This is a genomic window from Nonomuraea sp. NPDC051941 (assembly GCF_044593615.1).
This window is the reverse complement of record NZ_JBIUCF010000025.1, coordinates 115343-172318: the sequence shown is the minus strand read 5'-3', so window position 1 is coordinate 172318 and position 56976 is coordinate 115343. Positions and strand designations below refer to the sequence as shown.

At 68.0% G+C, this 56976-nt stretch carries 54 protein-coding genes and 3 pseudogenes (2 of these 57 only partly in view); 21 read left to right on the top strand and 36 right to left on the bottom strand.

Annotation, left to right across the window (positions count from 1 at the left end; translation table 11 throughout):
* The 11 genes and pseudogenes from ACIHFD_RS36475 to ACIHFD_RS36425 form a co-directional block, all read right to left on the bottom strand.
* Window positions 1-158 carry the 5' portion of a DUF2786 domain-containing protein gene (locus ACIHFD_RS36475; protein ID WP_397370855.1) on the bottom strand. 1027 nt of this gene lie to the left of the window's left edge, so the window shows 158 of its 1185 coding nt (coding positions 1-158); the start codon lies at window positions 156-158; the stop codon falls past the left edge of the window.
* 588 nt (window positions 159-746) lie between these two features.
* On the bottom strand, window positions 747-1004 hold the full coding sequence (locus ACIHFD_RS36470; RefSeq protein ID WP_397370854.1) for a tyrosine-type recombinase/integrase: 258 nt from the start codon (window positions 1002-1004) through the stop codon (window positions 747-749).
* Window positions 1005-1484: 480 nt separating this feature from the next.
* A pseudogene (locus tag ACIHFD_RS36465) lies at window positions 1485-1749 on the bottom strand (transposase); the annotation flags it as partial.
* Between the two features lie 34 nt (window positions 1750-1783).
* A complete protein-coding gene (locus ACIHFD_RS36460; RefSeq protein WP_397370853.1) occupies window positions 1784-3220 on the bottom strand; it encodes an RICIN domain-containing protein in 1437 nt (478 codons plus the stop codon).
* Between the two features lie 242 nt (window positions 3221-3462).
* Entirely contained in the window at window positions 3463-4911 is a 1449-nt protein-coding gene (locus ACIHFD_RS36455; protein ID WP_397370852.1) for a glycoside hydrolase family 43 protein, read from the bottom strand.
* Between the two features lie 24 nt (window positions 4912-4935).
* The gene (locus ACIHFD_RS36450) at window positions 4936-5199 is read right to left on the bottom strand and encodes an RICIN domain-containing protein (protein WP_397370851.1); all 264 of its coding nucleotides are present in this window, start codon (window positions 5197-5199) and stop codon (window positions 4936-4938) included.
* A 593-nt stretch (window positions 5200-5792) separates the two neighbouring features.
* A complete protein-coding gene (locus tag ACIHFD_RS36445) occupies window positions 5793-7007 on the bottom strand; it encodes a cytochrome P450 (protein ID WP_397370850.1) in 1215 nt (404 codons plus the stop codon).
* 121 nt (window positions 7008-7128) lie between these two features.
* A complete protein-coding gene (locus tag ACIHFD_RS36440) occupies window positions 7129-7371 on the bottom strand; it encodes a hypothetical protein (protein ID WP_397370848.1) in 243 nt (80 codons plus the stop codon).
* 296 nt (window positions 7372-7667) lie between these two features.
* Window positions 7668-8036 carry a hypothetical protein gene (locus ACIHFD_RS36435; RefSeq protein WP_397370847.1) on the bottom strand — a complete coding sequence of 123 codons (369 nt, stop codon included), beginning with the start codon at window positions 8034-8036 and terminating at the stop codon, window positions 7668-7670.
* The gene (locus ACIHFD_RS36430; protein ID WP_397370846.1) at window positions 7994-8623 is read right to left on the bottom strand and encodes a GNAT family N-acetyltransferase; all 630 of its coding nucleotides are present in this window, start codon (window positions 8621-8623) and stop codon (window positions 7994-7996) included. The genes ACIHFD_RS36435 and ACIHFD_RS36430 overlap by 43 nt, the downstream gene beginning before the upstream one ends.
* Window positions 8624-8863: 240 nt before the next feature.
* On the bottom strand, window positions 8864-9910 hold the full coding sequence (locus tag ACIHFD_RS36425; protein ID WP_397370845.1) for an aldo/keto reductase: 1047 nt from the start codon (window positions 9908-9910) through the stop codon (window positions 8864-8866).
* Window positions 9911-10714: 804 nt separating this feature from the next.
* Between ACIHFD_RS36425 and ACIHFD_RS36420 the strand changes: the two genes are divergently transcribed.
* Complete coding sequence (locus tag ACIHFD_RS36420; RefSeq protein ID WP_397370844.1) at window positions 10715-11041, top strand: hypothetical protein; 327 nt, start codon at window positions 10715-10717, stop codon at window positions 11039-11041.
* A 163-nt stretch (window positions 11042-11204) separates the two neighbouring features.
* Here ACIHFD_RS36420 and ACIHFD_RS36415 read toward each other — a convergent pair whose 3' ends face one another.
* From ACIHFD_RS36415 to ACIHFD_RS36390, 6 genes are all read right to left on the bottom strand, one after another.
* Window positions 11205-11363 (bottom strand): hypothetical protein, encoded by a 159-nt coding sequence (locus tag ACIHFD_RS36415; RefSeq protein ID WP_397370843.1) that lies wholly within the window; start codon window positions 11361-11363, stop codon window positions 11205-11207.
* Window positions 11364-11610: 247 nt separating this feature from the next.
* On the bottom strand, window positions 11611-12018 hold the full coding sequence (locus tag ACIHFD_RS36410) for a hypothetical protein (RefSeq protein ID WP_397370842.1): 408 nt from the start codon (window positions 12016-12018) through the stop codon (window positions 11611-11613).
* Window positions 12019-12424: 406 nt separating this feature from the next.
* Window positions 12425-12724 (bottom strand): hypothetical protein, encoded by a 300-nt coding sequence (locus ACIHFD_RS36405; protein WP_397370841.1) that lies wholly within the window; start codon window positions 12722-12724, stop codon window positions 12425-12427.
* Window positions 12721-14625 (bottom strand): tyrosine-type recombinase/integrase, encoded by a 1905-nt coding sequence (locus tag ACIHFD_RS36400; RefSeq protein ID WP_397370840.1) that lies wholly within the window; start codon window positions 14623-14625, stop codon window positions 12721-12723. The genes ACIHFD_RS36405 and ACIHFD_RS36400 overlap by 4 nt, the downstream gene beginning before the upstream one ends.
* Window positions 14597-15676 (bottom strand): tyrosine-type recombinase/integrase, encoded by a 1080-nt coding sequence (locus ACIHFD_RS36395; protein ID WP_397370839.1) that lies wholly within the window; start codon window positions 15674-15676, stop codon window positions 14597-14599. The genes ACIHFD_RS36400 and ACIHFD_RS36395 overlap by 29 nt, the downstream gene beginning before the upstream one ends.
* 83 nt (window positions 15677-15759) lie before the next feature.
* Window positions 15760-15957: a hypothetical protein gene (locus ACIHFD_RS36390; protein ID WP_397370838.1), complete on the bottom strand. Its 198-nt coding sequence runs from the start codon at window positions 15955-15957 to the stop codon at window positions 15760-15762.
* Between the two features lie 24 nt (window positions 15958-15981).
* Between ACIHFD_RS36390 and ACIHFD_RS36385 the strand changes: the two genes are divergently transcribed.
* On the top strand, window positions 15982-16413 hold the full coding sequence (locus ACIHFD_RS36385; protein WP_397370837.1) for an integrase core domain-containing protein: 432 nt from the start codon (window positions 15982-15984) through the stop codon (window positions 16411-16413).
* 308 nt (window positions 16414-16721) lie between these two features.
* On the opposite strand, the gene ACIHFD_RS36380 is transcribed toward ACIHFD_RS36385, so the two are convergent.
* Entirely contained in the window at window positions 16722-17042 is a 321-nt protein-coding gene (locus ACIHFD_RS36380) for an NUDIX domain-containing protein (RefSeq protein ID WP_397370878.1), read from the bottom strand.
* A 52-nt stretch (window positions 17043-17094) separates the two neighbouring features.
* Here ACIHFD_RS36380 and ACIHFD_RS36375 point away from each other — a divergent pair, with 52 nt between their 5' ends.
* The gene (locus ACIHFD_RS36375; protein ID WP_397370836.1) at window positions 17095-17889 is read left to right on the top strand and encodes a transcriptional regulator; all 795 of its coding nucleotides are present in this window, start codon (window positions 17095-17097) and stop codon (window positions 17887-17889) included.
* A gap of 251 nt (window positions 17890-18140) precedes the next feature.
* Complete coding sequence (locus tag ACIHFD_RS36370; RefSeq protein WP_397370835.1) at window positions 18141-19133, top strand: aldo/keto reductase; 993 nt, start codon at window positions 18141-18143, stop codon at window positions 19131-19133.
* 872 nt (window positions 19134-20005) lie between these two features.
* Here the strand turns inward: ACIHFD_RS36370 and ACIHFD_RS36365 are convergent.
* Window positions 20006-20728, bottom strand: coding sequence for a TetR/AcrR family transcriptional regulator (locus ACIHFD_RS36365; RefSeq protein WP_397370834.1), 723 nt, complete (start codon window positions 20726-20728; stop codon window positions 20006-20008).
* A gap of 99 nt (window positions 20729-20827) precedes the next feature.
* Between ACIHFD_RS36365 and ACIHFD_RS36360 the strand changes: the two genes are divergently transcribed.
* The 3 genes from ACIHFD_RS36360 to ACIHFD_RS36350 all read left to right on the top strand — a co-directional run bounded on the left by ACIHFD_RS36360 (window position 20828) and on the right by ACIHFD_RS36350 (window position 22924).
* Complete coding sequence (locus ACIHFD_RS36360) at window positions 20828-21766, top strand: NADP-dependent oxidoreductase (RefSeq protein WP_397370832.1); 939 nt, start codon at window positions 20828-20830, stop codon at window positions 21764-21766.
* Window positions 21767-21793: 27 nt separating this feature from the next.
* Window positions 21794-22474 carry an SDR family NAD(P)-dependent oxidoreductase gene (locus tag ACIHFD_RS36355; protein WP_397370831.1) on the top strand — a complete coding sequence of 227 codons (681 nt, stop codon included), beginning with the start codon at window positions 21794-21796 and terminating at the stop codon, window positions 22472-22474.
* A 78-nt stretch (window positions 22475-22552) separates the two neighbouring features.
* On the top strand, window positions 22553-22924 hold the full coding sequence (locus ACIHFD_RS36350) for a DoxX family protein (protein ID WP_397370830.1): 372 nt from the start codon (window positions 22553-22555) through the stop codon (window positions 22922-22924).
* 105 nt (window positions 22925-23029) lie between these two features.
* Here ACIHFD_RS36350 and ACIHFD_RS36345 read toward each other — a convergent pair whose 3' ends face one another.
* Window positions 23030-23725: a TetR/AcrR family transcriptional regulator gene (locus ACIHFD_RS36345; protein ID WP_397370829.1), complete on the bottom strand. Its 696-nt coding sequence runs from the start codon at window positions 23723-23725 to the stop codon at window positions 23030-23032.
* A gap of 149 nt (window positions 23726-23874) precedes the next feature.
* On the opposite strand from ACIHFD_RS36345, the gene ACIHFD_RS36340 reads away from it, so the two are divergent.
* The 6 genes from ACIHFD_RS36340 (at window position 23875) to ACIHFD_RS36315 (ending at window position 29039) form a co-directional block, all read left to right on the top strand.
* On the top strand, window positions 23875-24144 hold the full coding sequence (locus ACIHFD_RS36340; protein ID WP_397370828.1) for an SDR family NAD(P)-dependent oxidoreductase: 270 nt from the start codon (window positions 23875-23877) through the stop codon (window positions 24142-24144).
* 159 nt (window positions 24145-24303) lie between these two features.
* The gene (locus ACIHFD_RS36335) at window positions 24304-24726 is read left to right on the top strand and encodes a serine hydrolase (protein WP_397370877.1); all 423 of its coding nucleotides are present in this window, start codon (window positions 24304-24306) and stop codon (window positions 24724-24726) included.
* Window positions 24727-25566: 840 nt separating this feature from the next.
* Complete coding sequence (locus tag ACIHFD_RS36330) at window positions 25567-26391, top strand: class I SAM-dependent methyltransferase (RefSeq protein ID WP_397370827.1); 825 nt, start codon at window positions 25567-25569, stop codon at window positions 26389-26391.
* Complete coding sequence (locus ACIHFD_RS36325) at window positions 26388-27020, top strand: TetR/AcrR family transcriptional regulator (RefSeq protein WP_397370826.1); 633 nt, start codon at window positions 26388-26390, stop codon at window positions 27018-27020. Before ACIHFD_RS36330 ends, ACIHFD_RS36325 begins: the two co-directional genes overlap by 4 nt.
* Window positions 27021-27282: 262 nt before the next feature.
* On the top strand, window positions 27283-27873 hold the full coding sequence (locus tag ACIHFD_RS36320) for a TetR/AcrR family transcriptional regulator (protein ID WP_397370825.1): 591 nt from the start codon (window positions 27283-27285) through the stop codon (window positions 27871-27873).
* Between the two features lie 89 nt (window positions 27874-27962).
* Window positions 27963-29039: an integrase core domain-containing protein gene (locus ACIHFD_RS36315; RefSeq protein WP_397370824.1), complete on the top strand. Its 1077-nt coding sequence runs from the start codon at window positions 27963-27965 to the stop codon at window positions 29037-29039.
* Window positions 29040-30007: 968 nt separating this feature from the next.
* On the opposite strand, the gene ACIHFD_RS36310 is transcribed toward ACIHFD_RS36315, so the two are convergent.
* Window positions 30008-32824, bottom strand: coding sequence for a BTAD domain-containing putative transcriptional regulator (locus ACIHFD_RS36310; protein WP_397370823.1), 2817 nt, complete (start codon window positions 32822-32824; stop codon window positions 30008-30010).
* Between the two features lie 125 nt (window positions 32825-32949).
* Complete coding sequence (locus ACIHFD_RS36305; protein WP_397370822.1) at window positions 32950-34059, bottom strand: IS630 family transposase; 1110 nt, start codon at window positions 34057-34059, stop codon at window positions 32950-32952.
* Window positions 34060-34543: 484 nt separating this feature from the next.
* On the opposite strand from ACIHFD_RS36305, the gene ACIHFD_RS36300 reads away from it, so the two are divergent.
* Together ACIHFD_RS36300 and ACIHFD_RS36295 are read left to right on the top strand one after the other, a co-directional pair.
* A complete protein-coding gene (locus tag ACIHFD_RS36300) occupies window positions 34544-34795 on the top strand; it encodes a hypothetical protein (protein WP_397370821.1) in 252 nt (83 codons plus the stop codon).
* 299 nt (window positions 34796-35094) lie between these two features.
* Window positions 35095-37977, top strand: coding sequence for a BTAD domain-containing putative transcriptional regulator (locus tag ACIHFD_RS36295; RefSeq protein WP_397370820.1), 2883 nt, complete (start codon window positions 35095-35097; stop codon window positions 37975-37977).
* A 316-nt stretch (window positions 37978-38293) separates the two neighbouring features.
* Here the strand turns inward: ACIHFD_RS36295 and ACIHFD_RS36290 are convergent, their stop codons facing one another.
* The 3 genes from ACIHFD_RS36290 to ACIHFD_RS36280 all read right to left on the bottom strand — a co-directional run bounded on the left by ACIHFD_RS36290 (window position 38294) and on the right by ACIHFD_RS36280 (window position 42651).
* Complete coding sequence (locus ACIHFD_RS36290) at window positions 38294-41959, bottom strand: helix-turn-helix domain-containing protein (protein WP_397370819.1); 3666 nt, start codon at window positions 41957-41959, stop codon at window positions 38294-38296.
* Window positions 41960-42308: 349 nt separating this feature from the next.
* The gene (locus ACIHFD_RS36285; protein WP_397370818.1) at window positions 42309-42446 is read right to left on the bottom strand and encodes a hypothetical protein; all 138 of its coding nucleotides are present in this window, start codon (window positions 42444-42446) and stop codon (window positions 42309-42311) included.
* A gap of 52 nt (window positions 42447-42498) precedes the next feature.
* Window positions 42499-42651, bottom strand: coding sequence for a hypothetical protein (locus ACIHFD_RS36280; RefSeq protein ID WP_397370817.1), 153 nt, complete (start codon window positions 42649-42651; stop codon window positions 42499-42501).
* A gap of 1330 nt (window positions 42652-43981) precedes the next feature.
* Between ACIHFD_RS36280 and ACIHFD_RS36275 the strand changes: the two genes are divergently transcribed.
* Window positions 43982-44968, top strand: a complete 987-nt coding sequence (locus ACIHFD_RS36275; RefSeq protein WP_397370816.1) for a hypothetical protein — start codon at window positions 43982-43984, stop codon at window positions 44966-44968.
* Window positions 44965-45906: a hypothetical protein gene (locus ACIHFD_RS36270; protein WP_397370815.1), complete on the top strand. Its 942-nt coding sequence runs from the start codon at window positions 44965-44967 to the stop codon at window positions 45904-45906. Before ACIHFD_RS36275 ends, ACIHFD_RS36270 begins: the two co-directional genes overlap by 4 nt.
* Here the strand turns inward: ACIHFD_RS36270 and ACIHFD_RS36265 are convergent.
* Window positions 45903-46124 (bottom strand): hypothetical protein, encoded by a 222-nt coding sequence (locus ACIHFD_RS36265; RefSeq protein ID WP_397370814.1) that lies wholly within the window; start codon window positions 46122-46124, stop codon window positions 45903-45905. The genes ACIHFD_RS36270 and ACIHFD_RS36265 overlap by 4 nt on opposite strands.
* Window positions 46125-46392: 268 nt before the next feature.
* On the opposite strand from ACIHFD_RS36265, the gene ACIHFD_RS36260 reads away from it, so the two are divergent.
* The 3 genes from ACIHFD_RS36260 (at window position 46393) to ACIHFD_RS36250 (ending at window position 47440) form a co-directional block, all read left to right on the top strand.
* The gene (locus ACIHFD_RS36260) at window positions 46393-46707 is read left to right on the top strand and encodes a hypothetical protein (protein WP_355210923.1); all 315 of its coding nucleotides are present in this window, start codon (window positions 46393-46395) and stop codon (window positions 46705-46707) included.
* A gap of 96 nt (window positions 46708-46803) precedes the next feature.
* Entirely contained in the window at window positions 46804-46938 is a 135-nt protein-coding gene (locus ACIHFD_RS36255) for a hypothetical protein (protein ID WP_397370813.1), read from the top strand.
* A gap of 169 nt (window positions 46939-47107) precedes the next feature.
* Entirely contained in the window at window positions 47108-47440 is a 333-nt protein-coding gene (locus ACIHFD_RS36250) for a DUF4158 domain-containing protein (protein ID WP_397370811.1), read from the top strand.
* Here ACIHFD_RS36250 and ACIHFD_RS36245 read toward each other — a convergent pair.
* Complete coding sequence (locus ACIHFD_RS36245) at window positions 47397-47858, bottom strand: hypothetical protein (RefSeq protein ID WP_397370810.1); 462 nt, start codon at window positions 47856-47858, stop codon at window positions 47397-47399. The genes ACIHFD_RS36250 and ACIHFD_RS36245 overlap by 44 nt on opposite strands.
* Before the next feature lie 491 nt (window positions 47859-48349).
* Between ACIHFD_RS36245 and ACIHFD_RS36240 the strand changes: the two are divergent.
* Window positions 48350-48801, top strand: a pseudogene (locus tag ACIHFD_RS36240) (transposase family protein); the annotation flags it as partial.
* A 187-nt stretch (window positions 48802-48988) separates the two neighbouring features.
* On the opposite strand, the pseudogene ACIHFD_RS36235 reads toward ACIHFD_RS36240, so the two are convergent.
* The 9 genes and pseudogenes from ACIHFD_RS36235 to ACIHFD_RS36195 form a co-directional block, all read right to left on the bottom strand.
* Window positions 48989-50052, bottom strand: a pseudogene (locus tag ACIHFD_RS36235) (IS110 family transposase).
* 225 nt (window positions 50053-50277) lie between these two features.
* Complete coding sequence (locus tag ACIHFD_RS36230; protein ID WP_397370809.1) at window positions 50278-50703, bottom strand: hypothetical protein; 426 nt, start codon at window positions 50701-50703, stop codon at window positions 50278-50280.
* A 431-nt stretch (window positions 50704-51134) separates the two neighbouring features.
* Window positions 51135-51869, bottom strand: a complete 735-nt coding sequence (locus tag ACIHFD_RS36225) for a LuxR C-terminal-related transcriptional regulator (RefSeq protein WP_397370808.1) — start codon at window positions 51867-51869, stop codon at window positions 51135-51137.
* A 401-nt stretch (window positions 51870-52270) separates the two neighbouring features.
* Window positions 52271-53680, bottom strand: coding sequence for a hypothetical protein (locus tag ACIHFD_RS36220; protein WP_397370807.1), 1410 nt, complete (start codon window positions 53678-53680; stop codon window positions 52271-52273).
* Between the two features lie 426 nt (window positions 53681-54106).
* Window positions 54107-54301, bottom strand: a complete 195-nt coding sequence (locus tag ACIHFD_RS36215; RefSeq protein ID WP_397370806.1) for a TetR/AcrR family transcriptional regulator — start codon at window positions 54299-54301, stop codon at window positions 54107-54109.
* A complete protein-coding gene (locus tag ACIHFD_RS36210; RefSeq protein ID WP_397370804.1) occupies window positions 54295-54744 on the bottom strand; it encodes a cytochrome P450 in 450 nt (149 codons plus the stop codon). Before ACIHFD_RS36210 ends, ACIHFD_RS36215 begins: the two co-directional genes overlap by 7 nt.
* A gap of 76 nt (window positions 54745-54820) precedes the next feature.
* Entirely contained in the window at window positions 54821-55567 is a 747-nt protein-coding gene (locus ACIHFD_RS36205; protein ID WP_397370803.1) for an ABC transporter permease, read from the bottom strand.
* Between the two features lie 44 nt (window positions 55568-55611).
* Window positions 55612-56382, bottom strand: a complete 771-nt coding sequence (locus tag ACIHFD_RS36200) for an ABC transporter permease (protein ID WP_397370802.1) — start codon at window positions 56380-56382, stop codon at window positions 55612-55614.
* Window positions 56379-56976, bottom strand: the 3' portion of a protein-coding gene (locus tag ACIHFD_RS36195; RefSeq protein WP_397370801.1) for an ATP-binding cassette domain-containing protein. It continues 314 nt past the right edge of the window; the window shows 598 of its 912 coding nt (coding positions 315-912); the start codon falls outside the window, past its right edge — the gene reads right to left on this strand; it ends in the stop codon at window positions 56379-56381. Before ACIHFD_RS36195 ends, ACIHFD_RS36200 begins: the two co-directional genes overlap by 4 nt.

Genomic DNA, 56976 nt, shown 5'->3' with positions numbered 1-56976 from the left:
CGCCACAACCCCGAGATCGCACGGGTCGCGACCTCCACCAGCACGCGATCGGCGTCGTCCCGGTCGGCCAGGAAGGCGGCGGCGGAGTCGAAGGACGCCTGATCTTCGCGGGCAAGCGCCTCCATCGCCGCGCCGATCAGCTCATTGGCCTTACTCACACGTGCCGTCCACCTTAATGAAAGTCCGCCAGAACTCTACCGTGACGGAGCCCCATCCCCTGCTCACCGGCGCGGAGAAGGCGGCGAGGTCCTGACCGACCCTGTGAGGCTCAAGAACTCGAATCACTCTCAGCGCAGAACCCTCGTCCGGTTGAGCGGGAGGGGGTGAAGGCGCCGAGCGAGCAGCCCGGGTCGGCTGGGATCACGTTTCGTGATCTTGTCTACGGTGTACGCCGTCATTCCGCGGCTCATCGTCGGCAGGCGCGCCCATCGTAGGATTTCATGCGCCCATTCCGCCGAAACCAACCCGGATCAGATTCGTCGTACCACCAGGCTGGCCACCGGCTCCCGAGGGCTGGGAACCCCCGCTCGGACGGCTACCGAATCCGTCCTGGCCCAAGACACCGGACAATGGGAGCTTCTGGGTAGCCGAGTAACGCGCCGACTGGCGAATCATGGATTCGAGCCTGTCATGAAGCGGCCACTGAGCAAGCGCACTCGTCTGCGCCTGCCGTCCGGTGCTGAGTGGACGCCGATCCAGCCGTAACCTTACGGGCTTTTCATCCGAGGGTCGTTGATCTGGACCGGTCAGGTTTTTGGGAAGTCGAACGGCACGCTCGCTGCGGCGGTGACGGGTTGGACGGCGTTGAGGATGAGGGTGCGTTGGGCGGGGGTGTGCTGGTTGGCGTGGGTGGCGGTCGTCGCGTAGGAGGCGTGGCCGGCGATGAGTTGCATGACGCCGGGGGCGACGCCGCCGTCGCGGAGCATGGTGATCATGGTGTGGCGGAGGGCGTGTGGGGTGATGTGTTTGGCCAGGCCTCTGCTCGTGCCGGAAAGTCCATTCATGCAGTTCAAGCGGCATGTGAGTACTCATGGAGAACCCCGCCGAGCCGATCTCGTCGGCGTATGTTCAGGTTATCGATTCGCTTCGGATCCGTGATCGGATCTGGGACGGTACGCAGCGGAGCCGCTTGAGCCCGGGCTTGGTGGGCTCGGTGCTCGTTGTAGAAGTGTTCGTACTCGCGCAGGGCGTGCCGCAGCTGGCGTTCGTTCCAGATCAGGCAGCGGTCGAGCAGCTTACGGCGGCACGACTGCACCCATCGCTTGCTCAACCTCGACACCTACAACGGCGCCCTCGACAACTTCGCTCTGGCCTCGGCCCCTGGACCAGGGCTGAAGCGTTCTCGGCTGGGGGATACGAAGGCAATGCACGCGATCAAGGACGGCTCCCGCCTTGATGATCTATTGGTCTTCGCGCGGGTCTGGCTTAGGAAACGGTCCCAAATCGGTGTCCGCATCCAAGGGGGGAAGCCCCATTGGTGGAGATGATTTGCTGGAGACGCTCGCCCCGTACGCCTCGGCCGGATGCGCGCATATCTCTCATGCGCAATGCCTTTGGCCGGCAGCGACAAGAGCATCTCATCCACTCCCGTCAGCCGGCGCTGCCCGCCACGTCGCGCGGCACCCGCACCTCCACCGGGCCGACGTTGGTCACCACAGTCTTGGTGCGGCTGCCGTCGCGGCTATTCCCTATTCTTCCCGGTCAGTCGTGCCGGTCGTAGCCGAGGTGATCGGTGATCTCGGCTTCCAGCGGGGCTCCAGCACCCGCCACCGCGGGTCCGCGGTCACGTCGAGACGGCCGTGCGCGACCACTGCTGATTGGTGCCGGTGTTGCACGGATACTGCTTGAGGATCACGCCGTCCGCGGTCGATGCGGCAGGCACGTCCACGCATTTGCTGCTGTGTCGTGCCCGGAGCTGGAAGTAGCTGCCGTTGGCGACCATCTGGAACTGCTGGTTGGTGCCGGTGCCGCAGGTGTACTGGATGAGCTCGGCACCGTCGGCGGTTGAAGCGCTCACCACATCAAGGCACTTTCCGCTGTGACGGCTGATGATGCGCCAGTAGCCGCTGCCGGCGTCCTGGAACTGCCACTGCTGCCACGCGTTGCCGCCGTACGTGTACTGGCCGACGCGCGCACCGTTGTCGGTGTTCGGTTGCTGGACGTCCATGGCCTTGCCGCTGTGGCGCGCGTTTATCGTGTAGACCGTCGGCGGAGGGGTGGGGCCGCCGATGGTGTCGCCCCAGCCATATCGGATCCGGTCAGCGCCGGAGGCGTTGCGGACGGTCAAGTTGAGATTGGTGCCGCTGCCGCTCAGGGCGTACATCGAGTAGTGGTCGTAGCCGAGGTTTTCGGTTGGCTTGCCGCCGAGAGCGGGCCAGTAGGTGCCGCCCATCTGGTTGTCGCGCATGACCTGGGCCATGGCGCGGATATGGCGCACGAAGTTGTCGGTGCTGTTGGCGTCGCCGTATTTGAGGCCGGTGGACATCGGTGCGCCGAACTCGGTCGCGACCGCGCGGGAGGCGCAGCTGCCCAGACGCGTCTGAATGTGGGTTCGGAACGCGTCGTAGGTCATCGCGCTGTAGAAGAAGGCGTAATGGTGGAAGGACAGCAGCGTCGAGTTGAAGCGGCTGTCGTTGCAGACGTCCCGCAGGTCCTGGCTGTAGCCGGTGCCACCGATGAGCACCCGTCCGGGCACTGCCGAGGTGTGGTAGCTGAGCCAGTTCGCTGCGACGTTGCGCCAGTCCGCCGAGGTGTAGCCGTGCGGCTCGTTCATCGGCTCGAAGTAGACGTTGCTGTTCGAGCCGTACGTGTTGGTCACGCTGGACCACATCGTGTTCCATGCGGCGAGGTTCGTGATCTTGCCGCCGGAGGCGGCGCCGTCCTCCCAATAGGCGAGGATGACCTTGAAGCCACGGGCGGTGGCGGCGTCAATGGCTCCGCGGTAGGCGTTCCACCAGGTCGTGTTGGCCACAGTGTGAGTGTTGATAGGCAGCCGGACGGTGTTGACCCCCATGGTGGAGGCCATGTCGTCGTAGAGGGCGTTGGCCTTGGCCCGTACTGTCGCGTTGCTGTCGGACTGGCTCAGGCCCTGCACGACGAGCGTACCGGTGCTGAAGTTGTCACCCAGCACGGCCCAGTTCATGCCTCGGAATTGGCTGGTGGCGGCATCGGCCGGTGGCGCGGGAATGACGAGGCTTGCCACTGCGGCGAGCGCGGTCACCACAAGAGGGACCAGCGACCGGCGCAACGACCGGGTGCTCCGCGACGGTCCTGACGAGTAAGCGTCGGACGCCTTGGTCGGTGTCATGAAACTCCCATCACTGGATCTGAGTTCCTGGGTCTGTGAAGATCATGTTGCTGACGTACGTCCGGGCCGCATCGTGCTGCTCCAGGAGCAGGGCCGGCGGCTCCCCGGCCCGGGCTGCACCGATCGCTGTGCGACGCTCCCTGCCACCGGAGGAATCAGCTGGTGATCCGGAAGGTGGCGTCCGCCCGGCCGGTGGCCGTGCTGATCGGATCCAGGCGAAGCAGGTAGTTGGAATGGCGGATGTACCGGTCCGGGAAGTTGTATGACTGGAACGACGCCGCCGAGGAGTCGGCCAGGCCCGCCACCCGGCGGAAGGTCGCGTCCCCGCGGAAGGTGGCGGTGCCGTCATACTTGGCCAGAACGAAGTCGTAGTCGTAGTGCCGCAGGTACCAGCCGGGGAAGTTCGACGACTCGAGCGACACCCCCGCCGGATCGGCCAGGCCCGGCACGATGCGCCACTGCGAGTCGGCGAGCGGGCTCACGTTCGGGTCGATACGGACATCGAAGTTGCTGTGCCGCAGGTAGCGGTCGGGGAAGTTGACCGACTGCAGGCGCCGGGTGCCCGCCGAGGCGGGGCCGCCCCACTTGGCCTGCAGCGCGGTGAGCTGCGCCTGGGTGATGCCAATGATCGAACCGTGCCGTTTGCGGCTGGCGCCGAGCGCGTATTCCGAGGCGACGCGGACGCGGTAGCCGCTGGGAGCGGCGAGATTGGTCGTGGTCAGCGGAAGGTAGCCGCGGCCGGCGGCGTACTGGTCGACCCACAGGCCCCACTCGTCGCGGCCGTTGTACTGGTGCAGGATCGGGCCCTCGACCTGCGCGCCCGTGTAGCCGAGGTGGGAGATGTCGCCGAGCCGGGTCCAGCCGGTGAGGATCTGGTTGCTGCCCTCGATCGTGATCTGACCGTCGCCGGACGCGCGGATGTAGCGGTAGCCGCCAACGCTGCCGGGGATCTCCAGGATCTGCGTGTCGATGATGCCCTGGGTGCCCGGCCGGTCGATGTAGAGCTGCGCGGCGGTGAACGTGCGGAAGTCGCGGGTGCGGGAGTAGTAGATGCGGGCTTTGTCGACGCCGTTCCGTGGTGAGATCGTCGCCCAGTAGACGACGTAGTCGCCGCTCGCCGGGTCGTAGATCGCCTCGGGCGCCCATGCGCAGCCGGCGTCGGGGATGGTCCCGGCGACGTTCACCAGGCGCGGCGCCGACCAGGTGACGAGGTCAGGTGACTCCCATACGACGAGCGAGGTGCTGCCATCGTGCTGGGCGACGTCCCAGCCCTTGCCGGCGGCGATACGCAGGTCGGTGGCGATCAGATAGAACCGGTCGCCGGACGGCGCACGGACGATGGCGGGGTCGCGGACGCCGAGTTCGCCGATGCTGGAGGTGAGCACCGGCAGCGAACTGTTGAGATCGGTCCAGTGCAGGCCGTCGGTGCTGGTGGCGAAGTAGATCTGCTCGCCGTTGGCGCTCTCGCCGGTGAAGTGCGCCATCAGATAGGCGGTGTACGGGGCCGCGGCCTTGGCAGGGCGTTCGAGAACGGTGAGGCCGACGGCGAGCAGCAGGGCGCCGGCCAGGCCGATCAGCGCCGTTCGCCGTAAGAGGTGTGTCATGGTCGCTCCGAAGGTGCGGTGGGGTCAGGAGGAGGTGCGGGTCCACTGCTGGTTGGTGCCGCTACCGCAGGTGTACTGCTGGATGTCGGCTCCGTCGGCGGTCGAGGCGCCGGACACGTCCCGGTATTCGCCGCTGTGCCGGGCCGTGGTCCGGTACGACGGCGTGGCGCCTGAGCCCGTGATCACGCCGATGGCGACCTCGATCGTGGTCTGCGAGTGCCGGCTCAGGCTCATGCTCGTCGCGGACGGGAACGTGACCGGCAGCCGTACGTACTGCGAGCCGTTCACGCGGCCGCCCCGCGCGCCGCGCCGGAGCTGGCCACCAGGTGGAGGGCGTAGCCGTCGCCGGACTGGTTCGGACGCTGAGGCCGGCGGCGACCGAGCCCAACAGGACCACGACTGGCGCGGTGAGCTTTGGGCGCAGGGACACGGGACCACCCTCCGGAATCCGCGGCAGAACATTTGTTAGCGTTAACAAAGAGCTGTGAGTCCCACGAAGAGCCTGAGACAGGATCCCTCTGTGGGAACTGGGACGACCGGATTGCGCGCGACGTTTGAGGCGTCTTGCCGCAGAGCGTTTACGTAACCATCTGACTTGTCAAGAGGCGGACGGGAAAAGGGGGAATGCGCTTTCCGTGCACCAGTGCGGGCAATGGACCAATCTGACGTGATCACTCAAATGATGGGCGCCTCGACGTGCACCGGCGCTTTGCCGTCGGCATTGATCACCTGTCACCCACATCGACGTATCGCGCGGCCGCGCTTATAACAGGGACGAGCAGATAAATATCCGCTGCTTCTCGCGGCGATCCTCTCGCCCCGTTTACAGCGCAGGCTCAGGGCGATCGGTTGCGCACCGTCCCTCTCGCGGCGCCCCCCTGCTACCCGGCGCTGACCAGCAGGCGGCGCGGCCGATAGACGAACGCGCCGTCGCTCCACCGCACGTCCGCCAGGTCCTCCCGCGCCCGCAGCCCCGGCAGGCCCGTCACCAGGGCGCGGAAGGCCTCCTGCAGTTCCATCCTGGCAAGGTTCGCGCCCAGGCAGTAATGAGGCCCGTGGCCGAAGGCCAGGTGCGGGTTCGGGTGGGCGTCATCGAAGCGGTGGATGTCGAACCGCAGCGGATCCTCGAACGCCTCCGGATCATGGTTGGCCGCCGAGAGGTTCGGCAGCACGACGCTCCCGGCCGGGATGGTCCCGGCGGACAGCGCGACGTCCTGGGTGATCCGCCGCAGCATGCCGTTGCTGCCCGGCGCCTCGTGGCGCAGGATCTCCTCCACGGCCGCCTCGACCTGCTCGGGGCGGGCGGCCAGCTCCGCGTACTGCCCGGGGTGGCACAGCAGCCGAAACGTGCCCCTGATGATCATCGAGGCGGTCGTCTCGTGCCCGGCCACGATCAGCGTGAACACCATGTTGGTCAGCTCGTCCTCGCTGAGGCCGTCGTTTTCGTCACGCGCCTCGATGAGCAGGTCGATCAGGTCCTCTCCCGGCTTGACCCGGTGCTGCTCGATCAGCTCCCGGGTGTACGCCGTGAACTCCGCCAGCCCTTCGTGCCTGGCCTCAGCGCTCGCGTCGGTGGTGGACAGGAAGGTGTCCGTCCAGCCCCTGAACTGCTCGTAGCGGTCCATCGGCACGCCCAGCATCTCGCAGATCACCCGCGCCGGCAGCGGCAGCGCGAAGTCCGCCACCAGGTCGAACTCCGCGCCGGCCGCCTCGATCAGCTCCTCGGCGATGACCGCGGCGCGGGGCCGCCAGCGTTCGATGTGCTTGGGGGTGAACGTGCCGTGCATGATGCGGCGGTAGCGGGTGTGCTCCGGCGGGTCCTGGTTCATGAGCGCCGCCGGGTCGTCATCCAGGAAGGGGCCCTTGACCAGCCGGGGCAGGCCGGGCTCGCGCAGGTTGCGGCTGCTGGCCGGCGACATGAGCAGGCCGCGGACGTCCGCGTACTTGACGATCATCGGGACCCGGTCGCCGCTCGGCAACGTCGCCGGCTCCATCGGGGCCTCGGCGTGCCGCCGCACCAGATCGGGCGAGAGGGTGCCGTACGGGCCTGGGGGAAGGTCTGGCCAGGTCGGGGTGGTGCTGGACTGTTCTGTCAAAGCCGCCTCCCGGCAATGCCGTCGTCCAACAAGCTCGCCGAGAACGTACCCCGAGGATGGTGGCGCGGCAATCTCAGGGGCGCCGCCGGGGCCCTGGCCTGCGCGCCGGCGTCGTACTCGATCACGACGTCGCCTGAACCACCACCCGCACCCACACCCGCGAGGGGGCCATCCGGAACCGACCGTGCTGGCCGCGGGCGCCCTGATGGGTGCCGACGCGGCACGGGCCAGTGGTGTCGGAGGCGAAGTTCGTCACGACGTTGCCCGGGTAGAAGCAGGCCGCCGAGATCTCCCGCAGCACGTTCTTCCGGTACTTCCACTCCAAGGAAGAGGCCCCCTTCGGCCCGGCGGCCGACGCCGGCACGAACTCCTCCGAGATGACCCGCCGCCTCGGAGCCGACTCGGCCGACACCACCGACCCGCGCGCCGACGCCGCGGCGTAGCCGGAGCCCGCGCAGGACTTCGCGCGGCAGCGGCGTCAGGAGAGCTGCGAGGAAGGCCCGGGCTCCCGGGGCGAATCTCACCCCTGGTGCGGACGCCGTGTCGCAGGCAAGGACCATCCCGGCCGTGTCGCGCACGGATCCGGGTGTCAGGGTTGGCGAGCCGGTCGGCGGCGCGGGTCCGCATCTTCGCCCGGGCGGCGGCCGACCTGATGGCCGGTCAGCCCATCGAGATGAGGATGGGCGCGACGTATCGCCCGCGGTCGCCCGGGTGGCGGTGGGCGCCGTAAACCATCGTCGGCAGGGGCGCGGGGCCCTGGGTGGGCCCCAGCCCAGTGAGCCACGGGCGCAGGCCCGGGTAGGCGTCCAGCAGGTCGATCCGCACGTCGCGGTCGGCGCCGTGGGCGGCGGCCAGGATGAGCTCGCGGGCGGCTTCCTCCGAGGGCGCGACGACGGGACCGATGACACGGTGGGGGCCGGCGTTCCAGGCCACGGCGAAGCCGCCGTCGGTGACGATCGTGCGCTCGGCCGTGGCCAGCAGGGCGGTCAGCGCCTTGCTCCGGTCGGCCCCGGTGACCTCGGCGTCCAAGTCGAGGAGCGGGGGGGGGGGGGGGGGGGGGGGGGGGGGGGGGGGGGGGGGGGGGGGGGGGGGGGCGGCGCCGCCCCCCCCCCCCCCCGGGGGGGGGCCCGCGGGGGCGGGCCCGCCGGCCGGGCGGGGGGCGCCCCCCCGGGCGCGCCCCCCCCCCCCCCCCCCCCCCCCCCCCCCCCCCCCCCCCCCCCCCCCGCCCCTTCCATCGGGCCCATAGTGATCGTCAGGCTGCCCGTGGGCCGGAAGCCCAGCCGCTCGTAGACGGGGCGCCCGAACCGGGTCGCGGTCAGCTCCACGATGCGGTCTCCGGCGGCCTCCAGGGCGTGCTCCATCAGCCGCGTGCCGAGCCCCTGCCTGCCGTACCTGCTGGCGACCAACATCATGCCGACGTCGGCCAGCGAGTCGCCGTAGCGGGTCACCACGACGCACCCGGCCAGGCCGTCGCCATCGGCCGCGTCGACGGCGTAGACCTCACCCGTCTCGAACATCAGCCGCCATTTGGCCTCGTCGGTGGACCACTCGCGATCGCTTTCGAGCCGCTGGCACAGGGGCAGTTCCTCGGGACCAAGAAGTCGAATATCACTCACAGGCGCGAACCTACTCCGTCGGCCGCCCCGGCACAGCCCCGGAAGTACCAGAGCCTGTACGGAGTCGAGATCACAGGGATGGCCTGCGCGCCGGTCTGCGGTTCTGGCAGGTCCTCGCCATGGCGCGCCAAGACCTCACTTGGTAACCGGCAGGCCGGCACCGCGAGAACGACCCGATCGGCCCAAGCCCGGCGTCGGCGGGCGTACGTACAACCTGTCTACAGGTGCGGCGACCCCTCTCTACAGGTGCGGTCCGAGCAGGCTCAGGTCGGCGGGCGAGAGCCGGTCGGAAGCGGTCGCCGCCTGATGCCAGTACGGGTAGAGCAGCGGCTGGCGGCTGACCTCGTCCAGCCGGGCGCGCTGCTCGGCCGTCAGCTTCAGGTCGGCGGCGGCCAGGTTGTCGGCCAATTGCTCGCTGGTGCGCGCGCCCACCACCAGCGACGTGATCGCGGGCCGCCCCAGCAACCAGGCCAGCGCCACCTGCGCCGCCGACACCCCGTGCTCCCCGGCGATGTCGACCAGCACCTCGACGGTGTCGTACAACTGCTCCTGATCGCGTACGGGAGGCTCGTTCCACTCGGTGAGCTGGCGGCCCTCGGACGGCTGGGCGTCCCGGCGGTAGCGGCCGGACAGCAGGCCGCCGGCCAGCGGGCTCCACACCAGCACGCCGAGGCCCTGGTCGATCGCGGCCGGGATCAGCTCGTACTCGGAGTCGCGGGCCTGGAGGGAGTAGTAGATCTGCTGGCTGACGAAGCGCGGCAGGCCGAGCCTGTCGGCGGCGCCTAGAGCCTTCATGAGCTGCCAGCCGGTGTAGTTGGAGACGCCGACGTACCGGACCTTGCCGGCGGTCACCAGGTGATCGAGCGCCGCCAGGGTCTCCTCGACGGGGGTGCGGCCGTCCCATTCGTGGACCTGGTACAGGTCGATGTGGTCGGTGCCCAGGCGGCGCAGGCTCGCCTCAGCCCCGGTGATGACGTGGTGGCGCGACAGCCCGGCGTCGTTGGGGCCGCCACCCATCGGCATGCGTACCTTGGTGGCCAGCAGCAGGTCGTCACGGCGGCCCTGGATCGCCTTGCCGACGATCTCCTCCGACAGGCCTGTGGAGTACACGTCGGCGGTGTCGATGAGATTGACACCGGCGTCCACGCACATGTCGATCTGCTTGCGCGCCTCCTCCACCCCGGTGTCGCCGACGTAGGCGAACTTGCCCCCGCCGCCGAACGTCATCGTGCCCATGGTGAGCACCGATACCCGCAGCCCCGATCGTCCCAGCTCGCGATATTCCATCCCGTCATCATTCCAATCGGCGAGCGGCACCGCCAGGACGCCCGCCCATGGGAGGTGTCCACGTTCCGTGGCCTGGAGCCCCCATAATGATCACGCGGGCGCCCCAGGCGTACTGAGTGCGGCACGGATGGTCGACGACCTGCGTTTCCACCGTGAGATCGCGGGTGGCAAGGCAGCCGGAGATGCGCTTCGCCGGGCCCAACACTGGTTGCGCGACGAGGCACGGCAAATCGACGCTGCCCTCGCCATGGAGAACGCACTTGACTCTGGCCGAGTTGTCACGGCGGGATGTGACGCGCATGTTCGTCGCGCTGGGACGGCGGCGGAATCCGTACGGTGAGCCGATCAGCGCATCCACGTTGGAGCGGGCCCGGGCGACGCTGCGGGCGGCATTGAACCATGCGGTGCGCGAGGACCTGATCGACGCCAACCCCGGGCAGGGCGTACGGCTGCCGGCGCCGGCGCGAATGCATCCAGTGGTGTGGACGGTTCGGCGGGAGGCGGCCTGGAGGCACGGAGGAGAGCGGCCGCCTGTGGCGGTGTGGACGGTGGAGCAACTGGCTGCCTTCCTGCGTCTCGCACACGAAGACCCGTTGTTCGTGTTGTGGTGGCTGGTCTGCGCTGGGTGGACGTCGACCTGGGGCGGAGTGAGCTCACTGTGGCGCATCAGCTGGTGCACACCGATGATGGGCTGGTCTTGTGTGAGCCGAAGAGTGAGGCCAGTCGGCGGACGGTGGCGCTGGATCCGGAGAGCGTGCGGTTGCTGCGCCGGCATGAGCGTGCGCAGCGTCGGCTGCTGCGGGAGTGCTGGTCTCCAACCAGCCCAATTTCACCCTCGGAAATGGAACGGCGGTGCAGCCGAGCTATCTCACTCACCGCTTCCACAAGCTGGTGGCCGCCAGCGGGCTGCCGCCGGTGCGGCTGCATGACCCGCGTCACGGAGCTGAGACGTTGGCGCTGGCGTCGGGCATCGAGTTGAAGGTGGTGCAGGGCACGCTAGGGCATGCCGGCATCGTGCTGACCGCCGACACCTACGTCTCGGTGCTGCCGCGGCTGTATCACGACAGCGCCCGCGCGACTGCCCGGCTGGTGCTGAAGGCGGTGCGGGCGACAACATGTGGCTCACCGTGACTCACGATCAGATGACGCGACTACGGGTTCGCAGGAAACCGCAGGTCGGTGTGGTGGGGCGGGTGGGACTTGAACCCACGACCCACGGATTATGCGCCGAACTTCGCGCCGACGGCCGCTTTGAGCTCCTGAACGTTCGCGAAGGCCCGCATGGTTCCGAACGCTATTGCGCGGGCGGGACGGCTGCCAGGTTCAGCATGCGCATGCTGTCTTTCCCGCCTTCCCAGTAGGCGACGGTGCTGGGGCCGGAGTTGGAGCCGGGGGCCATCCAACGGCTGCGCTTGCCGATCGAGGCCACCTGGCCGGTGCTGATGTCGTACACGCCGTCGCGCAGATAGGCGAACCGATCGAAGGCCGGGGTCAGCGACAGCGAGGTCGGGTAACCGAAGACGCCTACGTGCCGCGGCCGACCTGCCCGGTACCTTCGAGTGGATAGTGCGGAACCTTCCCACCCTGCACGCCGAGGAGGTGAACGACCTCCTGATCGTCCTCGACGGAACCCTGTTCGCCGAGCACAAGAACGTGAGGTGCGGTGGCAAGGGACTGGCCTTCGCGCCGGGCGCGTACACTCAGTTCAGCCGCCTGCGCGGCCGTGGTCGCTGCGGACGCCGTACCGGCCTCCTGGACAAGTCTTTCAACTGCTCCCAGACCTCATGGCCGTGCTCGAGGTCGGCCATAGGGTTGGCGATCTTGTTGAACGCCGCGACCGGGGTCACCTGCCTGCCACCATTGTCGTCCCATACGGCAACGAGACCGTAGTCTCCCCAGTCGAAGCCCTCAAGCTTCTCAACAGGTATCCGAATGGTCTTGCGGCCATTTATGATCACTACTTCGCCAGGAGCGACGGTGACGCCGACCATGGCATTGCGGACGGCCAAGGCGCCGCCCAGCACAAGTCCCACCGCCATCAGGCCAAGCAACGGCAGACCACTCAGGGTGAGTTTCCACGTGCCCAACACACCCGCACCTGCAGTCATGATCGCGATGGGAGCGACACATGTGACCATCCGCCGTCCTAGACGAGGTCGGAAGGTCACCTGCTGACGTCCCGAGTTTTCGCTCACTCTTGTCTTGTCCTCCCCCATGGGCTTGCGCGCAAGATGTCCGAAACTCCCATCACGCCGGAGCCGTGCCCTCGTCGGCGCGACGCTACGGGATTTGTTGGTCGGAGCCTGTCAAGCGGCACTGTCATCTGGCTTGCACGTCGCTGTCCCTTCGAGGGGCCACGGTGATTCCGGACAGCCGCCTTATGGGCGTAGCCGATGCGGCTGTTTGCGATGAAAGGGACTCGTCGAGTACTTCCAGAGAACGACTCGGCCGCCGCCTTGTCGTAGCATTATCCGGCTAATGACGCCGGTTCTGGGTGTTGGCCGGTTAACGCTTTCAGCTCACCCGAGTAGTAAGTCGGCGGAGTTGCTCTTCGTGGTGCCGGACGCGTGCAGCGACGGCTTCTAGGGCGGTGTGGAGGTTTCGTATTTCCTCGAGGAGGCCGGTGAGGGTGCCGTTGGTGGCGGCGCGGCGGCGGTTTTCCTCGATGACGGCGCGGAGGGTGGCACTGCGGTAGAGGGTGGTGCGGCCTAGCCCGGTGAGGTGGGCGACGGCGATGAAGGTGACGGGTTGGCCGTCGCGGTGGAGCTGGGTGCATGCCTTCTCGACGCGGTGGAGGGTGTCGCTGCTGGTCATCCGGCGTGGGCCTCGCTGATCAGGTGGTCGAGTCGGGTGATGAGTCGGCGGTGTCGTTCGGCTTCGGCGATCCAGCCTCGATTCTCGGCGTCTTGGGCGAGCGCGTCTGCGTCGACACGCTGGGCAGCGAGGATGGGCAGCGAGCTGGGTTCGGTGTGGAAGCTGGGGCAGTGTTCGCAGATGTTGGCGTAGGTGCAGGCGCCTTGGGCGGGTGCGCGTAGGCAGAAGCCGCCGGCCATTCTGGATTTGATCAGTGGGGTGTCCTTCCAGTCCTTGCCGCCGGTGATGTCGGCCAGGGGTAGGTGGACACGGCCGGGGGCCGGGGTGCGGGCTTGTTGTTTGGCCAGGTCGAGGGCGCGTTCGTATTCGGAGCGGACGGTGGTGTCGAACAGTCGTCCATAGCGCAGACTCATCTCGGCGGAGGCGTGTCCGAGCAACGCCGTCAGCGCCTGCAACGAGACCCCGGCGTTCACCAGGGCCGTGGCGTAGGTGTGGCGGAGCTGGTGGGAGGTGATGTGACCGAGTCCGGCTTGCTGAGCGGCGCGGTCGAGTTCGGCGCGGACAGCGCCTTGGCCGAGGCGGCGGCCGTGGTGGGTGAACAGGAACTGCGCCGGACGCCGGTAGCGGGGATGCGGCATGGGTCTGCCGTGCGTTCGGAGCTCGATGGTGCGGTCGATCAGGTCGAGGATCTCTTCATCGAGGGGGACCATGCGTTCGGTGTCCAGCTTCCCGAGGCCGATCTTTAGCCAGCTGCCGTGGCCGGGAACCTCATGGACGCAGTCGAGTTCCAAGTCCAGGAGTTCCCCGATGCGTAGCCCGCAGGCGCGTTGCAACCTTAGGGCGCAGGCGGCCAGCTGGTTGCCGGGACGGTCGCGGAGCTCTTCGGTCAGGCGGCGATCGGCATCGACCGGCAGGTAGCGGGGCAGCACCTGCGGGAGCTTGGGGTTGTCATCACGGAACACCAGCTTGCGGGCGGGCGCCTCGGCCCAGCCCCACTCGGTGATGTCGGTGAGGAAGCCGGTTAGCGCGATCACCCTGCGCGAGCGGTCGGCGACGGTGATGACTTCGCCGTTCTTGGGGTTGACGGCGTCAACCAGGGCGGTGAGGTAGGGCTCGATGTGACGCTGGCGGTCCAGCTTGGCAATCGAGGTGAGTCCGGGATCGATGTGGGTGAGGAAGAGACCGAAGTGTTTGAGCCGGGTGGCGATCGCGGAGACGGTCTTGGGCTGACAGGTGGCGCGCTTGCGTTCCAGGTAGGCGATCATCGTGGTGCGGATCGGTTCTGCCACCTCGGCCAGCCGCTGCTCGAAGGGGACCGGCCCGCCCATCCTCGGCAGCGTGTCGATAGTGCCCAGGTGGAACAGGACCCGCTGGGCGTTGCTGAGCGCGGACAGGTAGTGGCGGTGGTCCTTGCCGGTGCGGGTGCTGCGGGCGACGCAGGCGGCGGCGAACTCTTCCAGGTCGGCCAGGGTGAGCTGCTCAAGGATGTGTCCAGCCTGGATGAGTAGCCGGGCCGGCACCTGAGAGCCGGTGGCCAGACGCACGCGCAAGGAGAAGCCGAGGTCCTCGGCGGCGGTCATGAAGCGCTGCACTCCCGCAGCGATGGGCGAGTCCTTTATCTCTCGCCAGAACGGGGACAGTTTGCGTTCCAGCAGGTAGTCGTAGCCGGGTCGAAGTCCGCGGTGCAGCATGAGGAAGGTGATGATCGGCCGAGTGTGCGCATCAGCCGACAAGCGGATCTCTAGCGGTTCAGCGGCCCAGCACCCGGGGTCGGGCCAACGCTCGAAGAACACTCGCGCGGCCTGCTGATAGGGACGGTTGCCTCGCCCGGTCCGCTGCAGATAGTCCAGGTAATCGGCGTGCAGGCTATTGCTAGTCGCGGATGCGGCTGCGTGCGGCATCGAACTCGGCTTTCACGTGGGCGGGTGCCAGATGGATATAGCGGGCGGTGGTGTCGACGTGCGCGTGACCGAGCAACGCCTGCATCACCGCCAGGTCGACTCCGGCTTCGGCCAGTGCGGTGCCGAAGGTGTGCCGCAGCGCGTGGGGATGACCTGCGGTGATCCCGCTGACGGCTCGGTGATAGCGGAAGATCGTGCGCAGCCCGGCTGCCGTGAGCGGTCGTCCCCGGTGGGGGCCCTTGGCCACCAGGAACAGCCGCTGCTCGGTCGACTCGGGACGCTCGGCCAGCAGATATACCTGGATGACCGAGGCGACGTCGGCGTCCAACGGGACGCGCCGCTGCCGATCACCCTTGCCGATCACGCTCGCCCAGCGGCCACCGATGTCGGCGTCGGCGACGTTCAAGCCGAGCACCTCGGCCGAGCGCAGCCCGCAATACAGCATCAGGCCCGCGATCGCTCGGTCGCGCCAGGTGTGGAAGCTGGCCAGCAACTCGGCCGCCTGGGTCTGGGACAGTGCTTTGGGCAGGCGCCGGGGCTCGCGCAGTCGTAGCGAGGAGCGATTCTTCGGGCGGCGGATCGTGTGCGCGAGCATCCCGGACCGCTCGCCGGCCACTCGCCAGCGCGCCTCGCGTCCTTTCGGGACCGGGTTGATGGACTCCGGTTCGCGCATCGTGACGAACGTGAACAGCCCCGAGATGGCCGCCAGCCGCCGGTTGATCGTCGTGGCGGCGTACTGATCCATCCGACGGCCCGACAAGGTGACCACGTTCGGGCCGCCGCGACGCCCGGGAACCCTGGCCTCGCGACAGGCGTGCAAGAACTTCAGCAGTGTCTCGGTCGTCACCTCGCCCAGCGACACGTCCTCGGTTGCCAGCCAGCGGCAGAACGCCAGCAGGTCATAGCCGTAGGCGCGGACGGTCTTGGGCGAGTAGTTCCGGTCTGCCAGATACGCCAGATACTCATCGACCAGGACGAACTGCCCGGCGCGCGGCCCGGCCAGCATCCAGCTACCCTCACGCGCTTCCAGCCGGAGTCCTTGTTCGATCATGAGAACAGATGTACCCGCGATGACCCCATCCGGCCAGCAGGTAGCAGATCACGGCGTGTCGCTGACCAGGGGAAACATAAGTGTTAGCCGGTTAAGAGGGAGAACCCGGTGCGGCCGACGGAGCGGCGGATCTGCAGGCCGGCCAGGAAACGGCCGAACTCGTCGCTGATGCAGTTCGAGCCGCGGTCGATGCGGAAGACGGCGCCAGGCTGGAGCAGGCCGGTGCCGGCTGCCATCCGGATCGCGTCCTTGACCAGGCTGGTGCGGTAATGATCGGCCATCGCCCAGCCCAGGACCGCCTTGCTGTGGCAGTCGATGACCGTGGCCAGCTAAAGGAAGCCCTCCCACGTGCGGACGTAGGTGATATCGCCGACCAGCTTGGTGCCCGGCCGCTCGGCGGTGAATTCGACGCGGTACTGGCCGATGCCGGAGTACGCGTCGTCACAAGCGGTGTCCGGATACCGCGAATGAACTCCATCGTGGAGCGCTGGATCCAGATCTGCCGACTCGAGCTGCAGGTCCTGACCTTGATCTGGAACGAGCGTCACCTCCTCCACGCGCTGCGCGAGTTCGAGACCTCCTACAACGAACACCGGCCGCACCGTGCTCTTTGGCAGGCAGCTCCGCTTCGATCACTTCCCGATCCCGACACCGGGCCAGCTCGAACCGCACCGCTCGACATCCGCCGACATGATCGACTCGGTGGCGTGCTGAAGGAGTACCGACGTGCCGCCTGACCTGGCCGGATGATTAATCGGCACCCGCAGCCTACCGGCTGTGCTGCGAGATGCCGCACGAGCGAGGAGGCCGCCTCCACCGCGACCCCGTCAGCGGCCGGTGGACGGTCAGTCCCGGTTTCGAGAAACATCCTGCATGTTGGGTGACCTGGATCGGCGCCGCAGCGTTCGCAGCCCACCGCGGTGCCCGCCTGCCGATGCCGGTCGACCTGGTGGCCGGGCTGCTGAGCGAATGGATGAGCGGCCTGGCCGAGCGCAGCCTGCCCTTGAGCGTGCTGGACGGCCGTTTGGTCACCGCGTTCACACGGTCACAAGCCGAGGTTGGACTTGGCGCCCATGTAGGACCCTGCGCCGGGCCATCCGGCCCGCGCCAGCTCGACGAAGCGCGAGGAGAAGCCGATCGTCGACAGGTCGGCCAGCGGCACGAACTGGACGCCGCGGATCGGCGTGGTGTCGGCACCCTCGACGCCGGTCTCCTCCCGCATCTCCCGAGCGAGCGCGTCGGCGAGGCGCTCACCCTCCTCCACCTTCCCGCCGGGCAGCGACCACGAGCGGCCGGTGTCGGTGTCCTGGTCGAGGAGCAAGATCCGATCGTCTTCGACGACGACGCCGGTGACTCTCACTTTCATCACCCGGGGCACGCTATCCCACGAGGTCGCGTCGCCTACCGAGATCAGCCAGGTGGTGGTGGCGGCCGGAGGGCTGGGCACACGGGTGCACCGGTGGGATCGCTACCTGCCGAAGGAGTGGCAGTCGGTGGGCGGTCGACCCGGCATCGTGCATCTTCTGAAGGAGATTGCCGACCTCGGCCCTGCTCATGTCGTCATCGTCTACCACCCCTACTACGAGGCGTTCGTCGCCTGGGCCCGCGAGGTCCTGAGTCTCGACGGGCATCAGCGCTACGTGGGGGCGGCCGGCCTCGCTTTGAGCGATGACCCTCTGCCTCATGAGATGACTGTCGACTGGGTCAGGCAATGCGGCAGTTACGGCGACCTCACCTCCGTTCTCAACGGCGCCGATCGCCTCGCCGGCCCTGAGACGTCGAACTCCGGCGAGCTGTGGCTGGCGTTCGGCGACAACCTGTACCCGGCGTCCAACCCGCTGGCCACACTGCGGCAGTCCGCACCCGGCGTGGCCGTCCTTGCACGTCCGTACCAGCCCAAGCCGGCCCAGGAGCGCGGCGTGATCGCCACCGTGCGCGACGCCGGCGGCGCCCTGATGGTCGAGCTTGTGGAAAAGCCCGACCCGTACGCCGCGCAAGCACTGGAAGAACGGTACGGGCCGGACAACCTGATGATGCTGGAGGGCCGGGCCCGCGTCGACGACACCTTCCTCGACTGCGCGCGCACGAACCTCGCCGCGTCCAGCGGTGAGCCGAGGCTGTCGTTGGCCCTGGCCGCATACGCGCGGACGAGTACTGTCCGCGTGGTGAGCACGACCGGCGAGATCGTGGACCTCGGCACCCCGACGGGTTGAGCGACTAACCCCTTCCTGAGCTGGGCGAACCAATGACTGGAGGTGTGCAGTGGACCAAATTCCCCGGCACACGGACAGGGGGCTGGTGGGGCAGTTCACGAGGCCATTAACCACTGAAGTCGTTGAGTTGTTCTGTCGCAACGTCGGCACGCCGGATTGACCATCTGGCCTCCGGTTGACCTCGAGTCGGCTCTAGGACGAATAATTCCGCCCGAGGCCCGATGCGGATGGGCAGCAGGAGGGGATGTCGCATGAAGTACCGCACGATTGGCAGCGATCCGAAGACTCGCCGTGATGTCAGCGTGCTGAGCCTGGGGGCGATGTTGTTCGGCACCGCCATCGACGAGGCGACGTCGTTCGCCATTCTTGACCGCTTCGTCGAGGCCGGCGGCAATTTCATCGACACCGCCAACAATTACGCCTACTGGGTCAACGGCACTCAGGGAGGCGAGAGCGAATCGCTGCTCGGCCGCTGGCGGCGCAGCCGCAACGTCACCGATGAGATCGTCATCGCCACCAAGCTCGGAGGGCGGCCCAACGCTCCGGCGACCGGCCTCAGCCACGACCTTGAAGGCTTGTCCGCCCAGGTGATCCGGGAATCTTCGGAGCGAAGCAGGGAACGGCTCGGCGTGGACAAGCTGGACCTGCTGTACGCGCACGCGTACCTCGAAGGTTCTGCGGTGCCGCTGGAGGAGACCGTTGAGGCTTTCGCGGATCTGGTTCAGGGAGGCGCTGTGGGTCTTCTCGGGGCGAGCAACCACTGGGCCTGGCGGCTCGAGCGGGCCCGGAACCTGGCGGCCGCGGCAGGTCTGCCCGGCTATGAGGTCATGCAGTATCACCACTCCTATCTGCGTCCGCGCACCGATCTGCCGACGCTGCGGTCCAAGGACGGAAACTTCGGCGTGGTCGACGGGAACCTGCTCAGCTATCTGAGGGCCGAGCCCGGGCTCACGCTGGTCGCCTACTCGCCCCTGCTGGGCGGCGGTTACGTACGTGAGGACAAGCCGCTCGATGCCGCGTTCGACCACCCCGGCACGACTCGGCGGCTGGCGGCACTGCGGGAAGTGGCACAGGAGACAGGCGCGACCGTCAACCAGGTGGTGCTCGCCTGGCTTATCGGCGGTGAGATTCCGATGATCCCGTTGGTCGGCGCTTCCTCAGTCGAGCAGTTGGAGGAGAGCCTGGCCGCGGTGGGCCTGGAGTTGACGGCGGACCAGCAGGCGAAACTCGACGCCGAGTACTGAAGACGACTTTGATGGAGACTCTGGACTGCCGGTTACGACCAACGAGGCTGATCGAGACATCCGTAATGTCCAAGTTCCGGATCTGGTGGGGCGCCTCAACGAGTCGCGACTGCGTCCGGCAGCGACTCCATGCTCCTCGAGCGAAGCCAGGATGCCAGAGGCCGGGCCGAGGTGATCCGTGAGTAAGACCTCGACGCGGGACGAAACTCGTCCCGCTCAAGCACGGCAAGAGGTAACCGCACCCACGGTAGGCCCTTCTCTCGCGAGGCGGACTAACGCTGAGTGATCGAGAGATGGGAGAGTCCTGCCGCGGATACGGGGCAGGACTGATGCGTCGGATCGGAGCGCGAACAAGCCTGGGCGTAAAGCGGAGGAACAGCGTGACAAGCGGCTGAAACCGACGCCGTCCGCAAGGACGTACCGTCCGCCATCACCACCTGCTGAAACCATGAAGCCCGGCAGACCTGCTGGCTCGCCAGCAGGCGCCCTCGAGGACAGGCGTGTCTGGGCGGCCGCCGGGTTGGATCCGGCCGATACCGGCCTGCTTGAGGACCTGGTCTTTCCCACTCTCGCGCACCGATCAGTGATGATTCAGGTGGGGTGATATGACGGGTGGTTCGGGGCCCTGGATGTTGGCCATCGCGGAGCTCGCCAGCGACTTGGAACCGCAACCGGGCTGCCGCCACCGAGCACCTTGCTCCGCTGTGACGCCAGCACTGAGCCTGCAGTGAAACCGCAGGCCGGCGATCCACCCGATGTGTCTCGCGTGCTACGGCGCCCCGCAGAGCGCTGATGGCGAGGCAGAGTCAAGGCATGACCGGCACGCGGCGGAGTCAGGTGGACGAGACACTCGCCATGATCGCCCGGCGACGTCACCGGCCGTCTGGTTGCTCCATGACTCCGCTGGTGCTGGAGGCGGGGCGGGTGAGGCGGACCATGGCGCGGTACAGCGCGGTGGGTGCAGGCGCCTGCTCCAGCGGCGGCAGGTCGGCGCCGGGGGCGGCGTAGGCGCGCAGCATCTGGCCGACCAGGCGGCGCCAGGCGCCGGGGGCGGCGTCTTGGGTGGCGGCGACGACACCGGCGTTGGCCATCAGCAGGATGACGAGGTCTTCTGAGGTGAAGTCGGCGCGCAGGTGGCCGGTGGCCTGGGCGCGGGCGATGAGTTCGAGGAACCCGTTGTAGGCCTCGGCGCGGCGGGCTTCCAGGGCTTTGGCGGTGGGGAAGGTCATGGCCAGCACGTCGGCGAAGCCGCGGTCGGCGGCCTGCATGGCGCACACCGTGTGGATGTAGCCGGTGAAGCCGCGCCAGGGGTCGGGGTCGGCGAGGGCGTGGGCGACGGCGGCGGCGTAGGCGTCCATGCGGTCGGCGAAGACGGCGTTGATGAGTTCTTCGGGGGTGGCGAAGCGGCGCGACAGGGTGGCCTTGCCGACGCCGGCTTCGCGGGCGATGCAGGCCATGGAGACGCCGATCCCGTGGCTGGCGTACAGGCGGCGGGCGGCGGCCAGGATGCGCTCGCGGTTGCGTTCGGCGTCGGCGCGCAGCCCCGGTTCGGGCTGCCGGTCCAGGGTCGAGTTGGGGTCTGCGGTGGAGGTCATGGTCCCATCCTAGCCAACTGGAACGGGCTGCCCAGTTTCATTGCTAGGCTGTCGCCATGGAACTGGGCACCCCGTTCCACTTTTCGAGAGGTGTACAACATGCGTGCTGTGACTCTGGACTCCGTCCCCGCGACTCCCGCCGTGACCGAGGTCGACGCTCCCCGTCCTGAGGCCGGTGAGCTGCTGGTGAAGGTGACCGTCTCCTCGATCAACGGCTTCGATGCCGCCACCGTGGCCGGCTACCTGCAAGGGGTGATGGATCACCGCTTCCCGCTGGTGATCGGGAAGGACTTCGCGGGCGCCGTCGAGGCTCTGGGCGAGGGTGTGGACGGTTTCGAGGTCGGCCAGCCGGTTTTCGGGGTGGTGATGAAGCCGTTCCTGGGCACGGGCTCGCTGGCCGAGTACGTCACCGTGTCCGCCGGCTACGGCGTGGCCCCCATCCCGGAGGGCCTGGGCGTTCGGGAGGCGGGCGCGCTGGGACTGGCCGGCACCGCGGCGCTGGACAGCCTCAACGCCGTCGCCCCGGCCGACGGCGAGACCGTGCTGATCTCCGGCGCCACCGGCGGAGTGGGCGCGCTGGCCGTACAGCTCGCCGCCGCCCGCGGCGCCCGCGTCATCGCCACCGCCCGCCCCGGCGCCGAGGCCGACTTCGTCACCGGCCTCACCGACGCCAAACTCGACCTCGTCGACTACACCGGCGACCTGCCGGCACAGGTCCGCGCGCTTGCCCCGGCAGGTGTGGACGCCGTACTGCACCTGGCGGGCGACGGCGCCGGGCTCGCGAGCCTGCTGCGGCCGGGCGGCCGCCTCGCCTCCACCCTCGGCCTGACTGCCGACGCCGTCGAGACTTCCGGCGTCACCGTCCACACGATCATGGCCGACACCAATCCCCAGACCCTGACCGCCCTGGCCGCCCAGGTCGCCTCGGGCGCGCTGCGGGTCCCGGTCACCGCCACCTTCCCGCTGGAGCAGGCCCCGGAGGCGTTCGCCGCCTTCGGCGCCGGTGCGCTCGGCAAGCTCGCCGTCACCTGCTCCTGAACCCCCGCCTACGAAAGAGATCTGATCATGCCCACCATCGCCATCGTCGGCGCCGGCCCCGGCATGGGCCTGGCCATCGCCCGCACCTTCGGCAGCCGCGGCTTCGACGTCGCCCTGATCTCCCGTACCAAAGAGAAGCTGGAAGCCCTGATCGGCCGGCTCGGTCAGGAGGGCATCACCGCCGCCGCGTTCCCCGCCGACGTGCTGGACCGCCCCTCCCTGTCGGCCGCCCTCGACGCGGCAGCCGAGCGGTTCGGCGGCATCGACGTGCTGGAGTACTCTCCGGCGCCGCACTCGCCGGTCCCCGGCCTCACGATGGCCGTGCCTTCCGAGGTGACGGTGGACAACCTGCAGCCGCAGATCGAGTACAACCTCTACGGCGCCGTGGCCGCCGCCGGCGCGGTGCTGCCCGCGATGCGCGCGGCCGGGGCGGGCACGCTGCTGTTCACCACCGGTGGCGGCTCGGTGCACCCGATCCCCATGCTCGGCAACGTCAACGCCGCCGCCGCGGCTCTGCGCAACTGGGTGCTCAACCTGCACAACGAGCTGGCCGGCAGCGGCTTGCACGCCGCGCACGTGGCGATCAACACCTGGATCGGTGAGGGCGGCCCCGAGGGCTTCCCTACGGCCACGCCCGAGCAGATCGCCCCGCTGTACTGGGACCTGCACGAGCGCCGCGACCAGCCCGAGGTCGTCTTCAACGGCTGACAGGCCGCTCGCGGCAAGCACTGCCAAGCCGGAGGACCCGTCCCCTCTCGCCCACCCCCGTCTTCCCAAGGAAGTCTCATGCACATCGTCTTGTGGATCGTGCAGGCCGTACTGGCCGTCATGTTCGGCATGGCCGGGCTCATGAAGTCCACCCAGCCCAAGGACAAGCTCCAAGCCAAGCTGCCCTGGGTGGAGGACTTCTCCGCCGGCACCGTCCGCTTCATCGGCATCGCCGAACTCGCCGGCGCGCTCGGCCTGATCCTGCCCGCGGCCACCGGCATAGCCCCCGTCCTCACCCCGCTGGCCGCCACTGGCCTGGCCGTGGTGATGATCCTGGCCGCACTCACCCACGCCCGCCGCAAGGAACCCGCCGCGATCGCCTTCAACGCGGTCCTGCTGGTCCTGGCCGCCCTGGTGGCCTGGGGCCGCTTCGGCCCCTTCAGCTTCTGACCCCCGACGCCGCCCGACGAATGAGGACCATCGATCTGGGCACCCGGCTCCAGCGGCCAAGCCCTTTCCCCGGCATGCCGGGGCGCGGTGGGTCGTGGGCTGAGGTCAGCCGCTCTTGTCCGGTGCGGGTGCGGTGATGCCCGCCGGGCTGGCGCGGAGCATGGCCTTGTAAAGAGCGTCGTGCTCGGGGGAGGCCGGCAGGGGGCCCCGGGCCGGGGCCTCGAAGGACTGGATGAACAGGGCGACGACGCGTCGCCACGCGTCGGGAGCGGCATCGCCGGTGGCGTTCACGACGCCGGCGTTGGCCATGTGCATCAGCACCAGATCCGAGGGGTCGAAGTCCGCACGCAGACGGCCGGTGGCCTTGGCGCGGCCGATGAGCTCCACCATGCCCTCGTACGCCTCGTTGCGGCGCTCCTCCAGAGCCTTGGCGGTGGGGAAGGTCATGGTGAGCACGTCGGCGAAACCGTAGTCGGCGGCCTGCATCGCACAGGCGGCCTCGATGTAGCCGGTGAAACCCTGCCAGGGATCGGGGTCGTCGAGAGCCACGGCGACCGCGTCGGCGTAGGCGTCCATGCGGTCGGCGAAGACCGCGGCGACCAGCTCCTCCTTCGTGGGGAAGTGGCGCAGGATGGTGGCGATCCCCACGCCTGCCTCGCGAGCCACGGAGGCCATGGAGGCGTTCAGGCCGTCGCGTCCCAACACCGTGCGCCCGGCGGCGATGATCCGCGCCCGGTTGCGCTCGGCGTCGCTGCGCAGGGGCTGGGCGGTGCCGTTGGGGTGCTGAGCGCCAGGGTTCATGTCGGCCAGTGTAGCAATCGGATTGCCCTATCCATTTTGGTGGTACTGTGGTGGGCGGCGAATTGGAGAGGTCTATCCAGATCTTGAACGGATAAGCCTCTCCGCTTTGACGTGCCGCTTCGCCATCACGTTCATGCGAAAGGATCGCTGTGACCAGCATCGCCATCGTAGGAGCCGGCCCCCAGCTGGGCCTGGCCATCGCCCGCACCTTCGGCACCCAGGGCTTCGACGTCGCCCTGATCTCGCGTAACGGGGAGAAGCTCGACGGTATCGTCGGCAAGCTCGCCGCCGACGGCATCACCGCCGCCGCGTTTCCCGCGAACGTGCTCGACCGCGCCGGGCTCACTCACGCGCTCAAGGAGGCCGCCGCGAAGTTCGGCGGAATCGACATCCTGGAGTACTCCCCGGTGCGCCGGTGACGAGAGCGGTCTTGCCGCTGAACGTTCGTCGACGCCACCGGCGGCAGCCTCCTCGGCTAGGCAGGCTGTCGAAGATCCGTAGCAGCGCAGTCACCGTGGAGAACTGCGTCTCCTTGGAATAGAACCACTGGTCGGGCCGCCACTCACGCGGCGGCGTGGCTGCAGATTCCGGACGGGAGTTTGGATGTCGAGCGGGCGAACTCCAGGGCCTGGCGGCAGACGGTATTCGGCGCGGTCAACCTGCACACGACTGCCACCGCCATGGCGCGCTTCTTTTCCGAGCTGACCGGCGAGGACGGCCCTGTGCGCGCGCTGGTCGGGCCGGAGTTGCACGCCGAGCTCCTCGCGCCCCAGGTCACAGACTTCGATGAGGTCTTCGGCACCAGGATCACCTGGACACTCGGGTTCGTCCGGGACCGCGGCAAGATCGCCAAGGGTGGGATCGGTGGCTCGGCCGCCTGGTGGTCGCGTAAGCACCACCACGGGTGCGCCTATGTGACGCGACGGCTGGATGATCATTCCCGCGCTGCGGATATCGCCGCCGCGCTGGGCGACGACCTGGCCGTGGTGGGCGAGGATTGACGCGGCCGCTCTCTTGATGCGGCGCTGCAGCCGCCGTCTTCGCGCAGCGGATTCCGCGACGGCGCAGGAATTTCCCGCTTCCTAGGGGCACGGTCACCAATTCGAGCAGGCGTTGTGCCGCGGTGGGCGGGTCGGGTTGAGGCGGCCGAGTGTGTGGTGGGTGTCAAGAGGCCTGTGGTTCTGCTGTCCCATGCATGCCGTCGGTTATCACCTGGATCCGCGCAGCCCAAGGCAGTGCACGGTGATGGATCGGGTCGTCAATTCTGCTTCCCTACTGTCCGAGTACTGCGCCGTGCCCGACAACGACTCGCTCGTCGCTCTGACCGGACCGTGCCGCGTAGTGCGGGAGCGGCAGGGCGCCGCCGTGACGATGACATCAGGTGACCTTCGGGGTCCACGAGCCTGATGAACTCGGCGTAAGCAGTCGCGCGGCCATCTGGGTGGCGTGTCCCGTGCCGCAGCCTATATCGAGAACGTGGTCGGCCTGGCCGATGTCAGCGGTAGCGAACAGGTGCTCGTTGGCGGGTGCGGCCATGCGGTCGAGGCGTCGGTGGTGGGTGGCCTAGCGCTTGCCTTTCATCGCCGTTCCATATCTCCTCCTGCCTGGCATTCGCCAGGGGTGTCGTCACGACGCCTCCACACCGGGTCCGGGGAGCGGTCATCAAACGAGATCGACATGCTCGGGCTCCAGCCGTTCGTGCCCCACTTGACCAACGTCACCCTTGGGGAGCGGTTCGCGGCCCAGCGTCCATGGATCGTGAAGGGCTTGACAGTCGCCGACTCTTGCCATCATCGTGAACATGTATTCATGAACACTCGTTCACAATGAAGAGGCTGCCGATGACCATCGTCAACACCCATCAAGCGGAAGCCTGGAACGGCTACGAGGGCAACCACTGGGCCGACCACTACACCCGCTACGACGCCGTGAACAGTGGATTCAACGATTACCTGCTGCATCACGTCAGGGACGGCGACCGGGTGCTCGACGTTGGCTGCGGCAACGGCCAGGTCACCCGGCTGGCCGCGCGTCGCGCCGGTCACGTCACCGGGATCGATCTGTCAGCGCCCATGTTGCACGTCGCCCGCGCCGCCGCGGAGGCGGAGGGGATCGCCGCCGTCGACTTCCAGCAGGGGGATGCCCAGGTCCACCCCTTTCCAGCAGGCTCTTACGACCTGGCCGTGAGCCGCTTCGGGATCATGTTCTTCGCCGATCCGGTCGCCGCCTTCGCCAACATCGCCCGCGGGTTGCGTAGTGGTGGCCGGGTGGCCATGCTCAGCCTGCGGTCCATAAGGGACAGCGACCTGGGCGCGGTGCTGGGAGCGCTCGCCGCCCACCTGCCGGCGCCCGAACCCGACCAGGACGGCGTAGGGCCGACGTCGCTGTCCGATCCCGTGCACATCGGCGAGGTGTTCACCGCGGCCGGCTTCGCCGAGGTCGAGGCCACACCCGTCGAGGCGACGCAGGTGTGGGGCAGTGATGCCGAGGACGCGGCCGACTTCCTGATGGCCTGGGGTCCTGTTCGCTTTCTCCTGGAACGCGGCGACCCCGCGGCCGCGCCGCGGGCGCACGCCGCGCTCGTCTCAGCGCTGCGCCCCTTCGAGCGGCCCGATGCCGTTCGCCTGCGCGGCACCGCCAACCTCATCACGGCGACCCGGCCATGAGCCCGCCCAGGGCGGCCGCCCTGAGCGAGGGTGAGAGCCTGCCGGACCACCTGGTGGCCGCCGCCGCGCGCCTGTTGGCCCGGCACGGCGCCGCCGGGCTGACCGTCCGGGCGATCGCCCGCGAGGCCCAGGTGGCCGACGGCGTGCTCTACAACCACTTTGCGGACAAGGAAGAACTTCTCGCCTTGGCCATGCACTCGCACGTCCGCTCGGTAGAGCGCGACCTGCCCGCACTCCCGGAGCCTGGATCGGGCGATCTGGCGGGCAATCTCCGTGTCTACGTCGCCTACGGGGTGGCGTTGCATCTGGCGATCATGCCCGCCTTCGCCGGCATGTTGGCGCGGCCCGAGGTTCTCATGCGCTTCGCCGCCCTGGAGAATCCGGTGGCCGAGGGGCGGGGTCTGCGCGCGAAGCTGGCCGATTACCTGCGCGGCGAGCAGGCCATCGGCCGCGTGTCCGCTGCGGGTCACCCCGAAGCTGCCGCCACGATGATCGTCGGGGCCTGCCACGAGCTCGTCCTACCGCACCTGTTCAGCGGCGTCCCGGCGAGCGGGATCGAGGTCCCGCCCGGCTTCGTCGACCACCTGGTCTCCACCTGCCTGCACGGCTTGGCCGTACGACCGGAGTGATCAAACGCAGGCATAAGGTGTCGGCGACCAGAGCGACAACGGGCGGCATGCGAGCTCCCGACAGCGGCGTGGTCATCGAAAGCTATGGGATGTCGGTCGCTCGCTCTTGCCTGGGCTCCGACGGCTACCCATCGAACAGCTGACCTCTACTCAGGGCTGATCTTCCAGCGTCGTACATTCACGGGTAAAGACGTGAGGTTCTGGCATCACGTCACCCGCAAGCCCCAAAGATCACCAGGGGCGTTCGGGCGGGTTGGTTCGCATGGTCAAGACCGCAGCACGGCCACCCCTACCCGCCCGGCGCGCGGACGCCGAGCGCAACATCGCCGCGATCCTCGAAGCCGGCACCAGGCTGCTCAGCGCCGACCCCACGGCCAGCGTGGCGGACGTCGCCAAGGCCGCCGGGGTGGGCCGGGTGACGCTGTACGGCCACTTCCCGTCGCGGGAGGCGCTCGTGGACGCGGTGCTCGACCACGCGGTCGAGGTGGCGGAGGCGGTGCTGGCGGACGACTCGCTCGACACGGCCCCCGAGCCCGAGGCCATGGCGCGGCTGCTGCGCTTGTCGTGGGAGGTGCTCGATCGGCACCGGCGGCTGTTCCTGGCCGCCGACCGGGTGCTGGCCACGGAGCGGATCAGGGAGCACCACGAGAGGCCGCTGCGGCGGGTGGAGCGGCTCATCGTGCGCGGGCAGCGGGCGGGCGAGTTCCGTACGGATCTGGCGGTGGGGTGGCTGGTGACGACGTTCTTCTCGATCATCCACGCCGCCGCGCAGGAGCGTGAGGTGGGGCGGCTCGCGCCCGAGGAGGTCGAGCTGGTGCTGACCAGGACGATGCTCCCGCTGCTCACCCCGTAGCCCCGCCGGCTCGACCGGACCCCTCTCGCGGGCGCACGAAACTCGGCCAGCGGGCTGATCTGGGGTTTGGCGTTTCCGCGCTGGCGGGCATGATCGCTGTTCATAGCGTTGCAGCTGGTTTATCTGATCTTGGTTCGGCTCCCGGGTGGGTGGTGCTGCTGGGTCGCTCGCAGAGGTCGAAGGATGCGGAGATTCTGGTCCTTCGTCATCAGCTCGCGGTGTTGCGTCGGCAGGTGGCAAGGCCTCGGCCGTCGTGGGCCGATCGGGCGGTGATCGGCGCGCCGGCGCGTCTGCTATCTCCAGCCGGTCGTCGGCGGTTGTTCGTGACGCCGGGCACGCTGCTGCGCTGGCACGCGGATCTGGTGCGGCGGCGCTGGACCTTCAAGCGCGGCAGCCAGGGTCGATCTCCCATCCGCGCCTCCGTCCGGGCCTTGGTACTTCGTTTGGCTCGGGAGAATCCGCTGTGGGGTTACCGGCGGATCGCTGGGGAGCTCGCCTCTCTGGGCTGCCGGGTGGGGGCTTCCACGGTGTGGCTGATCTTGAAGAAGGCAGGCATCGACCCGGCGCCGCGACGCGCGGGACCAACCTGGAGTGAGTTCCTGCGTGCTCAGGCCGAAGGGATCTTGGCATGTGACTTCTTCCACTGCGACACTGTGCTGTTCCAACGCCTGTATTGCCTGGTCGTCATGGAGATCGGCACGCGCCGCGTACATGTCCTCGGTGTCACCGGGCATCCGACCGGGCCGTGGGTTGCGCAGCAGGCCAGGAACCTGATGATCGAGCTGGGGGACAGGGCGGAGGGGTTCAGGTTCCTCATCCGCGATCGGGATACCAGGTTCACCGCGATGTTCGACGAAGTCTTCACGGCCGCGGGCATCGGCATTCTCAAGAGTCCGCCGCGGGCTCCGCGGGCCAACGCGTTCGCCGAACGCTGGATCGGCGGCCTGCGCCGAGAACTCCTCGATCGGATCCTCATCGTCAACGCCCGCCATTTACGACGCGTGCTGGCCATCTACGAGATCTACTTCAATGAGCATCGCCCACATCGCTCCCTGAGCCAGGCCGCCCCGCTGCGAGCCCTTCCCGACCCGGCCGAGGACGATATCAAGGTCATCCGACGTGACCGCCTCGGCGGGCTGATCCACGAATACGTGCAGGTCGCATAGGGCGACCGAGTTCTTGGCACCCACAGGGGTGAGCAACCAGCGGACTGAAAGTCTGCTCGGCGACGAGGGGAGCGCGGACGAAGCAAGCGCAGAAACCGATCTTTGACCACACGCCAACTACGGCTTGGCTGCGTGGGCCCTCGAGGTGTTCTGACTTGATCTTCTCTTGATCGTCACGCGGGTCTGATGTGACGTTGGCGGACTAAACGATCTACCGCATCGCGCAACCCGCGCCGATGAGCAACCACCGAGCCACGAACCATGATCAACAATGTGATCGAAGGCCGGCGAGAACCGAGAAACCCCAGGTCGAACGCGGTATTGAAGAGTAGGGCGGGTGGGACTTGAACCCACGACCCACGGATTATGAGAATCCTCGGTTGATGTCGCTCAGTGTCACGGAGTGCTGTTCTGTATTGTCGTGGCCGGAATTATCCCCGTCGTCGTGTCGGTCTGTGCCGACGCGTGCCGTGCTGTATCGCGTACACGCGAGCAACCACCGAGCAACCATGCGTTCTTGACCATCGGCACCATGTGCCATTTGTCCCCCATCTCGGCGCGGCTGTCTGGGGCCAGGCTTGCGTGGTGAACTCGAACTTTACGGCGGATCGAACGTGTGCGAGCAACCACCGAGCAGCCATCGCCTGGTCATGTGCGTCTACAGGCAGGATGGCTCGCAGCGGACCTCGGATGCGATGCATGGTCTGCCTGACGTGCGTGGACGTGATTTTCGGCAGGCGCACTGTCGCTAACGTACTCGTCTGGCTGATCGCCAGCCAGCAACCCATGGGTTCGGACGGATCGACCGGCAGCTGCACGTATGCCTCCTCACCTTCATCGTCGTCCTCGACCAGGGTGTCGAGCGGCGGCGGATCGGCGTAGTCGGCGGGCTGGTTCGTTCGTCGCGGGTGCTCATGCGGTCGCGAGCAGGGTGCGCACCAACGTGGGACACGGATCGGGATGAAGAGTCAAAGCATGTTCTTGATCGGCTGGGGTGTTTCCGGCACGGCCTGGGCGAGGATCTCGGTCGCCTCCCGAGGCGTGAGCAGGCGGGCGTCGCACAGGAGACGGACGGACTCCTCCCATTGTTTCCGTGCTTCGCCGTGCCGTTCAAGGTCGTGTAGCGTGGTGCCGAGCCACCAGCGTGACACGGCTTCTCCCAGACGGTATTCCGATTCGCGGAGCAGCCGCACGGCCGTCGTGTAGCTGTCCACCGCCTCGGTCAGCCGACCGGCATGACGGTAGGCGTCGCCTAGCGAATCGTGTGCCGTGCCCGCACCGGCGCGCGGGTCTGCCTTTGGCCACAGTGCCACCAACTGGCGTGCTTCCGCGATCGCCTCGTCGAAGCGCCCCTGCCGGCAGTAGACATGCACCCGGTTGTTGCGGAGCGCGGCCGCGGCCCCCGGGCGTTCGGCGTCGTGGTTGAGCGTCTGAGCAAACTCCAGGTGGGCGAGCGCGTCGTCGAGACGGCCCACGATCGTGTTGATGACGCCGAGGTTGTTGAGCGCCCCGACCTTTCGCCGAGGCAGGCCGGCACGGTCCCAGTCGGTGAGAGCTGTCTGCAATTGCGCGATCGCGGCGTCGTAGCGGCCCTGGTCGCGGAAAACCCAGCCGAGAAAGCTGCGGAGCTGGGCCTTGTCCTCCCATGCCGCGATGCGATCGGCCGCCTCGATGGCGTGCGCGTAGATGTCGGCCAGCTGCGTGTGCCAGCCCTGATAGCAGAAGGGCCAGTGGAGCCCGATGGCCAGGCCGACGGCGGTTGCCGGGTCGGGGCTGGCCAACGCCTGCTGCGCGGCGGCCAGCAGGTTGTCCCGCTCGTCCTGGACCCATCGTCCCGCCTCCGCCGGGTCCTTGAAGGTGATATCGGGCAACTCGACGGGGCGTCGCAGTACGAGGGCATCGCGACTGAGGAGGGTGCTTGCCAGCCAGAGGGTGGTCAGGTAGTGGTGGTGCGCGCGCCGTACGGCGGTGGTGCGTTCCTCCTCCGCGAGGTCCTGGAGCGCGAGTTCGCGGGCGGAGAGACCGACCAGGTCGTGGAACTGGTAACGGTCAGGTCCGGCCGGTTCGAGGAGGCGGGCGTCCAGGAGGCGTTCCAGGGCGGCTTCGGCGCGGCGATGGGTCCAGCCTGTCAGGGCGGCGGTGGTGGCCGGGGTGTGGGTGGGCAGGCCGAGCAGGGCGAGCAGCGGCAGCAGGTGGGCGGCGTCGTGGCCGGTGGGCTCTTCCCGGAGGTGGTGGTGGCTGACCGCGATGCTGGCGCGGACGGCCAGGTCGGCGTACTCCAGCACGTCCAGGCGGCGGGTGGCGTCGGCGAGGCGCGCTTCCAGGCCGGACAGGGTCCAGTCGGGGCGGGCGGCCAGGCGGGCGCCGACGATCCGCAGGGCGAGGGGGAAGCCGCCGCACAGGTTGACGATCCGCTCGGCCGCCTGCGGCTCGGCGTGCACCCGGTCGGGCCCGGCCAGGCGGGACAGCAGCGCGGCGGCGTCGGCGGCGTTCAGCGTGCCCAGGTGGAGGTGGCCAGCGTTGTCCAGGGTGACCAGCGGGTCCCGGCTGGTGATCAGGACCTTGCACCCGGGACCGGCGGGGATGAGCGGGCGGACCTGGCGGACGTCGCGGGCGTTGTCCAGGATGACCAGCAGGTTGCCGGCCGCCGTCAGGGAGCGGTAGCGGGCCGCGGCCTCCCCGGGATCGGCGGGTACGGCGGCGCCGTCCAGGCCGAGCGAGCGCAGCAGGTGGCGCAGGGCTTGGGCAGGGGTCAGCGGATCGAGTCCGGGGGTGGATCCGTGCAGGTTGAGATAGATGACGCCGTCGGTGAACCGGTCGGCCACGCCGCGGGCGACGTGAACGGTCAGGGCGGATTTGCCGATGCCGCCGGCCCCGTCGATGACGGTGACGGAGGGCCCGCGTGCGGGTTCGCCGGACTGGCCGAGCACGTCGCGCAGATGCTGGATCTCGGTGGCGCGAGCGGTGAAGGCGTGGGTGTCGGCGGGAAGTTCGGCCGGGATGTACGGCGCGCCGAGCATGACCTGCTGGTCCGGGGTGGTCAGGTCGAGCGCGGGGTCCTTCACCAGAACGGCCTGATGAAGGCGGCTCAGTTGGGCGCCGGGTTCGATGCCGAGTTCGGAGACCATGATCCGGCGGGTGGCCTGGTAGACGGCGAGCGCCTCGGACGAGCGGCCGCCGCGGTACAGGGCGAGCATGAGCTGGGCCGCGGGGCGTTCGCGCAGCGGATAGGCCCGAACGTGCGCGGCCAGGTCGACGGCCACCGCGTGATGGTCCCCGGCGGCGAGGCGCAGATCGGCGTGGTCTTCCACGACCGTGAGGTGTTCCTCTTCGAGCCGGGTGGCCTCGATGCGTGCCCAGGGAGCGGCCAGCTCGGCCAGCGGGTCGCCTCGCCACAGCCGCAGGGCCTGGCGGAACAGGGCGTCGGCTCCTTGCGTCTGGCCGGTGCGGGCGCGTTTGGCCAGGCTGAGGAACAGGTGGGCGTCGACGTGGTCTGGTTCGAGCGCGAGCCGGTAACCGCCGGGCGTAGTCTGGATGATCTCTTCTGTGGCATGCGGTCCAAGGGTCTGGCGCAGTTTGGAGATCACGATGTGGAGTTGTTTGGCCGCGGTCGCCGCGGAGCCGTCTCCCCAGATGTCGGTGAGGATCCGCTCGGTGTTCACGGCCTGCCCGGCGTCCAGGGCGAGTCTGGCCAACACACCGATTCGTCGCTGCCCGGCGAGCCGCACTGGTTCGTCACCGGCCAGGACCTGCAACGGGCCGAGGAACCTGATCTCCAGCGCCATGAGGAGCGTACTTCCCTCCCTAGTGGAGTCGGCATTCTAACGAGATGGCGGGCTTATCCGCGGCAATGACGGGATGGAACACTGTCTTCATGCGAACTTCCGGCATCTTTGGTTCACATGCATGTCTAGTGTCCTGAGTCAGTAATTCGCCGACAATATGAGGCGAGGGCGTCGAGGATCTCTTCGGCGGTCTTGGCCCAGACGAAGGGCTTGGGATCGTCATTCCAGGAGGCGATCCAGGTGCGGATGTCCTTCTCCAGCGCCTGCACCGTCTTGTGGACGCCGCGTCGTAGCTGCTTGGTCGTCAGTTCGGCGAACCAGCGTTCCACCAGGTTCAGCCAGGACGAGCCGGTCGGGGTGAAGTGCAGGTGGAATCGGGGGTGTGCCAGCAACCAGCGTTTGATCGCGGGCGTCTTGTGCGTGGCGTAGTTGTCGCAGATCAGGTGGATATCAAGCTCGGTCGGGACCTCCTTGTCCACCTTGATCAGGAACTTCTTGAACTCCACCGCGCGATGCCTGCGGTGCAGGGAGCCGATCACCTTGCCGGAGATCACGTCCAGAGCAGCGAACAGCGTGGTGGTGCCGGCTCGGACATAGTCATGGGTGGCCCGCTCGGGCACGCCGGGCATCATCGGCAGTACCGGCTGCGAGCGATCCAGCGCCTGGATCTGCGACTTCTCGTCCACCCATAAGACCAGCGCCCGCTCCGGCGGATCCAGGTACAGACCGACCACGTCATGCACCTTCTCCACAAAGAAGGGATCGGTTGACAGCTTGAAGGTCTCCGCCCGATGCGGTTGCAGGCCAAACGCCCGCCAGACGCGCGACACCGTCGACTGCGACAGACCCAGTTGCTTGGCCATGGACCGCGTCGACCAGTGCGTGGCATTGGCGGGCTTGGACTCCAAGGTGCGCGCGACCAGCTCCGCCACCTGCTCATCACTCACCGTCCGCGGCCGGCCCGGACGCGGCTCGTCGGCCAAGCCCGCCAGCCGGTCAGCCAGGAAGCGCCGACGCCACTTCGAGACCGTCTCGCGCGATACCCCGACCTCCTCCGCCACCACCTTGGTGGACACGGGCAAGCCGTCCTCGCCGATCGCATCACACGCCAGGATCAGCCTGGCCCGTAACGCCATGTCTTGGGCGCCCTTACGCCGCCGTACCCATCGCTCAAGCTCAGCCCGCTCACCTTCGGTCAGATGCAGCGGCTCGACCTTCGGTCCCGGACGTCCCATAGCCAAGAACCATAGACGAATTACTGACTCAGGACACTAGACGTGCAGGCCTACATGTGACTTGCAGGCTACCGATCACCGGGAGAGACCAGAGGTAAGACTGCCCCACGGTATCCGTACCGGCCTGCCAGGAGAATCATCGACCCGATGTCGCCAACGAGTAGCAGGGCAGTTACTACAGTTTCGCCGTACGCGGCCCGCTCCACCGGGGCGGCTGGAACGAGACCACTTGAACGCGCCGTGCGAGCCAGTCCTGCACGGCGCGTTCACCCGCAGCCAAGCAGTCCGGCACCTGGGCACCGGTGAAGACTGTCAGCCGCCGGCCGGCAGCCCCTTGGACCCGCTCTCATAAACGATCCATTCCCAGAGCACGATCAAACATCGGGAACCAGGATGCAGCGGACCGCCGATCGGTTCTCAGAACCCGTTCTCACGTAAACGCCGGGCAACACGGTTCTGAGAAATGTTTGTGAGAGCATCGGGCATGACCGACGCCCCGAGCGACGCCGACCGTGACGCTGATGAGGTCGAGCGCCACCCCTGTCCGCGCTGCACGGCCGAGCCCGGCTCGCCGTGCCGCTCACGCGGCGGCGCGGTCGCCGGCACCTACCACACCGGCCGCTTCACCAAGGTCGCCCGGCTGGCCAAACTGCTGTGCGTGCCCACTCCGGGCCGAGAACCCGCCCGTCGCCTGGGGGTCAGTATTCACCTGTCGTCGACAGATTCGAACCCCTGACCCTTTAGATTGCGGAGGAACACCGGGAAGTCTGGGGGAGTCGCAGGGCGGTGGCTCCCAGAAGTGGCTCCTCCCCCGGGTGGAAATGGCGGGTCGTTGTCGAGGTGCCAACTCTGGCCATGCCTGACCCCAGCGAGTCGATCTGCGACGCCTCCGAGGATCTGCGTCCGACGTGGCAGCTGAAGCGGCCCGCGCACGCAACGACACGGCGACAGCGTGCCAACACGCGATGTGTTCCGGTAGGTTCGTCACCTGCCGCTCAGGAGATCGCGGAGGAGGCCCTCCAACAGGTAACGGTCATGACCGATGAAACGCTGGTCCTGCCTACGGAGGGTTGTGCGATGGGACTGGGGATCAAGATCTTGGGGCCGTGGGAGCTGACGGCAGACGGCGACGTGCTGCCGCTGACCGGCAGCCGACGGATCGGCCTGCTGACCCGGCTGGCATTGAGCGCCGGCCGGGTGGTCACCGCTGACCAGCTCCTCACCGATGTGTGGGGGGAGAGCCGGGCGGCGACGGCGCCGAAGCAGCTCCACATCGTGGTGTCGAAGCTTCGCGAGTTCCTTGCGCCTCGGGCGCTCGACGAGGTCATCGTGACCGCGCCGGGTGGATACTGCCTGGACGTGCCACCTGATCACGTCGATGCTCACCTGTTCATGCGGCTGGTGCGCGAAGCGCGTGCCGGCCGGGCCAGGGGAGAGATCGTTACGGCTGACAGGTCGTTCCGGCAGGCTCTGGCCTTGTGGCGGGGAGAGGCTCTGGCGGGCATGTCGGCGGAGTGGGGCCAGATCGAGGCCACCCGTCTGACGGAGGAACGTCTCACCGCTCTGGAGGATCACGTCGATCTGCGGATGACGGCGGGTGATCACCATGCGGTGATACCGGATCTGACCGTCCACATCGAGGCGCACCCGCTGCGGGAGAGGCCGCATGCGCAGCTGATGCTGGCGCTGTATCGCGCTGGACGGTCGTCGGAAGCGCTCGCGGTCTACCAGGAGACTCGCCGCGTCATGATCCAGGAGCTCGGCATCGAGCCGAGTGCCGAGCTGCGCCGGCTCCAGCAGGCGGTGCTCGCTCGCGATCCCGTCCTCGATCTGACCGCTCCGGCGCAGGATGCCACGCTCGGCCACGCCGTCGCCCCGGCCGAGCTGCCCGCCGACACCCGCGCCTTCACCGCCCGCGATGTCGAGCTCGCCTGGCTCGACAAGGCGCTCACCGCCTCGGAAGCCGGTACCCCGGCGATCGTCGCCATCGGCGGTCCCGGCGGGATCGGCAAATCCGCGCTGGCCGTACACCTGGCGCACGCCGTCGCCGACCGCTACACCGACGGCGTTCTCTACATCGACCTGCACGGCGCCACCGACGGGCTCCGGCCTCTGTCGCCGCTCGAGGCGCTCGGCCGGCTTTTGCGCTCGCTCGGGCTGGACGGCTCCGCCGTACCGACCACGGTCGACGAGGCCGCGGCCCGCTACCGATCCCTCACCTCGGCGCGGGACGTGCTGATCATCCTCGACAACGCCCTCGACACCCGCCAGGTCCGCCCGCTCATTCCCGCCGGATCGGGGTGCGCGGTCGTCATCACGAGCCGGCAGGTTCTCACCTCCCTCGACGGGGCGAGCCAGCTGAACCTGCCCGGACTCGACCCGTCCGACTCCACCGCGCTGCTGGCCCGGATCGCCGGTCCCGGCCGGGTCCACGCCGAGCCGGCGGCTGCCGGGCGGATCGTCCGGCTCTGCGGGGGCCTGCCCCTCGCCCTTCGCATCGCGGCGGCTCGTCTGGCCGCCCGCCCCGACTGGACGCTGTCCTACCTCGCCGACAGGCTCGCTGACGCCACCCGCCGCCTGGACACGCTGGAGCATGCCGACCTGGCCGTCCGTGCCGGCATCGCCGTCAGCCTCCATCACCTCCAGGAGGAGCCCGCCGGCCAGGACGCCGCCCACCTGTTCGCCCTGCTCGGCCTCCTCGACACGCCCACCCACACCCCGGCAGCCACCGCCGCTCTCGCTGATCGGCCCGAGCGCACGGTGGAGGCCACGCTGGACCGCCTCCTGGATGCCCGGCTGCTCGAATCGGCGGGGGTGGGCCGCTACCGGATGCACGACCTCGTCCGCCTCTACGCCCACGAACAAGCCGACGACATCGTCCAGGAGAGCGATCGAGCGGCCGCCACCCGCCGCGCGTTACACCATTACCTCGCCACAGCCAGGACGGCCAGCCTTCTGCTCGATCCCACCTCCCCCATTGTCAGAAACCTCCGCGCCGACCAACCGGGCCTTCGCCTGGACACACCGCAGGAGGCGATCGACTGGATCGAGCTGGAGCGCGACAACCTCATCGCCGTCGCCCGGCAGGCCACCACCCGCACCCACGATCCCGGCACGGTCGAAGGCCTCGCCGCCAGTCTCAACAGACCCTTTAGCCACAGAGGCTGGCTCGCCGACCTGGCCGAGATCCATCACCAGGCCCTGCAGGTGGCCGTCCAAACTGGTGACTGGGCGGGCCAAGCCCGCGGGCACAACCAGTTGGGCAGCATCCACAAGAACCAGGGTCGCTTCGAGCCTGCGGTCGAGCAGTTCGAGCGTGCCCTGGTGTGCTGGGATCGAGCAGGTCTGCCCCTGCGTAAGGCGGGCACCCTCCACAACCTCGGCACGACCTACGGCAAGCTGGAGCGCTTCGACGACGCGCTTGCCACCCAGGACGAGGCGATGGCGACAGCGACGGCCAGCGGCCTGCGCGACTACCAAGCGATGATCCTCAACGGCCGGGCCGCGGTGCTGATCAGAATGGGCCGGCTGGACGACGCAATCGACGCGGGCCGAAAAAGCCTGGAGATCTGGGCGGAGTTCGACAATCCCCTCGGCGAGGCAACGGCGACCGACACGCTGGCCGATGCCTGCCGACGCGCCGGCAGCCTCGTTGAGGCCGAGGCCGGATACCGGAGGGCGGTCTACCTCCACCACAAGGCCGGTGCCCGCGCGCTGGAGGCCGTTACCCTGTGGGGGCTCGGCGACACCTTGCACGATCTTGGACGGCAGGACGAGGCACGGAAGCGCTGGCATCAGTCAGCTCGGATTCTGTGTGACGTCCATCTCCTCACCGAGGAGGAGCTGGAGGTCCTGCTCGCCCAGGACCTCCCTCAGCCTCCCGACCCCGTCAAGCACTTGAGCGCGGGAGCGCGTTGATCAGATCGATGATCGCCCGGTAGACGACCGGAATGGGTGCCAGAACCACGCTTGGCCGCCGTCGACGCATGGCGCCCACCGATCGCAAGCGCCTCTACCTGTGGTTTCGCGTGGCCGCCGGATCATGGAGCTGCTCGGAGCGACCTCGTTGAAGATCTCGACGGCGCCCGGGCCGTGATGCTAGACGCCGTCCGCTGCGGGCTTCGGCGCGGGATGCGTCCCCGGTATACCTGGCAGGTGGCCGTCGATGAGGCGGACGGCGCGCTCGCCCACGACCGCCACGCTGGACTCGCGCGGCCCGGGGCAACGGTGCAGGTCAGGAGTTCGGGCCGAGATGGCTGCGGCGTTCTTCCGCGGTCAGCTCGCGGGTACGGCGTGATCTGGCCAGTTCGAGCACCGTTCCGGCCGGGCCGCACACCTCGCAGGCGCGGGTCCGGACGAGGCTGCCGCCCAGACCGGTCGCCAGCGGGCGACCGAGGATGATCTGCGGGCTCAACCCCCTGACGATCCGCGTACCGTCGGGGCTGAACGCCGCGAGACTGCCGGTCGCGCCCCAGCCGGTCAACTCCAGCGGTTCGCCGCCGCCTGTTGCCCGCCAGAGCCGCAGGTGGCCCGCGGGTTCGTTGGTGACCAGCCAGGTGCCGTCAGGGCTGAACCTCACCTTACGGACGGTGTTCTCGGCGCCCTGCAGCACGGCCGCGGGCTCGCCCCGGCCGCCGGTGTCCCAGAGCCGGATGGCGCCGTCCGCGGCCGCGGCGGCCAGTCGCAGCCCGTCTGGGCTGAAGGCGAGGCCGGTGATGTCCTCCACATGGCCGCGAAGAATCTTCGGCTCGCTCTTGCCGGTCAGGTCCCAGACGACGACGGTGTGGTCGTCACGGGCGTCGGCCAGTTTCATGCCGTCCGGGCTGAGTGCCACGTCGCCGTCGGCGCGGCCCGTGGGCCGGGCCTGCCAGCCGGTGAGCGCTGTCAGCCCGCCGGACGGGGAGATCTGCCACACCTGCGGTTCGGTGTCGAAGGCGCCCGCCACGATCCGCTTTCCATCGGTGCTGAACACCAGGCCGCCCGGGAGGCCGCGGAAGGGCGCGGGTGTGGTGACTGGCGCGCCGGCGGTGGTGAGGTCCCACAGGCTCAGGGTCCCGGCCCGGCCGATGCCCGCCATCCTCCGGCCGTCAGGGCTCAGCGCGACGAGGTAGCCGGCATCACGCGGGCCGTGCACCTCGGCCGGGGTCGTGCCGCGCCATATCTTGATGCGGACGTCCCGCGGGCTGAGGAGTGAATCCGGCCCCGCGCTGACCGCCACCGTGCTCGTGTCAGCGCTGAGCGCCAGGGGCCTGCCCTCGCTCGGTGTCGGGTCGCCCGCCGTGATGTCCCACGTCCGCAGGGAGCCGTCCGCATCGACGCTGACCAATGACTTCCCGTTCGGGGTGAACGCCGCCCCGCGCGGATTCCCTTTCGGGCTGCGCAACACCAGCGGGTCGGCGTCGCTGCCCGTCGTCCAGACGCGGATCACGCCGTCGGCGCCGTAGGTCGCCATGCGATCCCCGGCCGCGGTGAACACCAGGCCGTTCAGCTTCGGGGGGTGGCCGGCCAGCTCGATCTGCGGGATCCAGTCGCCGGCCGACGCCTCCGTCGCGTCCCAGACACGGGGAACGTCGCCTTCGACGGTCGCGACCCATGGTCCGCGCGGGCTGACGGCCACCTGCTCCGGCTCACCGCGCGCGGCCGCGCGCTGCAGAACGGGCGGGTCCCGGGTCATGTCCCATAGTCGCAGCGGCGATCCGTTGCCCCCGGTGGCGAGCAGCCGGCCGCTGGGGCTGAACGAGACGCTCCTGACCGCGCGACCGGGGACATTGAGCTTGACGGGCTTGGAGCGTCCCGGCTTCCAGATGCGCACGCCGTCGCCGTGCGCGCTCGCCACCCTGCCGTCCCGGCTGACGCTGACGCCGTGGACGCTACCGTCAACGGTCCCCAGAACCACGGGCGGACCGCTTGACGCCAGGTCCCATAGCACCAGTTCTCCTCCGGAGCCTCCGGTGACGAGTTGCCGGCCGTCCTCGCTGAACGCGGCGCTCAGGATGCCGTCCGTCCGATCCGCCTGGAGCACATGGCCGGCCCGGCGCGGGGCGGTACCGTCCAGGCTCCAGATCTCCAGGCCCGCCGGGCCCGACCCGGCGCCCCAGATCGCGATCTTCCGACCGTCCGGGGTGGTCGTCATTCCTGTAACCCTGCGCAGGCCGACCGGGGTGGAGCCGCGTTGCCGGGAGTCTGCAGTGGCCTGGCGGAGCACGAGGTCGGCCTCCGGAGTGGGCTCCACCTCGTACGCCTCGATCGCCAACAGCAACGCCAGTTCCGGGTCTTGCTGGAGCTGGCGGCGCGCTTCGGCGGCCAGCCGTACCGAGGCGGCACGGTCGCGCTCGACGTTCCTGTTGCCTACCTGGACCAGGACGAGCGCGGCCAGCACGATGACCGCGACGGCGGCGACCGGCAGCCCGCCGAAGGCGAGACGGGTCCGGCGGCGGGCCCGGTCGCGCTCGGCCGCGCTCGAGCGGCAGGCCGCCAGGAAGGTTCGCTCCAGCTCGTTCAGCGGTACGAAGCTCGCCTCGCCGTCCCAGAGGGCGAGGCGAGTGCCGCGGTACAGGTAGTCCTCGCCGCGCCCGTTGCGGTCCCACTCGGCCGCGTCAGACGTGAGCCGCTGGTGCCGCAGAAGGGTCTCACGGTCGGCGGTGAGCCATTCCCGCAGCCGGGGCCAGCCGGTGAGGAGCGCTTCGTGCGCGATGTCGACCAGGTCCTGGTCCACGACGATGAGCCTGGCGGCGGCGAGCCGGTCGAGGACCGCGTCCAGCTCGCCGGCGGGTCCGATGCCGGCGAGCTCGTCCCGGTCGAGACCGCGGCGGGTGTCGGAGCTGCCCGAGCCCAGGGCTACGAGCCGCAGCAGCACGGCGCGGAGCAACTGCTGCTGGTCGGCTTCCAGATCGGCGTACAGGTGCTCAGCGGTCCGCGCGATCGCGCCGGACACGCCACCCACGGCTCGGTAGTCCGCCAGCGTCAGCGTGTCTCCCTGCTGCCTGCTCCACGTTTCGCGCAGCGCGTGCGCGACCATCGGGAGCGCCCCCTTCTGCTCGGCGGCCTCGGCCACCATGGTGACCACCAGATCCGGGTCCACGCTCAGCCCTGCCCGGGCGGCGGGTTCGGTGATGATGGCGCGCATCTCCTGCTCGGACATGGGCCCGACCTGCAGGTGAACGCTGTCGAGGAGGGCTGCGGCCAGACCGGGATGCGACATGCAGCGCTCGTAGAAGTCAGTGCGGATCCCGATCACCAGCGCCGGGCCGTCCTGACCGCTGACGAGCTCGCTCAGCGCGTGGAGGAAGCCGGCGCGTTCCCGCTCGTCGGCGCAGAGCGTGAACGTCTCCTCGAACTGGTCGACGATCATCACGTCGGAGCCGTCAGCGTCGGAGGCGTGCAGCCGGGACAGCGGGTGCGCGCCCGGAGTGAGCAGCGTGACGGCAGTTCCGTCGGCGGTCAGCCGCGCGGCCAGCCCGGCCCGCAGCAACGAGGATTTGCCGCTGCCGGTGGCCCCGCGGACCACCGTCAGCGGTCCCTGCTTCACGGCCTTCAGCAGGACCTCGAGAAGGTCGTCCCGGCCGAAGAACAGGTCGGCGGCGTCGACGTCCAGCGGAAGCAGGCCGGGGTAAGGGCAACGGCGCTGCGACCGTTCGAGTTCGGCCGCGACCAGCTGCCACTTCCGCTCCCATTCGGCGGGGTCGCCACCGCAGGCGACGGCGTACGCCAGTGTCGCCTCAAGAGTGGGCAGCCGCGTCCCGGTGGCCGCCTCGGCGAGGGTGCTCCGCGAGAAATGCGCGCGCTGCGCGAGTACGCGGTAGCTCGGTCGCCCGGCCTCGTCCCTGAGCCGGCGCAATTCCCAGGCGAGCCTTTCGACGGGACCGGCCAGCGGATCCACCGGCTGCTCGGGCCGCCCCAATGCACACTCACCTCTTGTTGTCCGGAGTCTTCGCCGCGTTGTCCTGGACCCACGGAGGGCTATTTCGGACATCCCTGGGCCGCCTTAGACCTTAGATCTCCAGCACGACAAGAGGGGGCAAATAATGAGATTTCACGTACTGGGATCCTTGGAGATCCACACGGGGGATGGAGCCGTCGACGCCTACGTGAACCGGGCCGGGCTCCTGTGCGGCATGGGCGACAGGGTCTACGTCCGGCGCGACGTCGAGGCCGGCCTGACGCTCGCCCCGTCCGATCCCCACCTGCTGTGCCTGCGCGGCCGACTCCTGGCCGAGGACAACGACATTCCGGCCGCCAAGGCGGCCCTGTCAGCCGCAGTCGCAGCCGATTCCAGGCCTGCCGAGGTGGGAGCGTCCCGCGATGCGCTGGCCGACCAGGACGGAGACCTGGACGCCCCCGTCCAGTTCTTTGACGTCCACGCGGACGTTGCCGCGGTTGCAGACCACCTCGGAGAAGGGTGGGGGTCAGCAGGGCGGCCTGGTCGTAGGCGTTCAGCGCCTAGGTCAAGCGCCCGAGGTGCTGGTGGAGGGCAGCGCGCTCGAAATAGGCGCGTGACTCGTTCGGGTCGACGGTGACGACCGCGGTGTAGTCGCCGATGGCCTGCTCGTGGTCGCCGGACCGAGCCCGGGCAGCGGCCTGGTGCATAAGCATCCAGCGTCCACGGAGATGGCTTGTGGGTTTGAACATAGTCGTCACCTTGTAGCCTTCGGGCCATCACCGCACGTGCGGAGCCGACCGCAGGTAAACGTCGGGGACGATCACGCGCTCCCGGGCCATCCCCGCGCGGGGATGGCCCGTAGGTGACCACATGTACTGTCGGACCCGCGCCTGCGGCATGGTCGGGCCGAGAGCGCCGCCTAGCAGGAGAGGCGCGAATGGCGATCAGCGCCACGCTGGCACTCCAAGATCGACGCAATCGACACCACTTCACCCTGCCGGGTGAGCGCCTCGACCGCTGTACATCCCCATCCCTGCCGCCCGACATCCACGGCAACCACCACCCCGCGAGAGATTCACGGCGCATTGAAGAGGGCCATCCGGCAAGCTGAGGCACGCGACATGGCTCAGGAACGTTGCCGAGCTGGTCATCACGCCTAAGAGCACGGACGGGCGCCCGGCAGAGCACTCACCCGGCACCAGGCGGAGGCAGTGCTCAAGGCCGCGAAGTCGTCCGAACTCCACGCCTACGTGGTGATCAGCCTCACCACGGGGATCCGCACCGAGGAGGCCCGCGCGCTGCGCTGGGATCATGTCGTCGCCTTGATACCGAACCTCAAGTCCTGGCGACCGTCACGGAGGCGGGGTTCAACCACAAGACGTTCGCCATCTACGTATGGCGTGCCGACCGAGAGGGAGGGGACACCAAGACCCGCAAGCCACGCCGCACGCTGGAACTGCCCAAGCTGGCAGCGCAGGCGCTGCGGCACCACCACACCCGCCAAGCCGTCCTCAAGCTCAAGGCCGGCGAGGCTGGGCAAGATCACAACCTGGGGTTCTGCACGAGCGTCGGCACTCCACTGGACGCCTCGGGCTGATGATCACCAAAGGTGCCCAGACGATGAACACCATCTTCGGCGACAGCCGACACGGGTAGAGAGTCCGAGTGAGTTGGCTCTCCGATCGGCTCCCATCGACTTCCAGACATGAGAAAAGGGCCTCTGGATTGCTCCAAAGACCCTTCTCACCTGCATCTTCCTGGTGGGGAGTTCACGAATTGGCTTGACCTGGGGTGGAGTGGTACTCAGAAGCTCGCTTCCCGCACTGGATAGGCGCCCCGTGGTAGATACTTGCCACTCAGTCCTTCAGCTTGCTGAGGGCGATGGTCTGAGCGGCGGGTGGGGGCTTGATGGTGAGTTTCATTCCCCAGTCCGAGTAGCGGACACCCTCGACACTGCCCCACCACCCCTGGCCGGACGACGGACAAAGCACGCAGTCACGGCGGCTATACCGGAAACATACCGGGCACTCGTAAGGTCCGCTGGTGCGCTTAGTGATCGCCCTGATGTTGTGGCTCAACCCGCTCCCCTCCGAGATCCAGCCGAGGTTCCCCGCCTCGTTCGACCTGTGCGCGACCGTCGGCCGGGACTTGGTCGAACGGCTCGTGCCCGACACTCAGACCAACCTGGACGCCGGTTACTGTGACTGGCGCCGACCGGGCACGAGACTGACCGTCAGATGGGCCAACAAAAACGGCGAGCACTGGGACTACACCTCTGCGCAGGCCCATGAGGAGTACCGCCGTAGCCTGATCGTCGACCTCCGCCCGGACCCCTCCCGCAGCGTATGGGTCAGTATCGGGTTCCGTGAGCTGAGCACCACGACAGCGCAGGCGATAGCGGGCGTGGGAGAGGAGGCCCGCCTGGTCGACCACCTCTCAAAAAGCACCAAGCAGGTAAGGCTCGTCACTGTTCTCTTCCGTACGGGCAACCTCCTGATACAGGTCGAGTACGCGGCGGCCGACCGCGTGCGTCAAGGCGCGGTATCGGTGAGCCGCCGCGTGGCGGCCGCGCTCGACCGGCTGAGCCCCCCTGAACCCACGCCCACGCCGCCCCCTGGCACCTACGCTGAGCCGCCGATCGCGTGCGCCCTCCTGAGCCCTGAACAGACTAAGAAGCTCGTCCACCCGGATGCCTACGCGCGGGCCGGGCAGAACTCCGCGGACTGCTCATGGGAGAAACCGAACACGTCATTCGACGCGCAGCTGGAACTGCGATTCTGGGCTCCCCAGCGCGGCCCGGCAGGCGACGGCGTCGCCCAGGCGAAGGAGATGTTCTCCGGATGGAGAGAGCCGGAGCCGACCCCGTTGGACATCGCGGACGAGGCGCTCACCTTCCATACCGCGACCACCCAGCGACCCGACGTGCCGGTCGTGGTCTTCAGGAAGGCCAACCTGATCGGCTACGTGCGGGCGCGCGACCCGGCCAAGGCCGAGCAGGCTGCACGATGGATCGTGGAGGCGCTGCCGTGATCAGGATGGTCCTTGCCGTGCTTCTGTTGCTCACCGCCGCCTGCTCGGCAGATCCCGCGCCGCCCGGCCCGACCCAGGCCGCCAGCTCGCCACCGTCGGGGCCCGGCAGGTTCACCGGGGTCCTGGATGCCTGCTCGCTGCTCACTGTCGAGCAGGTGGAGCAACTGGTCACGCTCGCCGAGCAGAGATACACCGGGGCGGGATGCACCTGGTCAACCGCGGGCTCGGGGCTGGAGGGGCGCGCGATCTATGAGCTCGAGGTCGGCGTCCACCTGGCCGCCGATGTCGTGGCAGCGCACTCCTTCTTCACCAAGCCCCCGGACTATGCCTTTCCCGCGATGGCGGGCAAGGAATTGCCCGAACCTCACACCAGCGCGAACGTGGGGGAGGAGTCGTTCGTCCTCACACCCACATTGTCAGAAACCACGATCCTGACCTTCCGGCTCAGCAACGCGGTGATCAACATCAATTACGGCTGGCGGGCATCGCCCGGCCCGCAGCATCAGGAACGTGCGGTGAAGGCCGCACAGTGGATCGCCGAAGCCATCGACCGGCCCGCGCCCACCGCCGATCCGTTGGACGGGCGCTTCGCCGCGGCGCCGTACGCTTGCTCCCTGCTGCCGGAAGGCGTCCCCCAGTCGGCGACCCAATGCGGCGGACTCAAGGTACGGCGCGCGCGAGCGTGGAAGGACAAGAGCGGCATCACCGTGGCCAAGGAGATCATGGCTTACTACAAGGGAAGGCCATTCCAGCGGATCCACCCATTGAAAGGCCTGGGGGACGAGGCATTCTCCGACAATCAGCAGTACCAAGTGACGGTGTGGGTGCGGGTCAGCAACCTCGTCCTGAAGATCCCGTTCAACCAGACAGACGGCAAGGTGACTCCGGAGATACGCGCAGAGGCCGCCGAGATCTTGAGCCGCCTGCCCGCCCACTAACGGGCGGCGGCCTGGCGGATCAGGTCGGCGACCGCGGAGGGCTGGGAGACGTCGACGGCGTGGCTGCCGACGACCTCCGCCACCGTCGCCCTGGCGCGCTCGGTCATCGCCCGCTGGGCCGGCGGCGTGAAGAACGCCGTGATCTGATTGGAATCCCACCGGAGGTGATGTTCGCGACCAAGTCGCAGCTCGCGGTCAACGCGCTCGCCCGCCTGCACGTCGACGGCATCTCCGATGCCCGGCTCGCTGCCGATGAGGTGTACGGCGGCCGAAGACGCGCACCGCGATCCGTGTCCTTGGCTACGGCTATGTGACCGCGGTCAAGACGGACCGCCGGGTGACCACCCCGCAGGCAGTCTGCGCCGTTACCGACCTCGTAAACGCATTGCGGGTGCCGAATATTCATCCGCACAGGTCGTAGGCATGATGGGCGATCTCGGCCTGGCGGTGTCCCAGGCGCCCCGGCGAGCGGCATGGTGATCGGTTGTGGTGCTGCGCTTGGCCTACCTCAAGCACGCGGTCGCCAAGCACACCTTCTCCCACCTGCAGAACTTCATCTGGTGGCGAGTGATCAACTGGGTGATGCAGCGCAACCGCATGACATTGAGAGCCATCCAGCGATGGCTGCGCACCCCACGGGGATGGCAACCCATCGCCTTCGACGGGGTCGAACTGTTCAAGATCGCATCGGTTCCGGTGACCCGATACCGCTATCGAGGCACCAAGATCCCGTCACCCTGGCCGACAGCCCTGACCACACCTGCCCGACGGCATGACCTCGTGGAGAGCCCGGTGCGGTGAGAGTCGCACGCCGGGTTCGGCGGGCGGGTCCGGGAAACGGACCTGGAGCAATCCAGGCACCGCGCCCGGACTCGACCCAACACTCTCGGCCGGCTGATGCTGCACCGCTGCCTGGTCCGCGACTACGAGGCCCTGCCCACGAGCTCCGAAGTCGTGATCCACATCGTCATGATCGACGTCATGACCCGCCGTCTCACCGGCGAATCCACCTCGTCCTGGCGCGGCACCTGAGACTCGGGATCAGACAGGCGTAAACGCCCACTTATCCTTATCCGTCGGGCAGGCGGTCCAGGGTCTGGCGGACGACCGCGGTGGCGTCGTTGCTTCGGACCTCCAGCAGGAGGTTGCTCACCCGGACCCACAGCGTGCCCTTCAGCTGAAAGGCCTCGTCCCCTTCAGGGTGCCGACCGAGGTGATCGACTATCTGGCCGAACAGCTGGGGATCGCGGACGCGTCATGCTTGAAGCTGTATGCGCAACGGGAGCCGACGCACCGGGAGCATGCCAGGCAGATTCAGACAAAGCTGGGCACGGCGCTGGCGGCGGCCGCAGCAAATCCGGTATTTACTGCGGCGGTCGCGGCGGCTACTCGGCTGCACGAAGGTACGCACGGCCCGACAACTCCGAAAGCTCTCGGCCATCTCTCACCGAAACTGATAACCATTGGCGACCCGACTGCCACGCCTCAGATCAGGGGTAGAGCGTGTAGGTCTTGGTGTTGTTGCACACGATAGTGCCCGGCAGGCAGCGCTTGGCCCTGATCGTAATCCGGTCGAGGTTGGTGCGGGTCGTGGACCATTTGAAGCTCTTGTGGCCCTTGTTCCGGCCGGCCTCCTTGTACCCGCCGTAAATTTCGTTGCCGTTGCTCTTCTTGAAGGAGACCTCGACCACGGTCGTCCAGGCGTCGCTCTTGGTGTCCGTCACGCTGCCGCGCGCCTCGCCGTACCCGTTGCTGCAGAGCTTCAGGACGTAGCTGACGAAGCCGTCCTTCGTGTTCAGCTTGCTCCACTTGTCCTTGCAGCCGGCCGAAGAGACGCTCGAGGAAGCGGTGGTGGTGGAGGCCATGGCGGTCGTGGCCGGCGTCAGTACGGCGAAGGCCGCAGAGACCCCGACAACAGTGGCGAGCATTTTCGAGGGGGAGAGCTTCCGCATGAAATTCGATCCTTTGTCAGTTAACAAGAACACTTCGCGATGCTCCGCCTGTGATCAGAGCACCGCGAAGAATGCTAAAAACCGGCGGTATAGCAGTGGTATGTTCACAGCAAGTCGCGGGTCGAACCCCGGCTCTGGTGGAGCGGCCAGATATCTCTCTGAAGGCTCGCCACCATCCACCAAGCCGTCACCGTCACCGGTCTACGCCGCGCCCGTTACCGCGGTATCAAGAAGGACCTCGAACACGTCGTCTGCGCCATCGCCGTCAACCTGATCCGCCTGGACGCCTGGTGGAACGGCCACTCTCCGGCACGGAAACGCACCAGCCAGCTGGCCCGACTCGAACCAGCCCTGACCGCCTGAAACGAGTTAACCAGCAGAGTCCTGCACGGGAGTGTAAGAACAACGGCTCTGGCCCGTAATCGGTGGTGGCGCTGAGTGATCAGCTGCCAGGCTGGGCCATGTCGAAGATCGACGATCTTACGGGTGTGGTGTTTGCGGGTTTGTCTGCCCTGGTCATCGGGGTGTGGAGGGCGAGGATGACCTCATTCGGGTCATGGCCAGGACGCGCGATGAGCCGGTACCGTGCCCGGTGTGCGGGACGCTGACCGGGCGGGTGCACGGCTACTACAGCCGGACGGCGGCCGATCTCCCCGTCGACGGTCGGCGGGTGGTGGTGTCGGTACAGGGACGGCGTCTGCTCTGCCCGGGATGGGAATGTGGTCGGCAGACGGTTCGTGAGCAGGTGCCCGGGCTGCTCGAGCGCTACCAGCGTCGAACTCGTCGGCTCACGGGCCAACTGGGTGCCGTGGTCACAGAGCTGGCCGGCCAGGCAGGGGCTCGGCTCTCGGCGGTCCTGGCCCTCGCGGTCTCCAGGTCCACGGCACTGCGCCTGCTCATGCGGCCGCCGCTGCCACCAGTGCGGATCCCGCGCGTGCTGGGCGCGGTGGCGGGGCGGGGGCGCTCGGGAGCGTCCGGGTCCGCCAGGTAGGTGTCCACGGTGCGGGAGACCTCGCCGTGGACGCCAGCGTTCGGCCCGCACCGTCACCCCGGAGCCGACGTGGCCTGGCTCCCCCGCGCGCCTGCACGGCGTGCGGGGGGAGCCGGGAGGTTGGATGCTCCTATTGATGTCAAGCGGGGCGATCATGATCGTTCTTGGTGATGATGCGGTAGAGCTCACGGGCGATGTAGCGCTTGAGGCAGCGGATGATTTCCTTCTTGGACAGCCCGTCTTGGGTACGTCGTTCCATATAGGCGCGGGTGCGTGGGTCCCAGCGCAGGCGGACCACAGCGATGCGGTAGAGGGCGGCGTTGGCTTGGCGGTCGCCGCTGCGGTTGAGGCGGTGCCGGCGGGTCTTGCCGGACGATGCGGGGATCGGGGCGACGCCGCAGAGCATGGCGAAGGCGGCTTCTGAGCCGAGCCGGTCGTGATTCTCCCCGGCGGTGACCAGGAGTTGGCCGGCGGTGTCGGGTCCGAGGCCGTGGACGGCGAGCAGGGCGGGGTTGATGGCGGCCACGAGGGGTTCCAGCAGCTCGTCGAGGTCGTTGATCTCGGTGGTGAGCTGCTGGTGGCGGCGGGTCAGGGAGCGCAGTGCGATCATCGTCGCGGTGACCGGGTCGTGGGCGTGCGTGTGGTCGGGACGCAGGTCGCGATGAGCTTCTTGATGGACAGGCCGCGCAGTTGGGTGCGCAGGTCGTCGGGGGCGGTGACGATGAGGGCTTTGATCTGGCGCTGGGTGTCGGCGCGCTGGTTGACGGCCGAGCGGCGGGCGATCCGCAGGCAGCGCAGGGCTTCCACCCGGCCGTCGCGCTGCTTGGGCGTGCCGGTCCGGTCGCCGGCCAGCGCCGCCTTGGCCGCGGCGATCGCGTCGATCGGGTCGGACTTGCCGTGGAAACGGCGGGTCTTGCGGTCGGGCCGGTCGACCTCGGTCAGGTTCATCTCCTGGCGGAGCAGGTAGCGGGCCAGCCCGGCACCGTAGGCGCCGGTCCCTTCGATGCCCACGACCGTCACGGTGCCGAACGACTTCATCCAGGTGAGAAGCGCGGCGTATCCGGTGGGATCGGCGGGGAACTGCTCGGTGCCCAGCACGCGGCCGACCTGGTCGATCACGGCTGCGGTGTGGGTGTCTTGGTGGGTGTCGACACCGCCGGCGACTTCGTCGATCGCGGTGGTGTCGGGTGTAATGGAGGGCATCGTCGTCCTGTGCTCTTGACCGGTGGGCAGGGCGGCACGCACCGGCCGGGCAACGCGGACAAGACAGAGAAGGGGCCTCTGGCCAGGCTCCTATGAGGTCACAACGCCACGTCCGGTTGTGCAGGTAAGCACCTCCCGCTCAGACCGACAGATCCCGTTGAAGACCCGAGGTCAGTCAGGGGGTGGGTCAGGACTGACGGGAGGTGCTCACCTACATCATCTCTGTCAGGTGGTGATTGTCCTGCTCCCGCGCCCCACCCAAGTGCCGCGCTCGCCCCAGTACGACTTGGCGCTCACACTGAGGCTGGTGTTCTCCGGGACGTAGCTGCTGTTCAGGTATATGCATGTGCCGCCCGAGTGACCGTAGAAGTCGTTCTTGTCCGTGACAGTGACCGACCTACCGCCGCCCGTGGGAGTAATCGTCGCTGAAACCTGTCGGGCGCCCTCGGAGTCGTACGCCCGCACGCAGAACTTGTTCGTGCTGTCGTTATAGGAGATGACGCCGTCGCTAAAGGTCCACGAGAGGTCACTCGCCATCGCCGGCTGTGCCATCGCAGCACTTGATGCGATCAAGGCAGCGCCGACCGCAGCGGCCTTGAGTAGATTCTTCATCATGATTTCCTTACGTCCGGAAAGATCCTGATACCGCACGAAACGGAGCCTGCGTCAAGGCCGAGTCCAACGAAAGACGTCCCCGATGTTGGCCAGTCGCATAACGCCTTCTCGTGGCGGTTGACTCGCTGTCCGAATGGTAAGGAGAGGCGGTATAACGGCGGTATGTTCTGACCGGCCACGTGACCCGTTTCCCGGTCAGCGGTGAATCAGCGCTGGTCGTCCGTCGCGGGTAGGCGTTGGTCGGGGCAGGCGTCCGCAAGGTCAGTCAGGGCCTGCTGCTCTGCGCGGTCGATGGTCAGCTGCCAGCGGATCTTGATCGCGGTCCACTCGGCGGCATACCTGCAGCGCGCGGGCCCGTAGGGCGGTCGCCAGGTGGAGGGGTCCTGGTCGGCTTTTGACCTGTTGCTGCGGGCGGTGACGGCGAGCCAGGCACCCCGCGAGGCTGCCGGAACTGGTCGAAGATGCGGTCATGGCAGGCGGGGCCCGCGCAGGCGGGACCAGGAGATCAGCACGTGGACGCGGTCCGGCAGGTCGAGCTTGGTCAGGATGCTCGAGACGTGCACCTTGACGGTGTAGCGGCTGATGAAGAGCCGGTGCGCGATCTCGTCGTCCGACAGGCCCTGGGCGATGAGCTCGCACACCTGGCGTTCGCGCTCGGTGAGCCGGTCGGCCGCCGCCTGCAGCGCTCGGTCCTCGTCGGTGGGCAGTAGGGGCTGTAGCGCCTCGATCATCCGCGTGGTCGCCTCGGGCGCCAGCACGCCGATCAGCGCCGCCGCCACGCACGCGAAGGCCGCGTTCGCGACCACCTCCCACAGCGGCGTCCGCGACACCAGCACGGCCAGCGGCAGCACCGACCCCTCCAACTCGGGCGGGCCCACCCGATCCACAGGAAGCATCACCGGGTACACCCCGGGCCTGCCCGCCTCGACGCGTACCGTGCCGGACGAGGAACCACCGCCCTCGACGGACCTGATCGCCAGATTGATCCGGCCGCCCCGGCCAGGTGTGTGCGCGACCACGCCCACCTGCAGCGGAGCGGGCACCCGTAGGCTCGCCCGGACCCCGACAGTGATCTCCATGCCGCCGATCGTCTGGGCGAAGCGCACATCGGCCTCCCCGCTGCGCCCGTGCGCCGCCGCGGGCCCAGCCCAGGCAAGCAGGGCCACCAGCGCTAGGAGGACCGCGATCACACTTCTGAACACACGCCAGAGCGTAGAAACCGGCCACGACCCGGCACATCACGCGCGGGAACTGACCCGCCTAGACTAGGAGCTGTTTGGGGTTCGGATCTTGGTGAGGGTCGGTGGTGGGCTCAGCTCGCCCTGGTCGGCTACGTCCTGCTGGGCATGGCGGTGCTTTCTTTCGCTACGGCTCTCTTCGCGCTGACCCGCTCCCCGCTATGAGAAGCTACGGCACCGCTTCGTATCCCTGCTCTCCGACAACGGCATCCGCTCGTGGAGCCGAAACGTGATCGTCCAAAAGTGCGAAACACGAGGGGTCCAGACAACCACGGTGTCACCGTCCTGGGCGGGGATCTCGCGGCTCGGGGATGGACTGGTGTCCACGGATCGCCGCGTTGGCACCGTATTGCAAGGATGCCAGATCAAACGAGGGAGCCGAAGACGGCGAGGTCAGGGTTGAGGTTGGCGGGGAGGTGCAGAGGTTCGATGGCGCCAGTTCGGGCGTCGAGGGAGAAGTAGCCGTAGCGGACGCCCTTGGAGGCGGCGATGTGGATGAGGAGATGATTGTTGTCCACCCAGCCGAGCAGATCGGTGAAGGTCTGCCCCCATGGCATCTTCGGCTCGTGGGTGGCCACCACGTCGCCGGTGGCCGCGTCGGCCACCCTGATCGGGCCGCCGTAGTCGTCGGCGCGGAGTTTCCCGTCGGGGGAGGGAAGGATGCCCGGTACCGTGGGCCCCGACATGGCGGTTTGGCTGCCGTTGGGGTGGAAGGTGAAGGCCGGGGGCGCGCTGTTCGTGTGGCAGCTGACGCCTTCACCGGTGACCCAGAGCATGCTGTCGCAAGCGTGGCGGATGGGCGTGGTCCGACCGGCCCCCAGGTCGGTGAAGTATGTCTCGCCCTGCGCGGTGACGCGGACGGCGATGTACTCGCCGTCTGAAGAGAACATCGGCGTCGAGTAATTGGCGAGCTGCGCGGCGGTGAGTTCGGGCGTGATGTCGCGGATCTGCCTGGTGCTCAGATCCGCGACGACCCAGCGACGCCGGAGCACGTCCAGATAGGCGACCTTGTTGCCGTCCCCGCTGATCGCCACGGACGGGTGCCAGGTCAACGCCGCCCCGCCGTTGGCGTCCTCACTCAGGACCTGCACCGCCGCGTTGGGGATCAAGGAGCTGCCGCGGCACTCCGGGTAGGAGCCACAGGTCTCATTGCTGATATTTGCGGACCACTCCAGGGTGGTGCGGAACACCAGACCCCACCCAGCGCAGAGCACGTCACCGGCCTTGTCCTTGTCCTCGAACCCGGGGGCGGCGTCCAGGTCGAGCGGGCAACTGGCGGCCATAGCATACCGAATCGGGGCCGTTGTCTGCGGCGGCTCCCAGGCTTTCCACTCACCGCGCGGCAATGCAAACGTCATGGTGAACGTGCTGGGGGAGTCCATAGCGGCGTCCATCAGGCCTTTGTCAACCTCGGTCCGCAGTTCGCCGTCCTTGGTGAAGGCAAATGTGCCCGAGGCGACGATTGCCGGATCCTGGTTCGCCTGCCGAATCCCCAGGTAGCCCGCCACCGCTACGGCGACGACGGCCAGGGCGACTCCGACACGGAAGCGCTTTTTCGTCCGTACGGCTCGGCTGGCTGAACGGATGGTGCCGGAGAGGTCGATGACCGGTGGGTCGGGAGGGAGGTCGTCGAGGGACAGCCGATCACGGCCGAGCGAGAAAGGAAACGGAAGGTCGTCGGATGACACGTGATCGTGATCGAACACCACCGAGGCCACGCGATCCACCGACACGCCGTCAGCCATGGCCTTCCGGTAGAGCGCCAGCTTGGCCATCGTCGCGGGCGCGGAAGGGATCCCGCGCCAGCGACTCCCGACTGCGACGAGAGCATGCCGTACCAGGGAAAGGGCCTTCTGCTCATCTTCGGTGAGGAGATAGGCGGACTTGGCCAAGTCGGGACCAAGCCGCCTCGCGAGCTTGATGAAGTCTATGGTCATGAGGGGCCTAAGCGATCTTCCCGGCCATACAAGCGGTCCTCGCGGCCGCCACCAGTCCATTGATCATCCACTCGCGAAAGTGCTCCATGGCGAAAATACTCCGTTCCCATATTTCGACATAAGGCAACACGTTAGGGATAGGCGGTATGTCTCCGGTATATCGCCGTCTTCGGCAACACCAGCCGCAGAGCTGAGCTGTCTGCCCGCGTTGATCACGGCTCTTCCCGGCGAGATGATGTCGCATGGCTGGGCACCTCACCACGCTCATGCTCGGTTGCCCCGGACATGGCCCTGTGGCGGCGGGTCGCGGTTGCCGAAGCGGCGGTAGAGCGTCGTGACGCTCACCCTCGCCTGCTCGGCAATCTGCTGCAGCGTCGTCTCCGGCCCTATCTCCTCGAGCGCCGCGACAGCGACACCGACGATCCGCTGATGGTTGCGGGCGGTGTCGGCTCTCACCATGTCACCTGTAGCGAGTGCAGGTCGTACACGGCACTGAAGACCCGGAAGTCGGCCTGCTCGTCCGGGTCGGTCAGCGCGAGGCTGGGGAAGCGCTTGAGCAGGGCCGGGAACGCGATGCGCATCTCCATCCGCGCCAGCGGCGCCCCCAGACAGTGGTGCCCCCCATGGCCGAAGGCGACATGACCAGGAGCTCCCCGCGTGATGTCAAACGTGGATCTTTCCCGTACCACAACATGGGCTAGATGACCCGCACACCATCTCCCTGGACGTGAACCTTCCCGGCAGGTACCGGCCACGATTCCCTCTCCTGGTGCTGCTCTGCCTTCCACCCCGGGTGGGAAATGCCTCCGCCTGCTGCGCTCTCCTCGCGGATCTTCGCAGCCGTCGATTCGTACCGTGGTTGAGCGGGCTTCCGCCTGCGCTGATCTGGAGAGGTGGCGCATGCGGAGGCCCGCCGCCAGAAGAGCCCGCACCCTTGAAGCAGTTGCTGAAGGGCTCCGCGTTCATGTGGGGCGCCGGCTAGTCGGCGAATAGGGAATTGCCTTTCCGCCCACCTTCCACCAGCCGTTGGAACACCAGACTGGCGACCAGCAGCCAGGTCAGACCGACGCCGACCTCCAACGCGACCTCGATGACGATCCTGTCGGGGGGAAAGCCGGCCAGCACGCCCCGGATAGCGGCGAGCCCGTGCGTGAGCGGCAGGATATGGGCGGCAAATTGGATCGGTTCCGGCCAGAACGATGTTGGCACCTGCACGCCGCATATCGCCATCAGTGAGAGATTGCCGATGGTGCCGATGATATTTCTAAGCTCGGTCTTTCGAAGCGCCAGCCCGGCCAGCACGAGCCCGAAGCTGTAAACACTCAATCCGACCAGGAATATCAACGGGATGACAAGCAGCCCACCGGGCAGAAGGATGTTCAGGCCGAACAACGGGCCGAGAAGAAACAGGGATATCGTTGCGCACGCCGTGCCGTCCAGCAGCCATTGAACGCTTCGCCCGACAAAGACCGGGAATGGATGCGCGGGAGAAGCTACAAGAAGCGGCAGCGTGCCGGCTTGCCGTTCCCAGGCAGTAGAGGCGCACACCAGCATCGCCGCCAGAGCGACGATATGGACGGCGTTGCCGACGAGCAGAAACTGGACACGTAGCGGATCATCGAAGAGCCGACCGATGAGAGAGAAGAACGTGACCTGGCACAGGATCCGCGAAAGCCAGGCGAACGACCACGTCTTCCAGGTGTAGATCGATCGGAAGTCGGCCATCGCGCTGATGGTCGCGTATCGCAGGACTCGCGCATGGTCACGTATCACGTGTAGTTCACCGCCCCGGTGGTCCGCACCCTCCTGAGAATCCTTGTCAGCATCCACGCGCCAACGCCGTAACCCACCGCACCGAGAGCGAGAAGGACGAGGAGACGAGGAAAGGCGTCGGTGATCGGCCCGGGTCGCAGGCTGTCACGGACCAGATCCGTCGACCACGAGAGGAAGACGAGCTTGGTGGCCGGCTGGAGCCATTCCGGAAGGAAAGCTGGCGGCACGACCGCGCCGCTGAGCAGGAAGAACGGATAGGACACCGAGTTTTGAAAGGTACGTGCTGATCTCGCCAGGACGAACATCCCAGCAAGAGCGGTCGCGGTGCCGACCATCGCAAGCACGGTCGCCGCGATCGCGGCGGCGAGCAATCCCGGATGCGGAACGCTCACGGCGACGTCGAAGCCGAGCCTGGCCACGAGGAGGCTTTCCGCGAGGGCGAACATACTGATCAGCGTGATGGTCGTGGTCCGGCCGAGGATGACGACGGTCAGCGGCGCGGGTACGGAGATGCTCGCCTCGAGCGTTCCGCAGCGCCGCTCCGACTCGATCAGGCCTCCGGACACGTTGAGTGCCATGTTCCAGACGGCCACCACCGTCGCTCCCACGATCGCGTACGGCGCAAGGTCGGCTCTGCCCGCGTCCATCATGACTGCGAGCAGGATGAGGGCGAAAATGGGAACGGTCAGCAGCGGAGCGAGGTCGGCGAGGGCGGCGCGGAGAAGGAGGGCTTGGAAACGTGCCGCCGCCAGGAAGATTTTGATCATGTGACGTTGGGCCCACGGTCGCCGATGAGTTTCATGTAGACCTCCTCGAGAGAGGGGCGATCCGTGGTCACAGCGCTCACACCGGCGTTCACCAGGACCGCTAGCACCGCGTGCGCCGTCCCCTCGGCCCCCGTTTCGATCGTTACGGTGTTCGCGGTCTCGGTGACGGACGTGACGCCCGGCAGTCCCCGAACAGCCGCGATGGCACGCCGGGGAACCCTCTGTGCAACGACCCGTTCAAACGTCGTGAGCCGGCTGCCGATGGCGCGTGGATCTTCGGTGAGGATCAGCCGTCCGCTGTCGATCAATGAAACACGGTCGCAGATGGCCTCCGCCTCGGCCATGTCATGAGTCGTCACCAATATCGTTCGGCCTTCGGCGCGAAGCTCTCGCACGAGTCCGCGGAAATCGTGCGCTGCTACCGGGTCCAGACCGACGGTCGGCTCGTCCAGGATCACCAGCTGCGGATCTCCGACGATGCCGCGGGCGAGATGGAGTCGCTGCTTCATACCGCGGGAGAAGGTCTCGACACGTTCGTCGGCGCGGTCAGCCAGACCGACTCTTTCCAGCAGTGCGCTGGCTCTGGCCTTGCCG

Coding starts and splice junctions, on each gene's coding strand:
- ACIHFD_RS36355 (WP_397370831.1), top strand. CDS start 21,794: ATGCCCACCATCGCCATCGTCGGCGCCGGCCCCGGCATGGGCCTGGCC.
- ACIHFD_RS36220 (WP_397370807.1), bottom strand. CDS start 53,680: ATGGCCAAGCTGGCGCTCTACCGGAAGGCCATGGCTGACGGCGTGTCG.
- ACIHFD_RS36395 (WP_397370839.1), bottom strand. CDS start 15,676: ATGATCGAACAAGGACTCCGGCTGGAAGCGCGTGAGGGTAGCTGGATG.
- ACIHFD_RS36295 (WP_397370820.1), top strand. CDS start 35,095: ATGACCGATGAAACGCTGGTCCTGCCTACGGAGGGTTGTGCGATGGGA.
- ACIHFD_RS36365 (WP_397370834.1), bottom strand. CDS start 20,728: ATGACCTCCACCGCAGACCCCAACTCGACCCTGGACCGGCAGCCCGAA.
- ACIHFD_RS36320 (WP_397370825.1), top strand. CDS start 27,283: ATGGTCAAGACCGCAGCACGGCCACCCCTACCCGCCCGGCGCGCGGAC.
- ACIHFD_RS36245 (WP_397370810.1), bottom strand. CDS start 47,858: ATGCGGAAGCTCTCCCCCTCGAAAATGCTCGCCACTGTTGTCGGGGTC.
- ACIHFD_RS36350 (WP_397370830.1), top strand. CDS start 22,553: ATGCACATCGTCTTGTGGATCGTGCAGGCCGTACTGGCCGTCATGTTC.
- ACIHFD_RS36255 (WP_397370813.1), top strand. CDS start 46,804: ATGCTGCACCGCTGCCTGGTCCGCGACTACGAGGCCCTGCCCACGAGC.
- ACIHFD_RS36210 (WP_397370804.1), bottom strand. CDS start 54,744: ATGCGCCACCTCTCCAGATCAGCGCAGGCGGAAGCCCGCTCAACCACG.
- ACIHFD_RS36310 (WP_397370823.1), bottom strand. CDS start 32,824: ATGGCGCTGGAGATCAGGTTCCTCGGCCCGTTGCAGGTCCTGGCCGGT.
- ACIHFD_RS36205 (WP_397370803.1), bottom strand. CDS start 55,567: ATGGCCGACTTCCGATCGATCTACACCTGGAAGACGTGGTCGTTCGCC.
- ACIHFD_RS36215 (WP_397370806.1), bottom strand. CDS start 54,301: ATGGTGAGAGCCGACACCGCCCGCAACCATCAGCGGATCGTCGGTGTC.
- ACIHFD_RS36345 (WP_397370829.1), bottom strand. CDS start 23,725: ATGAACCCTGGCGCTCAGCACCCCAACGGCACCGCCCAGCCCCTGCGC.
- ACIHFD_RS36200 (WP_397370802.1), bottom strand. CDS start 56,382: ATGATCAAAATCTTCCTGGCGGCGGCACGTTTCCAAGCCCTCCTTCTC.
- ACIHFD_RS36405 (WP_397370841.1), bottom strand. CDS start 12,724: ATGACCAGCAGCGACACCCTCCACCGCGTCGAGAAGGCATGCACCCAG.
- ACIHFD_RS36425 (WP_397370845.1), bottom strand. CDS start 9,910: ATGGAATATCGCGAGCTGGGACGATCGGGGCTGCGGGTATCGGTGCTC.
- ACIHFD_RS36315 (WP_397370824.1), top strand. CDS start 27,963: ATGATCGCTGTTCATAGCGTTGCAGCTGGTTTATCTGATCTTGGTTCG.
- ACIHFD_RS36470 (WP_397370854.1), bottom strand. CDS start 1,004: ATGAATGGACTTTCCGGCACGAGCAGAGGCCTGGCCAAACACATCACC.
- ACIHFD_RS36410 (WP_397370842.1), bottom strand. CDS start 12,018: ATGACTGCAGGTGCGGGTGTGTTGGGCACGTGGAAACTCACCCTGAGT.
- ACIHFD_RS36325 (WP_397370826.1), top strand. CDS start 26,388: ATGAGCCCGCCCAGGGCGGCCGCCCTGAGCGAGGGTGAGAGCCTGCCG.
- ACIHFD_RS36455 (WP_397370852.1), bottom strand. CDS start 4,911: ATGACACACCTCTTACGGCGAACGGCGCTGATCGGCCTGGCCGGCGCC.
- ACIHFD_RS36380 (WP_397370878.1), bottom strand. CDS start 17,042: ATGAAAGTGAGAGTCACCGGCGTCGTCGTCGAAGACGATCGGATCTTG.
- ACIHFD_RS36300 (WP_397370821.1), top strand. CDS start 34,544: ATGACCGACGCCCCGAGCGACGCCGACCGTGACGCTGATGAGGTCGAG.
- ACIHFD_RS36390 (WP_397370838.1), bottom strand. CDS start 15,957: ATGGCCGATCATTACCGCACCAGCCTGGTCAAGGACGCGATCCGGATG.
- ACIHFD_RS36400 (WP_397370840.1), bottom strand. CDS start 14,625: ATGCCGCACGCAGCCGCATCCGCGACTAGCAATAGCCTGCACGCCGAT.
- ACIHFD_RS36370 (WP_397370835.1), top strand. CDS start 18,141: ATGAAGTACCGCACGATTGGCAGCGATCCGAAGACTCGCCGTGATGTC.
- ACIHFD_RS36360 (WP_397370832.1), top strand. CDS start 20,828: ATGCGTGCTGTGACTCTGGACTCCGTCCCCGCGACTCCCGCCGTGACC.
- ACIHFD_RS36305 (WP_397370822.1), bottom strand. CDS start 34,059: ATGGGACGTCCGGGACCGAAGGTCGAGCCGCTGCATCTGACCGAAGGT.
- ACIHFD_RS36330 (WP_397370827.1), top strand. CDS start 25,567: ATGACCATCGTCAACACCCATCAAGCGGAAGCCTGGAACGGCTACGAG.
- ACIHFD_RS36280 (WP_397370817.1), bottom strand. CDS start 42,651: ATGCTTATGCACCAGGCCGCTGCCCGGGCTCGGTCCGGCGACCACGAG.